40 protein-coding genes, 1 tRNA gene and 3 pseudogenes (1 of these 44 only partly in view) are annotated in these 47,152 nt (G+C 64.6%); 18 read left to right on the forward strand and 26 right to left on the reverse strand.

Annotated features, from left to right (window positions below):
- The 8 genes and pseudogenes from F2P45_RS11550 to F2P45_RS11580 all read right to left on the reverse strand — a co-directional run.
- Positions 1–258, reverse strand: the start of a protein-coding gene (locus F2P45_RS11550; protein WP_166874486.1) for a phage tail sheath family protein. 1,326 nt of this gene lie to the left of the window's left edge; the window shows 258 of its 1,584 coding nt (coding positions 1–258); the start codon lies at positions 256–258; its stop codon lies off the left edge, out of view.
- A gap of 5 nt (positions 259–263) precedes the next feature.
- Positions 264–725 (reverse strand): phage tail protein, encoded by a 462-nt coding sequence (locus F2P45_RS11555; protein WP_166874489.1) that lies wholly within the window; start codon positions 723–725, stop codon positions 264–266.
- 44 nt (positions 726–769) lie between these two features.
- Complete coding sequence (locus F2P45_RS11560; protein ID WP_166874493.1) at positions 770–2,383, reverse strand: phage tail sheath family protein; 1,614 nt, start codon at positions 2,381–2,383, stop codon at positions 770–772.
- A gap of 17 nt (positions 2,384–2,400) precedes the next feature.
- Complete coding sequence (locus F2P45_RS11565; RefSeq protein ID WP_166874495.1) at positions 2,401–3,060, reverse strand: carboxypeptidase-like regulatory domain-containing protein; 660 nt, start codon at positions 3,058–3,060, stop codon at positions 2,401–2,403.
- Positions 3,057–3,638 (reverse strand): Pvc16 family protein, encoded by a 582-nt coding sequence (locus F2P45_RS11570; protein WP_166874497.1) that lies wholly within the window; start codon positions 3,636–3,638, stop codon positions 3,057–3,059. Before F2P45_RS11570 ends, F2P45_RS11565 begins: the two co-directional genes overlap by 4 nt.
- Positions 3,639–3,937: 299 nt before the next feature.
- Positions 3,938–4,963 carry a sigma 54-interacting transcriptional regulator gene (locus F2P45_RS11575; protein WP_308613455.1) on the reverse strand — a complete coding sequence of 342 codons (1,026 nt, stop codon included), beginning with the start codon at positions 4,961–4,963 and terminating at the stop codon, positions 3,938–3,940.
- Between the two features lie 178 nt (positions 4,964–5,141).
- A pseudogene (locus F2P45_RS36145) lies at positions 5,142–5,510 on the reverse strand (hypothetical protein); the annotation flags it as partial.
- Positions 5,511–5,586: 76 nt separating this feature from the next.
- Positions 5,587–6,642, reverse strand: a complete 1,056-nt coding sequence (locus F2P45_RS11580; RefSeq protein WP_166874503.1) for a trypsin-like serine peptidase — start codon at positions 6,640–6,642, stop codon at positions 5,587–5,589.
- Positions 6,643–7,217: 575 nt separating this feature from the next.
- Between F2P45_RS11580 and F2P45_RS11585 the strand changes: the two are divergent.
- Positions 7,218–7,448, forward strand: a pseudogene (locus tag F2P45_RS11585) (IS6 family transposase); the annotation flags it as partial.
- Positions 7,449–7,456: 8 nt separating this feature from the next.
- On the opposite strand, the pseudogene F2P45_RS11590 reads toward F2P45_RS11585, so the two are convergent.
- Positions 7,457–8,624 (reverse strand): annotated as a pseudogene (locus F2P45_RS11590) (IS3 family transposase).
- 86 nt (positions 8,625–8,710) lie between these two features.
- Here F2P45_RS11590 and F2P45_RS11595 point away from each other — a divergent pair.
- Complete coding sequence (locus F2P45_RS11595) at positions 8,711–9,127, forward strand: tyrosine-type recombinase/integrase (RefSeq protein ID WP_166874506.1); 417 nt, start codon at positions 8,711–8,713, stop codon at positions 9,125–9,127.
- Between the two features lie 160 nt (positions 9,128–9,287).
- On the opposite strand, the gene F2P45_RS11600 is transcribed toward F2P45_RS11595, so the two are convergent.
- The 4 genes from F2P45_RS11600 to F2P45_RS11615 form a co-directional block, all read right to left on the reverse strand.
- Positions 9,288–9,362 (reverse strand) — tRNA-Val (locus tag F2P45_RS11600).
- Positions 9,363–9,399: 37 nt separating this feature from the next.
- On the reverse strand, positions 9,400–10,104 hold the full coding sequence (gene dnaQ, locus F2P45_RS11605) for a DNA polymerase III subunit epsilon (RefSeq protein ID WP_166874509.1): 705 nt from the start codon (positions 10,102–10,104) through the stop codon (positions 9,400–9,402).
- 70 nt (positions 10,105–10,174) lie between these two features.
- Positions 10,175–10,612, reverse strand: a complete 438-nt coding sequence (gene rnhA, locus F2P45_RS11610; protein WP_054267947.1) for a ribonuclease HI — start codon at positions 10,610–10,612, stop codon at positions 10,175–10,177.
- A gap of 26 nt (positions 10,613–10,638) precedes the next feature.
- A complete protein-coding gene (locus F2P45_RS11615; RefSeq protein ID WP_166874512.1) occupies positions 10,639–11,412 on the reverse strand; it encodes a class I SAM-dependent methyltransferase in 774 nt (257 codons plus the stop codon).
- Positions 11,413–11,439: 27 nt separating this feature from the next.
- Here F2P45_RS11615 and gloB point away from each other — a divergent pair, with 27 nt between their 5' ends.
- The 6 genes from gloB (at position 11,440) to F2P45_RS11645 (ending at position 20,916) form a co-directional block, all read left to right on the forward strand.
- Positions 11,440–12,240 carry a hydroxyacylglutathione hydrolase gene (gene gloB / locus F2P45_RS11620; RefSeq protein WP_166874516.1) on the forward strand — a complete coding sequence of 267 codons (801 nt, stop codon included), beginning with the start codon at positions 11,440–11,442 and terminating at the stop codon, positions 12,238–12,240.
- 150 nt (positions 12,241–12,390) lie between these two features.
- Complete coding sequence (locus tag F2P45_RS11625) at positions 12,391–13,455, forward strand: ABC transporter substrate binding protein (protein ID WP_229505031.1); 1,065 nt, start codon at positions 12,391–12,393, stop codon at positions 13,453–13,455.
- Positions 13,456–13,586: 131 nt separating this feature from the next.
- A complete protein-coding gene (locus F2P45_RS11630; protein ID WP_166874518.1) occupies positions 13,587–14,717 on the forward strand; it encodes an ABC transporter substrate binding protein in 1,131 nt (376 codons plus the stop codon).
- Positions 14,718–14,721: 4 nt separating this feature from the next.
- The gene (locus tag F2P45_RS11635; RefSeq protein ID WP_166874519.1) at positions 14,722–19,164 is read left to right on the forward strand and encodes an EAL domain-containing protein; all 4,443 of its coding nucleotides are present in this window, start codon (positions 14,722–14,724) and stop codon (positions 19,162–19,164) included.
- 169 nt (positions 19,165–19,333) lie between these two features.
- The gene (locus F2P45_RS35645) at positions 19,334–20,089 is read left to right on the forward strand and encodes a PEP-CTERM sorting domain-containing protein (RefSeq protein ID WP_223164721.1); all 756 of its coding nucleotides are present in this window, start codon (positions 19,334–19,336) and stop codon (positions 20,087–20,089) included.
- A 23-nt stretch (positions 20,090–20,112) separates the two neighbouring features.
- Complete coding sequence (locus tag F2P45_RS11645; protein WP_166874521.1) at positions 20,113–20,916, forward strand: PEP-CTERM sorting domain-containing protein; 804 nt, start codon at positions 20,113–20,115, stop codon at positions 20,914–20,916.
- Here the strand turns inward: F2P45_RS11645 and aceB are convergent.
- On the reverse strand, positions 20,913–22,502 hold the full coding sequence (aceB, locus tag F2P45_RS11650) for a malate synthase A (RefSeq protein ID WP_166874523.1): 1,590 nt from the start codon (positions 22,500–22,502) through the stop codon (positions 20,913–20,915). The genes F2P45_RS11645 and aceB overlap by 4 nt on opposite strands.
- Positions 22,503–22,647: 145 nt before the next feature.
- On the opposite strand from aceB, the gene F2P45_RS11655 reads away from it, so the two are divergent.
- On the forward strand, positions 22,648–23,550 hold the full coding sequence (locus F2P45_RS11655; protein ID WP_166874586.1) for a LysR family transcriptional regulator: 903 nt from the start codon (positions 22,648–22,650) through the stop codon (positions 23,548–23,550).
- 103 nt (positions 23,551–23,653) lie between these two features.
- Here the strand turns inward: F2P45_RS11655 and F2P45_RS11660 are convergent, their stop codons facing one another.
- The 4 genes from F2P45_RS11660 to F2P45_RS11675 form a co-directional block, all read right to left on the reverse strand.
- Positions 23,654–23,857, reverse strand: a complete 204-nt coding sequence (locus F2P45_RS11660; RefSeq protein WP_010398811.1) for a cold-shock protein — start codon at positions 23,855–23,857, stop codon at positions 23,654–23,656.
- Between the two features lie 342 nt (positions 23,858–24,199).
- Positions 24,200–24,571, reverse strand: a complete 372-nt coding sequence (locus tag F2P45_RS11665; protein ID WP_166874525.1) for an Hpt domain-containing protein — start codon at positions 24,569–24,571, stop codon at positions 24,200–24,202.
- A 10-nt stretch (positions 24,572–24,581) separates the two neighbouring features.
- Positions 24,582–25,232, reverse strand: coding sequence for a uracil phosphoribosyltransferase (gene upp / locus F2P45_RS11670; RefSeq protein ID WP_166874527.1), 651 nt, complete (start codon positions 25,230–25,232; stop codon positions 24,582–24,584).
- A 242-nt stretch (positions 25,233–25,474) separates the two neighbouring features.
- Positions 25,475–27,184, reverse strand: a complete 1,710-nt coding sequence (locus F2P45_RS11675) for an isovaleryl-CoA dehydrogenase (RefSeq protein ID WP_166874529.1) — start codon at positions 27,182–27,184, stop codon at positions 25,475–25,477.
- Between the two features lie 344 nt (positions 27,185–27,528).
- Between F2P45_RS11675 and F2P45_RS11680 the strand changes: the two genes are divergently transcribed.
- Positions 27,529–29,244 (forward strand): putative bifunctional diguanylate cyclase/phosphodiesterase, encoded by a 1,716-nt coding sequence (locus F2P45_RS11680; RefSeq protein ID WP_229505032.1) that lies wholly within the window; start codon positions 27,529–27,531, stop codon positions 29,242–29,244.
- Complete coding sequence (locus F2P45_RS11685; RefSeq protein ID WP_229505033.1) at positions 29,241–30,749, forward strand: HDOD domain-containing protein; 1,509 nt, start codon at positions 29,241–29,243, stop codon at positions 30,747–30,749. Before F2P45_RS11680 ends, F2P45_RS11685 begins: the two co-directional genes overlap by 4 nt.
- A gap of 48 nt (positions 30,750–30,797) precedes the next feature.
- On the opposite strand, the gene F2P45_RS11690 is transcribed toward F2P45_RS11685, so the two are convergent.
- Together F2P45_RS11690 and aroC are read right to left on the reverse strand one after the other, a co-directional pair.
- The gene (locus F2P45_RS11690) at positions 30,798–31,958 is read right to left on the reverse strand and encodes an MFS transporter (RefSeq protein ID WP_370663235.1); all 1,161 of its coding nucleotides are present in this window, start codon (positions 31,956–31,958) and stop codon (positions 30,798–30,800) included.
- A gap of 19 nt (positions 31,959–31,977) precedes the next feature.
- Entirely contained in the window at positions 31,978–33,072 is a 1,095-nt protein-coding gene (aroC, locus tag F2P45_RS11695) for a chorismate synthase (RefSeq protein WP_166874533.1), read from the reverse strand.
- Positions 33,073–33,372: 300 nt separating this feature from the next.
- Between aroC and F2P45_RS11700 the strand changes: the two genes are divergently transcribed.
- Both F2P45_RS11700 and F2P45_RS11705 read left to right on the forward strand, forming a co-directional pair.
- Complete coding sequence (locus F2P45_RS11700) at positions 33,373–35,673, forward strand: EAL domain-containing response regulator (protein ID WP_166874535.1); 2,301 nt, start codon at positions 33,373–33,375, stop codon at positions 35,671–35,673.
- Positions 35,674–35,806: 133 nt separating this feature from the next.
- The gene (locus F2P45_RS11705) at positions 35,807–38,935 is read left to right on the forward strand and encodes a ligand-binding sensor domain-containing diguanylate cyclase (protein WP_166874538.1); all 3,129 of its coding nucleotides are present in this window, start codon (positions 35,807–35,809) and stop codon (positions 38,933–38,935) included.
- A 13-nt stretch (positions 38,936–38,948) separates the two neighbouring features.
- Here F2P45_RS11705 and F2P45_RS11710 read toward each other — a convergent pair whose 3' ends face one another.
- Positions 38,949–39,839 carry an MBL fold metallo-hydrolase gene (locus tag F2P45_RS11710; protein ID WP_166874540.1) on the reverse strand — a complete coding sequence of 297 codons (891 nt, stop codon included), beginning with the start codon at positions 39,837–39,839 and terminating at the stop codon, positions 38,949–38,951.
- 121 nt (positions 39,840–39,960) lie between these two features.
- Between F2P45_RS11710 and F2P45_RS11715 the strand changes: the two genes are divergently transcribed.
- A complete protein-coding gene (locus F2P45_RS11715; RefSeq protein ID WP_166874542.1) occupies positions 39,961–40,935 on the forward strand; it encodes a GlxA family transcriptional regulator in 975 nt (324 codons plus the stop codon).
- A gap of 14 nt (positions 40,936–40,949) precedes the next feature.
- On the opposite strand, the gene F2P45_RS11720 is transcribed toward F2P45_RS11715, so the two are convergent.
- Genes F2P45_RS11720 through F2P45_RS11740 form a run of 5 tightly spaced genes read right to left on the reverse strand, consistent with a single transcriptional unit; the run spans position 40,950 to position 44,018 of the window.
- Entirely contained in the window at positions 40,950–41,171 is a 222-nt protein-coding gene (locus F2P45_RS11720; RefSeq protein WP_166874545.1) for a hypothetical protein, read from the reverse strand.
- On the reverse strand, positions 41,090–41,776 hold the full coding sequence (locus F2P45_RS11725; protein WP_166874548.1) for a hypothetical protein: 687 nt from the start codon (positions 41,774–41,776) through the stop codon (positions 41,090–41,092). Before F2P45_RS11725 ends, F2P45_RS11720 begins: the two co-directional genes overlap by 82 nt.
- Before the next feature lie 12 nt (positions 41,777–41,788).
- A complete protein-coding gene (locus F2P45_RS11730) occupies positions 41,789–42,670 on the reverse strand; it encodes a TolB family protein (RefSeq protein WP_166874551.1) in 882 nt (293 codons plus the stop codon).
- Positions 42,671–42,673: 3 nt separating this feature from the next.
- Positions 42,674–43,564, reverse strand: a complete 891-nt coding sequence (locus F2P45_RS11735; RefSeq protein WP_166874554.1) for a PhzF family phenazine biosynthesis protein — start codon at positions 43,562–43,564, stop codon at positions 42,674–42,676.
- 1 nt (position 43,565) lies between these two features.
- Positions 43,566–44,018: a CBS domain-containing protein gene (locus F2P45_RS11740; protein WP_166874557.1), complete on the reverse strand. Its 453-nt coding sequence runs from the start codon at positions 44,016–44,018 to the stop codon at positions 43,566–43,568.
- Between the two features lie 220 nt (positions 44,019–44,238).
- On the opposite strand from F2P45_RS11740, the gene F2P45_RS11745 reads away from it, so the two are divergent.
- From F2P45_RS11745 to tnpA, 4 genes are all read left to right on the forward strand, one after another.
- Entirely contained in the window at positions 44,239–45,549 is a 1,311-nt protein-coding gene (locus tag F2P45_RS11745; protein ID WP_166874559.1) for an O-acetylhomoserine aminocarboxypropyltransferase, read from the forward strand.
- Between the two features lies 1 nt (position 45,550).
- Positions 45,551–46,366 (forward strand): alpha/beta fold hydrolase, encoded by an 816-nt coding sequence (locus tag F2P45_RS11750; RefSeq protein ID WP_166874562.1) that lies wholly within the window; start codon positions 45,551–45,553, stop codon positions 46,364–46,366.
- A 19-nt stretch (positions 46,367–46,385) separates the two neighbouring features.
- Positions 46,386–46,691: an Mpo1-like protein gene (locus tag F2P45_RS11755; RefSeq protein WP_166874565.1), complete on the forward strand. Its 306-nt coding sequence runs from the start codon at positions 46,386–46,388 to the stop codon at positions 46,689–46,691.
- Positions 46,692–46,941: 250 nt separating this feature from the next.
- Positions 46,942–47,152: IS66 family insertion sequence element accessory protein TnpA (gene tnpA / locus F2P45_RS35650; protein ID WP_441295245.1), on the forward strand; the 211-nt coding region annotated here is incomplete at its 3' end.

Genomic DNA, 47,152 nt, shown 5'->3' on the forward strand with positions numbered 1-47,152 from the left:
GGTGCGCACCACATACGCGATTTCGCCTTCGTTTTCGAAGTAGCCGCGCAAGGCGAACGCCGTGCTGGCCAGCTCGGTCAGCTCGCCGAAACGCGCGAGGTAGTCGAGCCAGCCCGCCACCCGCACCAGCTCACCCTGCGGACCACGCTCGGTCGGACCTGCAAACGCGGCGATGTCGGTACGCAGCGTGTTGCTGTCTTCGGCCGGGCGCGCGAACTGCAATCGAACGCCGGGTGGTTGAGTGAGCGTGGCGTGCATGGTTGTCAGGCCTGACCGTCGATGGACAAGCCCTCGTGGCAGATTTCCACGGTCTCGAAGGCGGTCTCGTTGTTGGCCGCGTTGTAGCCGGGACCCGTGTACTTGCACGGCCAGGCGCGCGTGAAGTTCCAGCGCAGTACGGGCCGATGGTTCTCGTCGTGCATGATGATGCTGCCTTGCGCGCGCAGCACCTGGCCCTTCATCGCGTTGCGGATCCAGTTCCACATCGCCAGGTCGCCCGTCATGCCGCGTTTTAGCGTGATGTTCATGAATTTCTTCAGGCCGGGGATCTTGCGCACGGTGATGTCTTCGTTGCCGTTGCGGTATTCCACCGGCGTCACCTCGATCTCGAGGCCGGACACCTCGCTGCATCCGGCCTTGACGGCGTTGCCGTCGTCCGAGACGCCGTTGACGATGACGACGAAGTTGTAGCCCCCATAGGGGTCCTCACGAAAGGTCGGGGGCATGAATGCTCTCCTCTTTATTCAGGTTCGAAAATCAGGTTCGAAAATCAAGGTGCGACGAGTTCGGTCATCTTTTGCTGGAAGCGGAAGATCACGAATTCGGCGGGTTTGACGGGCGCTATTCCAACTTCGACAATCAGGCGCCCGGCGTCGATATCGGCTGGCGTCATGGTTTCGGCGCCGCAGCGCACGAAAAAGGCCTGCTCTTCGGTCGCGCCGAACAAGGCGCCGCTGCGCCAGACCAGCGTCAGGAAGTCCGCGACCACGTGGCGAACGCGGGCCCAGGTGTTGTCGTCGTTCGGTTCAAACACGACCCATTGGGTACCCTCGTCCACCGATTCCTTGACGTAGTTGAAAAGGCGGCGCACGTTCACGTAGCGCCACAGCGGATCACTCGACAAGGTGCGCGCACCCCACACCCGGATACCGCGGCGATCGGCACGGAAGTCGCGGATCACGTTGATCCCGCGCGGATTGAGGATGTCGTGATCGCCGCGCGAGAGCGTGAACTCCAGCGGCCTGCGGGTGGCGTTGATGTCGCGCGTGATGATGTCGCGCAGTACTTCGTTGGCGGGCGCCTTGTGCACCCCGCGCTCGCGGTCCGTGCGCGCGTAGATGCCCGCCACATGGCCAGCCGGCGGCACCAGCACGGTGTCACGCGTGAACGGGTCGAACACCCGAATCCAGGGGTAGTAGATAGCCGCGTACGAGCTGTCGCGCGGCGGGAAGATGTTCTGCACCAGTCCTTGACCGGCCGGCACGTTGAGAATGGCAAAGCGGTCGGCCAGCCGTTCGCACTGCGTCACCAGGGTATTCATCAACTGGGTCTGGTTGGCTGCATCCAGGGCGGGATGCACTTCGTCCGGCACGAACAGCAGCGCGACCTCGTCGATGTTCTCGAGTGCGGCCAGGCCGGTGCGCAGATCGGGCGCCACCGCCGGATTGCCTTCGTAGTCGACCGCGCTCCTTGGCGCGGCGCCGTCGCCACCGCCTGCCAGCGGCGCGAATGCCGTCGCGGTGGGCGCGGCGGCGTCCAGTGCGGGATCGGTCAAGCTCGCGTGCACCAGCGTGGAGTTACTGTTCATACGCATCAGCACGTAGTTGCCATCGAGCGGATCGGCCGACAGGTCGTCGTAATCCTCGATGACGTCCGGATCGACGCGGGCAGGATTGCCGATGTTGGCCGGATCGAGCGGATCGACGAATGGATTGGGCGCAGTGCGGAAGTACAGCACGGTGATCCGGAACCCGACCGGGTTACCGACACTGTCGGTGCGCGAACTGGGACCGACGCGCACAAACAGGCGATTACCCCACGCGCCCGGGCCCATCGCCTCGACCCGCAGCAACTGGGCGGTGGCCGTCGGCAGATCGAGCAGCGCGCTGGCGGCGTCGCTCAGTGCCACGCGGGCGACAAACAGCCGCACGCCGCCATTTTCGAAGAAGCCGCGCGCGGCGAATGGCGCGAACGAGGTGGCAGGGTCCACGACGTCGCCGTACCAGCGTCTGAACTGGCCCCAATTGGTCACCAGGCGTGGTGTGGTGGGGCCGCGCTCCGTCAGACCAACCATGCCGGCGGTGCTGGTGCCCACACCTTCGATCGGCCGCGGTCCGCTTGGAACCTCTTCGACATATACCCCAGGACTCAAATATTCAGGCATGGCGCATTCCTCGTGCTTTAGGTCAAAGTAAAGGTCTGGCCCTGCCGCAGGTCCTGCGGCAGGGTCAGCGTGAGTTGATCAATTCGTCCGGTGCGGTGGTCGATGGCGTCGACGGTGACGCTGCCGCCAAGCCCGACCCAGCGCAGCGGCAGCGCGAACACGCCACGCTCGTCGCTGAGCACGCGCTCGGCCATGCCCTGGGTGACCTCGACATTGGCGATCGGATCGCCGTTGGGGTCCAGGGTGACACCGCGCAGCGTGCGGATGAAGGCTGCGTGCGGATAACTGGCCGACGGCAGTAGCCGGACGGTGAGCGGCACATCCGGCACGACCGCTGGCGGCTGCTGGTCGTCGTAGGGATGGATGTCGAACTCGAGCGCGTCAACCGTGCGCAGGTAGTCGGGGCGATAGAAATCCGAGCTCAGTTCGACGCGATGGCGCACCACGGGAGCCAGCGCGGCGTTGGCGCTGCGTCCGAGGCCGGGGTACAGCAGGTAGCCCGACGGCGACGTTATTGGCTGGGTCGCCAGCGGCTGCCAGTCGCCGCCGCTGTCCCGGAAACTCAGGCGCGCATCCACGCGCTGCAGTGATGGCCTGCCGGTCAATTCATCCACCAGCCGCAGGCCGATCTGGCTGTACGTGACGTGACGCTCGGAAGCGATCATGGTAAAGCTCATACGCCGTCTCCGGCGGCGACGGCGAGCGTGCGCGAGCGCACCGGCGGGCGCACCTTGACCTCGTTCGAGTCGATGCGGATGACGCGCACCTCGTACGTCAATGACAGGCGATACGGACGCTGCACGGCGTGCCAGACCCGGGTCTGCTCTTCGAGCGACAGCGGGGCCAGCTTGAGCTTGAGCGCCTCGCTGGTGCCGACCAGGCCGCCGCGCAATTGCGGGCCGGACAGGATGGCATCGTCGTGCAGGGTCTGCAGGGCAATCCCGAGCAAGAGCTGATCGGTCGCGCGGTCGCCGCTCCACGGCGTCAACAGGTAGCGCAGAATAAGCGGCACCTGTGGCCGCCGCTGCGTGATGTTTGGTGGCACGATCTCGCGCGCCTGGCGCTGATTGCGCACGGTCGGATCTTCCACCGCCTCGAACAGAAAGACGGTCATGCGCGCGGGCGTGGTCGAGATGGCGCCTTGCAGATCGTGGACTTCCGCCACCACCGGCCCCGGCACGAGCGCACTGAACGCATCCGTCAGCACCTGCTGCAAGGTCGTTGATACGTCGGCGATGACGGATGAATCGGGCATATGTCTGACGCTCTCGAAGAAACCGTGGTGGGCTTGATCTCTTATGTGCAGAAACCGTGCCAAGCAAGCAAGTGCGTGCGGTACAGGGAGAACGCGCGCTTGGCCGCGTCGATTGGGGAGACGAACCTGGATAAAAATGTCCCGCTTGCGGGTCGGATTTGTCTGAGTGCGGTAAGGCAACCTGGCAGGCATCGGCGCCGTGGCGCAAAGCGAACGCGCAGCCGAACGCCTGACTGTTCTGACAGCCGGCATCCTTGCAGTGCGATCCTGACGTAGCTTAGTTCACAGGAAGACGAGCGTCAGGCGTTACGGAACGCGCTGGGACTGATTTCATGCTTGCGCATGAGCTCAAACAGGGCGCGGCGGTTCTTGCCGCTCATGCGGGCGGCGGCGGACACGTTGCCATTCGTTATTTTCAGCGCGCGCTCGATGTATTGCCGTTCGAACTCGGCGACCATGCGGTTCTTCGATTCCTGAAAGTCGTCGTCCAGCACGGCGGCTTGCTCGCCATGCTGCACCGGCGTGTCGCATAGCTGGGACAGTAGCGGCAACTCGTGCGGCTGGATGAGGCGGCCCAGTTGCAGGCAAGTGAGGTAGGCGATGCAATTCTCGAGCTCGCGGATATTCCCGGGCCACTCGTAGCGTTGCATGCGCTCGACAAGCGCCAGGTTCAGCTGCACGGGCGGCAGCTTGTACTGCGCCGCGATGCGTTCCTTGAAGACGTCGATGAGCTCGGGAATATCCTCCGGCCGACGGCACAGCGCGGCAATTTCGACCGGGAAGACGCGCAAGCGAAAGAACAGATCCCTGCGGAAGCGCCCTTCAATCACGGCCTGCTCCAGGTCGCTGTTGGTCGCGGCAATGACGCGGACATCCGCCTGACGCAGGCGGCCTTCGCCCAGGCGGCGATACTTTTGATCCTGCACAAAGCGCAGCAGCTTGGTTTGACAGGGAAGACTGAGCGAATCGACCTCGTCAAGGAACAGCGTGCCGCCTTCGGCTTCACTTACCAGGCCTTCGCTGAGCACCCGTGCACCCGTGAACGCTCCACCGACATGCCCGAACAAGGTGTTCTCAAGCAGGTCGCCGGAGAGGCTGCCGCAATTGACCGGCACGAATCGCTGGGCGCTGCGATGACTGTGCATGTGCACGTAATTGGCATACAGCTCTTTGCCGATGCCGCTCGGTCCGATGAGCAGCACCTCTGCGTTGGTGGGAGCCACCCGCGCAAGTTTGTCGAGGACATCTTTGTGGCTCTTGCTGCAGCCGACCGGTTCCAACGCGTTCATTGCTGAGCCCCCAGAAATTCGTTTTCGACTCGCCATTTCCGCGAACAATGAAGGGTCGCAGAATATCGGTGATAAATTTTTGATAACTTATCGGTAATTGATACGGATCAAACGAAGGTGGAAAGTTGTTGCGTCCTTCCGCGAGCGGGTCAACACGCGGCAAGGCGCCCACTGGCCGTATGACGATCGGCTCGCGTTCTTCCAGCGTCTTGCCATTGTCCAGGTCGGCATCGTTATCGACCAATACCATCGCGCCCCAGCCCTCTTCTCCCCAGATCCAGTTGGCCTTGCCTTTTCCGTCGAGCTCCACCTTGCCGTCACGGTCGGCGTCCCAATCGAGCAGGACCGCCCCGACCAGCGCGGTGGCAGTCAAGGTCGCGGCGCCCTTGGCGCTGGTCAATTTCAGGACCACATCAGAAAAGCCGGGACTGCCGGTTTCGGTCTGTACGAAAATCTTGCTGTGGATAGTGGCCAGCTCGATGCTCGCGCCTTGTGCCAGCCGGATGGACTGCTTATCGGCCCGGCGGATGCAAATCAACGCAACGCCCTGGATGTGGCTGACGGTCAGCGTGCCGGCGTCCATGTCCAGGTCGAGCTGCCGTAGGCTTTGGCAACCGGTGGGATCTCAACGAAAAAATCCATGAATTCTCCATTAAAGGTTAGACCTGCAGAGCCAGCAATCGGGTGATCGGCGCGATGCGCGAACAATCTTCGCCGCGGCAACCGCTAATAGGGCAAATCAGCGATGCGTAGCAATTACCAAGAGGGACGAAGTCGGCGTCGCCGCGCACCAGAATGCCTTCGACTTCATGGGTGATGCCATTGAATACTGGCGATCCAGAGTTTCCGCCGAAGGTATCCAGGTTGGCCACGAAGTGCGACGCCGCGGTGTTAAAGCGGATCTCGGCGTTACCTGCGACTTTCTTGGGCAAGCCTGAGGGATGACCGATGACATACAGTGGCGCGTTGTCTGGCGCGGCCACGGCTGAACGCAATGCCAGCGGTGCGCGACCCTGCACCTCGCGATCGAGCTCGATGAGCGACCAATCCTCGCCATCGCTGGTGAAGGTACCGCCGATGAAGCGGCGAATGCCGTAGATCTGGTCGAGTCCGAAGCTGAGGGGCGCAACCCCGTTTGCATCGGTTTCGAAGTCGAAGATCAGGCAGCGGGAGTCGATGGTGTCGGGACCAAGACAATGGTGGGCAGTTGCCACAATGGCAGGGACAACCAGAAAGGCCGTCCCCACTGCCGCGCAGGGTTGATGGCGGAAATCCACCTTTTGGCAGAGCGGTTTTCCGCGCGAGAAATAGCGATGTTCCAGCGTGGCGCCGCTGACGCTGACCTGGTTATTTGCGGTGGTAAACAGTGTGCCACGTTCAACGATGGCCGCCACGGAGCGCGCATTGCGCTGGCGCGCCAAATCGTTGCAATCGATGACTTCGACCCGGTCGTCATCGCCGTAAAGAACTTTCTGCCGGCCGAGCAATTCCTGAAATAGTGTTTCGGAAGACACGCCGGGAAAGGGATCGACTCCCAACACGACATCCGGGTGAAAATCCCATTCGGTAAGCGCTACTTCGGTGTGGTCCGTGACATCCGTGAGGCCTTCAAGAGCGCGCTTGTCCACGCGCAACCGCGGTCGCAGTCCTGCAGTTCGGCGCAACGCACGCGCCTCGAGCACTGCCCGCAACTGTTCGAGTGAATAAGCTTCCATGCGCCCTCCGGTTGCAATTTTATCACCGGAAGGCGCAATAAACCAAGCATCTATATTTTTTACATAATGTTTTTAGCCCATAAAACTTTTACCGAAACAACTAACATAAGCCGCTGTACACGAGAATTCCGCATCGCTAGCTGCTTGCAGCCGCGGCATTGGGGTCTGAGGTGCAACGGAACGGTTATGTTCAGCTGAGCATAAACGTTCTTATGGAAAGTGGCTGGTTATGAAAAGCCACAGTCAAAGAACGCCTCACGTGTGGGGGCGAGAGCCAATCCTCCCAAGTTAAGGAATCTGCACCCGCTCAACATGGTTTTTGCGTCATGAATTTGTGCGACTTCGGTCTGGATTTGCGCGGCTTTGATTGATTTTCTCGATGAAGGTATGTGTGTTTCCCAAGCAGTTTGCGCAAGTGCGTGGCGATCTGCTTGCCAAGCAGCGGTGCCGGCATCATGGGTTTCAGTGCGGTATGGGCGTAGGCGTGGTTGATGCGGTCGACGGTTCTGTCGCATTAGCGAACGTCGACGGGGCAATCATGTAAACTGCGGCGCCCGAACCCAGGACGAATCGACATGCTCAACTTCAAAGGGATGCGCTTTCCGATCGACGTCATCCTGGTCTGCATCCGATGGTATGTGGCCTATCCGCTGAGCTACCGTCACCTCGAGGAGATGATGGAAGAGCGCGGCGTGTCGGTCGACCATTCGTCGATCAACCGTTGGGCGATTCGTTTCCTGCCACTCATCGAGAAGATGGCCCGGAAACACAAGCGCTCGATCGGCGGCAGTTGGCGTATGGATGAGTGCTGTGGTCAAGTAATTTCGGACACCACGATAGGTTCGCGTGCTGCCATTTTTCGTTCGTAGACTGCGGGCGGCAGATTGCCCAATGCTGAATTGATGCGCTTGCAGTTGTAGAAGCCGACGATGTAGTCGGTGATATCAGCCTTGGCCTCGGCATGATTGGCGTATTGCCGCTGCCAGACGCGCGCCATCTTGAGGTTCAGGAAGAAGCGTTCCGCCACGGCGTTATCCCAACAATTTCCCTTGCGGCTCAGCCGTGTTGTTTCAGCAGGTCCTGGTAAAGCTCGCTGGCGTACTGGCTTCCCCGGTCCGAATGGACGATCAGGCCCGATGCGGGCCGGCGCTGTTGAATGGCCATGTTCAACGCGTCGCAGACCAGCTTGGCGGGCATGTTCGGCGCCATGGCCCAACCCACCACCTTGCGCGCATACAGATCCAGCACTGTAGCCAGATACAACCATCCCGCGTCGGTGCGAATGTACGTGATATCGCTGACGTAGGCCAGGTCTGGCGCCGTGGGGTTGAACTGCCGATTGAGCACATTTGGCGGCAATCGGCAAGTCGTGCTTGCTGTCTGTCGTGTGAACGAATTTGCGCTTCCAGACGGGCTTCAAGGCGGCCTTACGCATCAGGCTACGCACCTTGTAACGCCCGATTTGGAACCCTTCGTTGGCCATGGCCGTGAGCAATCGCCGACTGCCATAGCTCTGGTGACTCGCCATGAACGCCGCCTTCAGGTGCACGCTTGCCTTGCATACGACCGATTTGGCAGAACGTCGCTGTGCTTCGTAAAAACCGGACCGGCTAACCTCCAGGATGCGGCAGCTGTGTTTGACCGGGATGGCCTCCTTTTGCAGTTGAACGATGAGCTGACGGGTCATTTCATTTCGCGGGCAAAGAAGGCCGATGCCTTTTTTAAGATGGTCACATCCTGCCGGAGTTGCTGATTTTCCAGCTCCAACTGCCGGATCCTCTGCTGCTCGGCAGTGAGTGGCTTGCCGATGCCAGGCTGGCCGCTCTGCTCCGCGCTGTACTGGGCCAGCCAGCGGCGAATTGCGGTGGGGCCGATGTCCATGCTTTCGCTGACGTTCTGGATGCTCTGCCCCTGCTCTTTGATCATTCGGACAACTTCCAGCTTCAGGCTGGGTCGAAGGTCTTCCGTTTTCTTGTCGCCATGTATTACTCCTCAGGTGGTATATTTTCCACCTATTGAGGTGTCCGGGCAAATTAGACCACAGCAAGTATCGGTTGAGGCAGCTTTCGTGGATGGAGAAGCGAAAGATACAGCCAAGACAGATGCGGGGTTGAGACAAATCGACCTCCGCAATGGCGCCTTGACCGCGCTGCAAGCGCAAACATCGTTCACTGGAAACGGCCAGGAACTGGTTTTTCACAATCCGACTTATGGCGCGCAGTGGGAGGGAGACAAACCAATTCATCGGCGCTGGCGTCGCATCCTCAAGCAGGCGGGTGTGCGCTACCGGAATCCATATCAAACCCGGCACACGTTCGCTTCAAGTTTGCTCATGCTTGGCGAGCTGCCGCTCTACGTCGCATCACAAATGGGGCACACGGACACCACGATGATCACCAGAACCTATGGGAAATGGATCAGGTCAAGACTGGACGATGGCAAAAGGGAACGACTGTTGAAGATGTATGCCCGTACCGGACAGTAACAGCAAACGCAGGAGGCAAGATGATTTTTGACTTGACGAGCGGCACGAGAGATAGGACTGCGCACTTGGCTCAAATCTGGACACAGCCCCAAATTTGCCCCATCTTCGTACTGAAATCAGATGAACCTGTTGTAAGGCCCTGATTTTTAATGAAATCTAATGGTGGGAAGTGCAAGTTTCGAACTTGCGACCCCTGCAGTGTGAATGCAGTGCTCTACCCCTGAGCTAACCTCCCGAAGCGGGGCGTATTATGACATACGTTTCGCAAAAGGTCACGCTTCTGCGTAATTTCTCCAAATACAGTTTCCCTTGACCGCCTTGTCCAGCCCGCCCAGCACGCCTTCGTGCTCGGCCAGCTCGTCCGCACTGGCGGCCAGCACGATCACCTCGGCCAGCGCCACCGCTTCCAGCAAGCCGCCACCGCCGCCGGCTTCTTCCTCGACATCCATCGACAAGCTGTTCTGTCCGCGCGTCATCGACAGGTACACATCGGCCAGCAGCTCGGCATCGAGCAGCGCGCCGTGCAGCTTGCGGTGCGCGTTCGACACGCCATAGCGGTCGCACAGCGCATCGAGCGAGTTGCGCTTGCCGGGATGCATTTCCTTGGCGTTGACCAGGGTATCGATCACCCCGCTGCAATGCTCGGTAAACGTCGGCAGCCCCAGCAGCTTGAACTCGTTGTTCAGGAACCCCAGATCGAAAGGCGCGTTATGGATGATGACTTCGGCGCCCTGGATATACTCGCGCAACTCCTGGGCAATCTCGGCGAACTTGGGCTTGTCGCGCAAGAATTCCGTGGTCAGGCCGTGCACCGCCAGCGCGCCCTCTTCCGAATCGCGCTCCGGGTTGATGTAACGGTGGAAGTTATTCCCCGTCAACATACGGTTGACCAGTTCGACGCAGCCGACCTCGATGACGCGGTCTCCCGTGCGAGGATTCAGGCCGGTGGTTTCGGTATCGAGAACAATTTGACGCATGGCATTCCGGGTGAAGAGTGAAACAAGGCGCGCAGTATAACAAAGCCAGCGCTGGCCCAGCGCGGCCCGCTTAGCGGCGCACCGTCTCCACGCCGCGGTTGGCCAGCACATCGGCGCGCTCGTTGCCCGGATGCCCGTTGTGTCCGCGCACCCACTTCCACTCCACCGCATGCTGCGCCTGGGCCAGATCGAGCGCCTTCCACAGGTCTTCGTTCTTGACCGGCTCCCTGGCCGCGGTTTTCCAGCCGCGCGCCTTCCAGCCGTGGATCCATTCCGAAATGCCCTTCTGTACATACTGGCTGTCGGTGTGCAGCACCACTTCGCACGGCCGCGTGAGGATGCTCAGCGCCTCGATCACGGCGCGCAACTCCATCCGGTTATTGGTGGTATTCAATTCGCCGCCGCAGATTTCCTTTTCGTGGCCATCGGCCACCAGCAAGGCGCCCCAGCCGCCGGTGCCCGGATTGCCCTTGCACGCACCATCGGTAAAAATCTCTACTTTACTCATCCTGGCTTTCTCTACTTTCGCTGTCTTTACTTCCGATTGGTGGCAGGCACCGCTTGCGGGGCCGACGCCGATTTCTTGTTCCAGGCGGGACCGATCATGGTCATGCCCTTGACCCGCTTGATCGCGTGCACCATGTACACCGCGCCCAGATACGGCCACCAGCGCTGCCCGGCCGGCTCCATGAACGCATAGCGCTCCAGCCACTGCGCGGTGCGGCAAGGCGGCGCGTAACAGCCGAAATGGCTGCGGCTCACGCCCAGATTGAGCAATTTTAACCAGTCTTTCATACGCGGCATAGAAATGAATTCCCCCGCCGCCGGCAGGTAGGACGAGCGCGTCACCCTGTGCAAACCCTGGCGCATGCCCCACAAACTGGCCGGATTGAAGCCGCAGATAATCAATTGGCCCTCGGGAATGAGCACCCGCTCGACCTCGCGCAGCACCTGGTGCGGCTCGGCCGCAAATTCGAGCACATGCGGCATCACCACCAGGTCCAGGCTTTGCGAAGCGAACGGCAACTCGGCAAAATCGAGGGCCACCGCAATCTGGCGCTTGCCCGCGCCCAGCGCCACCTGCTCGCGCGTCGAGGTGCGGGTGGCCGCCTGCCACTTGTTCGGCATGCGGTTGGCGGCCAGCGCGTCGATCTGCGGCAGGCCGATCTGCACCGCGTTATAGCCGAAGATATCGGCCGTCAGCTCGTCGAGACAAGCCTGCTCCCACGCGCGCACGTAAGCGCCGGCCGGCGTCTGCAGCCAGCCGTCGAGCGCTATAATGGACTTTTCGGATGCCGCGCTATCCATGCCCCCCCCTTTGCCGACACCTTCACTATGACGAATCCGACGCACCGCCCCTTGAGCGTGCTCGCCGTCCCCGCGTTCAAGGACAATTACCTGTGGCTGATCCATGATGGCGTGCACGCCGCCGTGGTCGACCCCGGCGACGCCGCGCCCGTCATCGCGGCCCTGGCCGCGCATCATCTCACGCTCACCACCATTTTACTCACCCATCATCATGCTGACCACATTGGCGGCGTACCGGACCTGCTCGCGCACGCTTCGGTGCCGGTTTACGGTCCGCGCGCCGAAGCCATCGCCACGGTCACCGTGCCGCTCGACGATGGCGAGCTGGTCGAGGTGCCCGGCCTGCCGCTGGCGCTGCGCGTGCTATCCGTGCCCGGCCACACCCTGGGCCACATCGCGTTCTTGCGCGAACAGGCCGAAGAAAAATGGCTGTTCTGCGGCGACACGCTCTTTGCCGGCGGATGCGGCCGCTTGTTCGAGGGCACGCCCGGGCAAATGCGCGCCTCGCTGGCCCGCTTTCTGGACTTGCCCGACAACACCGCCGTGTACTGCGCGCACGAATACACCCTCGCCAACCTGCGCTTCGCCGCCGCCGCCGAGCCGTCCAACGCGCTCATCGCCGAGCGCATCGACACCGAGACCGCCAAACGCGAGCGCGGCATTCCCACCGTCCCGACCACCATCGGCCTCGAAAAATCCACCAACCCGTTCCTGCGCGACGAGCAGCCCGGCATCGTCGCCAACCTGGTCGCGCTCGGCAAACTCGCACCTCGGGCACCGCCCGGCGCCGCCTTCGCCGCCCTGCGCGCCTGGAAAAACACCTTCTAGCGGCATCCGGCGCCGCTGAAATGCGACGCCAGCAAGATTGATGTAAAGACAGCTCACCCAAGGCGCGCCATCTCGGCTAATATATTCCATAAAGAAACAGTGTGAAGATTCACATGACGAGACGACGCTCCGGCGCGGCCCGCCAGCCTGATGAAGCGACGGTGCGCTTGCGCCGTCTCGTCCATGGCCCGGCGCCGCACCACCGATAACCGGCCGCCGCCGGCCATGCCGTTTGCCGCGCCGCCCGATCCGGCCCTGCGCGCTTTCCTGCTGCGCCTGTCCGCCGCACTGGCCGGCTCGCTGGTCCCTGGCGCACCCGCGCACGCGCACGTCACCGCAAGCGACCCGGCGGCCCAGCAAGCCATCGGCGTGCTGTATCCCGACATTCCCGATCCCCTGCGCAAAGTGTTCACCGACATCATCAAAGGCATCGAGGAGCAGTTGCAGCAGCGCGTGCACGCCTGGCCGCTCGCGCCCGAACACGACCCCAACGAACTGGCCGCCGGGATCAAGCGCCACGGCGTGCGCGTGGTGGTCGCCCTCGGCCGCCAGGGCTTGCGCGCGGCCGCCGCGCTCGACCCGGCGCTCGGCGTGGTCGTCAGCGGCATCTCGTCCCTGCCCGACGCCGAGCGGCACACCGGCATTTGCCTCTCTCCCGACCCGGCGCTGCTGTTCGCGCGCCTGCGCAGCCTGGCCCCGGCCGTGCGCCGCGTGGCGGTGATCTACAATCCGCGCCACAACGAATGGCTGCTGCGCCTGGCGCGCGACGCGGCGCGCCTGCACGGCATCGACCTGGCCCCGCTCGAAGCGTTCGATCTGGCCGGCGCCGCGCGCCTGTACCGCGGCGTCTTCGCCGACGCCGACGGGCGCCGCGATGCGCTCTGGCTGCCGACCGACCCCACCACCGTCGACGACACCACGATCCTGCCGCTGGTGCTGCGCGAAGCGTGGGACCGCGCGCTGCCGGTTTTTTCCAGCAGCTTCGCGCACGTGCGCAAAGGCGTGCTGTTCGCGCTCTACCCCAACCACACCGAACTCGGACGCAACCTTGGCAATCTGGCCACAGGCCTGATGAGCGCCTACCCGCCGCCGCGCGCCATGCTGCCGCTGCGCGAGGTGCACGCCGCCCTCAACCTGCGCACCGCCAGCCACCTCGGCATCGCCACCAGCGCCGTGGTGCAGCACACCTTTCAATTCCTCTACCCCGAGCCCTGACCGGAAATTTTAGTCGAAGCGTCAAAATTCTTTCTTCCGAGCTACTTCGGTGACGTATACTGCATGTTGATGTCTGCCCACATGCGTGGCTGCTTGCAAATTAACCGGACCACGCGTCCCCGCTGTACGCAATGACTACTCTCTTTTTCAACGCCCGCCGCTGGCTGTGCGCGGCTCGCCGCGTGCCTGCGCTGGCGCTGACGCTGGTGGTCCTGGCGCTGGCGGCGCCGCGCGCCGTCGCCGACGGCCTCGCGCCAGCCACGGCGGGGGCCGAGTCGGCGGCGTCGAACGCCCTGTTCGAGCGCTACGACAGCGGCGGCCAATACGACATGACACCGATCACGGTTTCCCAGCTGGAAGACCAGCTGGGCCGCCCCGACCTGCAAGCCTCGGCCGGCAAGGGCAGCATCGCGGTGCTCTATCCGAACGTGTCGGAGCCGTTTCGCAGCGCCTTTATCGGCATGATCCAGGGGATCGAAGAACGCACCCGCCTGCGCGTGCGCAGCTATCCGGTCGACGCCCGCTTCGACGCGGCCGCCCTCAACGCGCAGCTCAGGCGCAGCTGCACCAAAGTCGTCATCGCGCTCGGGCGCCAGGGCCTGAACGTGGCCGCCTCGCTCGACCGCAGCATCGTCGTGCTGGTGGGCGGCGCCCTGCTGCTGTCGGATGCCGAAATCGTCAACCTGAACGGGATCAGCCTCACCCCCGATCCGGCGCTGCTGTTCGCCCGCCTGCGCGCGCTGCTGCCCGAGATCAAACGCGTGATCGTGGTCTACGATCCGAAGAAAACCGAATGGCTGCTGCGCATCGCGCGCGAGGCGGCGCGCGAACAGGGGCTGGAACTGGCCTCGTACGAAGCGCGCGACCTGGCCCAGGCGGCCCAGACCTACAGCGCGCAGTTTGCGGCCGCCGACAGCCGGCGCGACGCGGTCTGGCTGCCGCACGACACCACCACCGTCGAAGAAGGCACCCTGCTGCCGCTGATCCTCAAGCAAGCCTGGAACAGCGGCGTGCCTATCTTTTCCAGCAATGTGCTGCACGCGAAAAAAGGCGCGCTGTTCGCCATGAGTCCCAACAACGTGGAGCTGGGCCGCTCGCTGGCCAGTTCCGCCGAGGGCGCGATCGCGGGCGAACTCAAAAAAGGCGTGCAGCCGCTGCGCGAACTGCACACCGCCATCAACCTGCGTACCGCCAGCCACATGGGCCTGACCATCGGCCACGGGCAGCAGCGCACTTTCGACCTTATCTATCCGGAGCCCTGAGTAGATGTTCCATGATTTCCTTCGCCGCACCGGATTCCGCCGCCAACTGACCGTCCTCGTTTCCGCCGCCATTCTCGGGCTGGCGCTGTTTTCCTCGCTGATGAATTCCTGGGAAGCGCGCACCCGCATGCGCGACTATTTCCTTGAACAGGGCGAGCGCATCGCGGAAAACCTGGCGCGCCAGAGCACCCTGGCGCTGCTCTACCACTCGCCCGACAACGCCCAGGACGTCGTCGCCACCACCCTCACCTTTCCCGATGTGCTGAGCGTGCAGATCAGCGACACGCGCGGCGCGGTGCTGCTCTCCAAAAGCCAGCCTGGCGCCGCACCCGCCGCCGGCATCGGGCCGGTGCCGGCGGCCCCGCAAGCGCGCCTCGCCAGCGAAACCGGCCAGGCCTGGCGCTTCACCGCACCGGTGTTCGGCGGCCAGGGCATCGCTTCGCCGTTCGACCTGCAGGAGCCGCCCAGGCAACTGCTCGGCCACGTGCACGTGGCCATCGCCAAGGACACGCTGAACCGCCTGACGCTCTCGCTCCTGGTCGGCAACCTGGTCGTCACGCTGTCGTTCGCCGCCATCCTGCTGGCGGTGGTGCGCCTGCTCACGCGCCACATGATCAACCCGCTCAATGCCCTGTCACGCCTGATGCGGCGCGCCGAGGCGGGCGAATCGGGCATGCGCGCCGAACCGGCCGGCCCGCGCGACCTGATCGACATGGCGCTGGCCTTCAACAAGATGATGAACGTGCTCGAACAGCGCGAAGCGGAGCTGAAAGACTCGCGCGACGCCGCCGTCAGCATGGCGCTGGTGAAGGCGCAGTTTGCCGCCACCGTCAGCCACGAAGTGCGCACCCCGCTCAATGGCGTGGTCGGCATGCTCGACATGCTCAAGGAAATGAGCCTGAACAAGCGCCAGGCCGAATGCGTCGACGTGGCCTGGAATTCTTCGCGCACCCTGATCGAACTGATTAACAATATCCTCGACTTCTCCAAGATGGAAGCGGGCAAGCTCTCGCTCGAAGAAGTCGACTTCGACCTGCGCAAGCTGCTCGAAGAAGTGATCGAACTGGTGGCCAAACAGGCGCAGGTGCGCGACGTCGAACTGGGCTACCTGCTGGCGCCGGGCGTGCCGCAATGCGTCAACGGCGACTCGCTGCGCCTGCGCCAGGTGCTCATCAACCTGCTCGGCAACGCCGTCAAGTTCACCGAGCATGGCGAAGTGGCGGTGTCGATCGCGCTCGCCGACGGCCCTGACTACGGCTTGCGCTTCGAAGTACGCGACACTGGCATCGGCATGAGTACCGACCAGCAGCGGCACCTGTTCCAGTCCTTCGCCCAGGCCGACCCGTCGACCACCCGCAAATACGGCGGCACCGGCCTCGGTCTGGCGATCTGCAAGCAGCTGGTCGAACTGATGGGAGGCGCCATCACGGTCGACAGCGCGCTCGGCGAAGGCACCGCCTTCACCTTCAACATCGTCTGCAAGGCCGCGCTGCAGGAACCACCCGAGCCGGCCCACCTTGAACTTGCTGGCCTGCGCGTGATCGTGGTCGACGACAGCCAGATCGTGCGCAGCTTCGTGACCCAGACCATGCAGCGCCACGGCATCGACTGCCACGGCACGCGCTGGGGCGGCGAAGCGCTGTTGCAGCTCAAGGTCGGCGCCAGCGAAGCGCGCCCGTACACCGTCGTCATGATGGACATCGGCGCCCTAGACGACGACGGCAACGACCTGGCCGGCAAAATCGCCAGCGAGTCGCCCGGCACCCTGATGCTGATCCTCGACCGCTTCGGGCCGCTCTCGGGCGGCACCCTGGTCGACGGCCATCCGTCGCTCGGCAAACCGCTGCGCGAAGAGCGCCTGCTGCAGGCCCTCAAGGACTTGCTGGCCGGGGCCAAGGCGCCGGCCATGGCCATCGCCACCGCCCTGGCCGCGCCGCCGCGCACCTCGTTCCGCATCCTGGTGGCCGAAGACAACCGCACCAACCAGATGGTCGCCGCCGGCATGCTGGCCATGAACGGCTGCGCCTGCGAATTCGCCGCCAACGGACGCGAAGCGCTGGAAGCGGCGCGCAGCGGCAATTTCGACCTGATCCTGATGGATTGCAGCATGCCGGAAATGGACGGCTACGAAGCGACCGCGCATATCCGCGCCTTCGAACAAGGCAGCGGGCGGCGCACGCCGCTGGTCGCCATGACCGCCAACACCCAGCGCGGCGACGCCGAAAAATGCCTGGCCGCCGGGATGGACGACTACCTCGCCAAGCCGATCACCCTGTTCGAACTGCGCCAGAAGCTCGATCGCTGGCTGCCGCGCGGCGAAGAACCGCGCAGCGCCGTGCGCGGCGGCGACAGCGGCGACACTGGCAAGTACGCGCCGGACAGCGGCGACAGCCCGATCGACCAGGCCATGTTCGTCAAGCTGCGCGAGATCATGGGGCCGTCGCTGGCCCAGGCGATCAGCCCCTTCCTCGAAGACACGCCGCAATACCTGCTCGACCTGGAAGCGGCGGCGCACGGCGGCGACTCCGACACCGCGCGCGCCAAGGCGCATGCCATCAAAGGCTCCTCGGGCAACCTGGGCGCGACCCACCTGGCGCAACTGGCCAAGGAAGCCGAAGACCACAGCATCGCCGGCCGTCCCGAACTGATCGTGCCGCTGCTCGCGCGCCTGCGCGTGGCCTACAATGCGGTCGCCAGCGCCCTCGCGCTTGAAGTCACGGGCGACGACACGGCCGGCCAGGGCAGCGCCGACGACGTGCCGCAAGTGCTCATCGTCGACGACGACCGCAGTACCCGCAGCACCTTGCGCTACACCTTGCAGCGCGACGGCTTCAAGGTCGAAGAAGCGGCCGACGGCGCCCAGGCCCTGATGATGCTCAAGCGCTTCCAGCCCGACGTGGTGCTGATGGACGCGGTGATGCCGGTGATGGACGGCTTCACGGCCTGCGCGCGCATGCAGGAACTGCCGGGCGGGAGCAGCATTCCGGTTCTGATGATCACCGCGCTGGAAGACAATTCCTCGGTCGAGCGGGCCTTCGCGGCCGGCGCCAGCGACTATATTCCGAAGCCGATTCACTATGCGGTCCTGTCGCAGCGGGTGCGCCGCATCATCGAGGCCAACCGCGCCGAGAAGCGCATCCGCCACCTGGCCTTCAACGACCTGCTGACCGGGCTGCCGAACCGCACCCTGTTCTTCGACCTGCTGGGGCAGGCGGTGGACCAGGCGCGCGTGGGCAAGACCTCCCTGGCGGTGCTGTTCCTGGACCTGGACCGCTTCAAGTACGTCAACGACAACCTCGGGCACGACGTCGGCGACCGCCTGCTGGTGGCGGTGGCGCAGCGCATCCGGCGCGCGGTGCGCAGCATCGACATGGTGGCGCGCCTGGGCGGCGACGAATTCACGGTGGTGCTGGGCGACGTCGACGGCCCGGCCCCGGCAGCCGCCGCCGCGCAGACCATCTGCCGCGTGCTGGCCGCGCCGTTCCAGATCGACGGCCACGATATTTTTGTCACCAGCAGCGTCGGCATCGCCATGTATCCGTTCGACGGACTCGATGTGCCGACCCTGGTCAAGCGCGCCGACAGCGCCATGTACCGGGCCAAGAAGACCAATACCGGCTTCCAGTTCTACGAAGCGTCGATGGAACAGGCGATTTCGGAGCATGTGCGGCTCGAGAGCGACTTGCGGCGCGCGCTCGAGCGCAACGAGCTCGAAGTGTTTTACCAGCCGCAGGCGCGCTTCGACAACCAGCGCATCATCGGCATGGAGGCGCTGGTGCGCTGGAAGCACCCCACCCGCGGCATGGTGCCGCCGGTCGAATTCATTCCGCTGGCCGAAGAAACGGGCTTGATCAATCCGCTCGGCGAATTCGTGCTGCGCACCGCCTGCGCCCAGCTCAAGGCGTGGATCGACCAGGGCCTGCCGCCGATGCGGGTGGCGGTGAATTTGTCGGTGCGCCAGCTGCTGCAAAAGAACTTTGCCGATACGGTCGAAGCGGTCCTGGTCGAATCCGGCCTGGCGCCCGATTTGCTGGAACTGGAGATCACCGAGAGCACCCTGATGGAACACGCGCAGGATACGCTCAAGGCGCTGCACCGTTTGCGCGGGCTGGGCGTGCGCTTGTCGATCGACGATTTCGGGACCGGCTATTCGTCGCTGTCGTATCTGAAGCGCTTCCCGGTCGATATCATCAAGATCGACCGCTCGTTCGTGGCCGATGTGCCGCACGATGCGGACGACGCGGCGATCATCGCCGGCATCATCGCGCTGGCGCACAGTTTGCGGCTGGAGGTGGTGGCGGAGGGAGTCGAGACGCAAGCGCAGCTCGACTACCTGCGCGCGCAGCATTGCGATTTGCTGCAAGGGTGGTACCTGGCGCCGGCCATGCCGGCCGATCAGTTTGCGGAGATGATCATCAAGCGCGAAGCGATGGTGCTGCGGGTGTGAGCGGCGCAGGGCCGACAGCGGCGCATCAGTGAGCGAAAGGCGCGTGGAAACAGCGGCGCTGTGTACCACGGCCGCGACAGCCGGCACAATATATCGTGTTTACTTTTTTGCATGATGGCCTTTGTGTTACCGTCTGTGCTACCGCCGTCGCTGAACGAAAGGATATCGCATGCGATTCCCGCCTCCTGCCGCACTGTGTTTCCTTACCCTGTTCGCGACTGCGCTGCCGGCGCAGGCCGATTCGGGCCGGGTCGACGTCCACATCCACATCCACCATGTCAGCATCGAACTGGTCGACCTGGAACCCGGTGACGGTATCGCGCCCGGCGTCGCCTGGGGTGATCGCACGGGTCGCGGCAATGTCTATCTGGGCGAGGGTCCGTACGGGGCCAGCGACGAGTTGCTGGGGCCGGGCCGGATCGCCTTGTCCAGTCGCGCCAGCGCATCGTCGTTCGAGGCTGGCGAGACGTCGTGGCGCCTGCACGCTTCCTCGGCCGCCCGGATCACGGGCGCCACCTATGTCGGCGGCTTTTTCGACGCCCGCATGTCCTTCACGCTCACACCCCATACCGGCATGTTCGTGCGCGCCATCGCCGACGCCGATGCGGCAAGCGATGTTGCCCGATCGTCCCTGCTGGTCCACGCCGGCATCGGCGCGTACGCGGGCGCGTCGAGCTTTTTCGACTCCTTGACCAGCAGCGAGCCGCTGTCGACTTCCCACCCCCTGTTCGGCTACGTGCACTCGGACGCCGACGGCAGCCTCGGCGGCATCGAAATCAGGGGCTCCAGCGCGATCCTGATAGCGGCCGAGCCGCCGATTCCGGGAATACCGGAACCGTCAAGCTGGGCTTTGCTGGCAGCCGGGCTTGGCGTGCTGGCTGTCGCCCGCCGCACGGCGCGCCGGCGCGGGGCAAGGGTCGGCTAATCGAACAACGCCAGGGAGACGCCATGCGCACTGTTCTTCATGTCCTGGCCCGTTGCCGCCAGCTGGCCGTCGCCGCACTGGCGACCCTGCTGGCCAGTCCGGCGGCGCACGCCGGCGAGCGCACGGTAATGGACATCCATCTGCACGACATCAAGATTGCGCTGATCGACCTCGACCCGCTCGACGGCATCGCCCCTGCGGTTACGTGGGGCGCGCAAGCGCTCTATTCGACTCTCGCGCTCACCGATGGAGCGCTCAACGAGACCCGCGTCCTGCATGAAGCGGGCGCGATGGCGCTGGCCGGCCCGCACATCGCGGCCAGCACGCAGGCCGGCGCCGACAGCTGGCGCATATCCTCCAGCGGCGATCCGCGCGCCGGCTACATGGCCGGCGCCTACACGGCGGCGATCGCGAGCATCGACTTCGTGCTGGCGCCGCATACCGCCATGCTGGTCAGCGCCGTGGCCGACCTGCATGCCGAGAACCATGCACCCGACGCCTACCTCTGGCGCAGCGTCAGCCTGACCGGCTCCCTGTTCCGCAACGTCGATGGGGTCCAGACCTGGGCCCGGTTCGAGGACCGGCGCGAGAATCTTGCACCGATGTCCGAGCGCTATCGGCTGGCCGGGGCTTTGCATGCCGGTGACAACGCGAGCGCCGGCACATTGACCTTGAGCGCCGCCACCTCGTTCGTCTTTTTTCACCAGGCCACGCCGGTGCCGGAACCTGCACACTGTGCGATGTTACTGGCGGGGCTGGGCGTGCTCGCGGGGGCGCGCCGGCAACGACGCGCAGGTGCCGGCAAGACCGGCACCCGCGCGTACTAGATTTCCTCGTACAGCGGCAAGGTCAAGAACTCCGCGAACGATTCCGACGTCGACATCTCTTCGAAAATCACCGCGGCGCGCACGTACGTCGGGTTATCCCCGTTCGGCGCGACTTCCTTGACCTTCGCCAGTTCCTCCGGAATCATCGCACGCACCATATCGGCGCTGACCTTGCGGCCGTCGTCGAGCACACCCTTGGTCGAACGAATCCACTGCCAGACCTGCGAACGGCTGATCTCCGCCGTGGCCGCGTCTTCCATCAGGTTATGAATCGGCACGCAGCCGTTCCCCGCGAGCCAGCTGCCCAGGTAATGAATCCCCACGTTGATGTTGTAGCGCAGGCCCGCTTCCGTGATCGGCGCTTCCGGCTTGAAGTCCAGCAGTTCGGCCGCCGTCACCGCGATATCGGGCCGTTGCTTGTCGATCTGGTTCGGCTTATCGCCCAACACCTTCTTGAATTCGCCCATCGCCAGTTCCACCAGGCCCGGATGCGCAACCCAGCCGCCGTCGTAGCCGTCGGTCGCATCGCGCGCCTTGTCGTTGCGTACGCCGCCCATGGCGATCTCGTTTTTCTCGGGATCGTTCTTGATCGGGATCAGCGCCGCCATGCCGCCGATGGCCGGCGCGCCGCGCTTGTGGCAGGTTTTCAGCAGCAGCAAGGCGTACGCGCGCATGAACGGCGATGTCATCGTCACTTTCGGACGGTCGGCCAGGCAGAAGTCCTTGTCGAGCTTGAATTTTTTGATGCACGAGAAGATGTAGTCCCAGCGGCCCGCGTTCAAACCGGCGCTGTGTTCGCGCAGTTCGTACAGGATTTCGTCCATCTCGAAGGCGGCCAGGATCGTTTCGATCAGCACCGTCGCCTTGATGGTCCCCTGCGGCAGGCCCAGTTCCTGCTGCGTCATGACGAAAATATCGTTCCACAAGCGCGCTTCGAGGTGCGATTCCATCTTCGGCAGGTAAAAATACGGACCGGCGCCGCGCGCCAGCTGCTCTTTGGCGTTGTGGATCATGAACAGCGCGAAGTCGAAAATCCCGCCCGAGACACGCTTGCCATCGACCAGCACGTGCTTTTCGTCGAGGTGCCAGCCGCGCGGACGCACGACCAGGGTCGCGATCTTCTCATTGAGCTTGTACACCTTGCCGTTCTGTTCGAGCGAAATCGTGCGGCGCACGGCGTCGCGCATATTGATCTGGCCCGTGATCTGGTTGTCCCAGTTCGGCGTGTTCGAGTCTTCGAAGTCGGTCATGTAGCTGTCGGCGCCCGAATTGAAGGCGTTGATGACCATCTTGCGCTCGACCGGGCCGGTGATTTCGACGCGGCGGCACTCCAGCGCCGGCGGAATCGGGGCGATCTTCCAGTCGCCGGCGCGAATCTGCGCGGTTTCCGGCAAAAAGTCGGGACGTTCGCCGGCGTCGAGACGCTTTGCGCGTTCCACGCGCGCCCCCAAGAGCTCCTGGCGGCGCGGTTCGAACGCGCGCGTCAGGCGCGCCACCAGGGCCAGCGCCTCGGAGGTCAGAATCTGCTCGTAGCCAGGCTTGATTTCGGCGCTGATTTCCATGCCGGCGGGGATATTGATAGTCATGCGTGCTCCTGTAGAAGATAAGAATGCAAATTGGCGTTTCGTCTGTCATCTAGTATATTCACTAACTGGTAGCTAAACGAGACAAAAAATACATTCATCTGTGCGTTTTTGTCACAGATGGATGGCAACATCCGAGGAGTGGTACATGGGGCAGTTCCGTCAACTATCCACCTTCGTCGACGTGGTCGCGCGCGGCAGCCTGTCGGCGGCGGCGCGCGCCGAAGGCATTGCGCCGGCCATGATCGGGCGCCGGCTCGACGCGCTCGAAGCGCGCCTCGGCGTCAAGCTCCTGCAGCGCACCACGCGCAAACTCGCCCTCACCGACGAAGGCGCGGCCTTTCTCGAAGATTGCCAGCGCATCCTGGGCGAACTCGAAGAAGCCGAATCGGCGGTCGCCGAGCGCAGCGCGCGCGCCAGCGGCCACCTGCTGGTGTCGGCGCCGGCCGGCTTCGGGCGCCAGCACGTCGCGCCCCTGCTGCCGTCGTTTCTGGCCGAGCACCAGGACGTCACGGTCAACCTCAACCTCAACGACCGCGTGGTCGACGTCGTCGGCGAAGGGGTCGATGTGGCGATCCGCATCGCCAGCCTGTCCGATTCGAGCCTGGTGGGCGTCAAGCTGGCCGATAACCAGCGCGTGCTGGTCGCATCCCCGGCCTACCTGAAACGCCACGGCGTCCCCGACACCCTGGCCGATCTGGCGCGCCACAACTGCCTGGCGATCAGCAGCGAAGGCAGCCAGCGCGGCTGGACTTTCCGCGACAGCGGCAAACTGGTGACCTTGAAAGTGGCGGGCAATATGGTCTGCAACGATGGCGAAGTGCTGCACGATTGGGCGCTGGCCGGCAAAGGCTTGGCGTGGCGCTCGATGTGGGAAGTGGGAACCGAGATCGAAGCGGGAAAACTGTGCACGGTGCTGGACGCTTTTGCGGCGCCCGGCAACGACATCCACGCGGTGTTCGCGCAGCGGCGCCACCTGCCGCTGCGGATTCGCGCGTTTGTGGACTTCCTGCGCCGCACCTATGCGCAGCCGGATTACTGGCGTTCCTAGAGAGGGACCCGACAACGCCATCGGCCCGCGCGAGGCGGGCCGACGAAAAGCACGACAAAAAAAATCCCCGGAAACCGAGGATTTTTTGTCGTTGATTCAGCGATTAGATTGGCTGAATGTTCGAAGCTTGCTTGCCTTTAGGGCCAGCGGTTACTTCGAAAGAGACGCGCTGGTTCTCTTGCAAAGATTTGAAGCCGTTCGACTGAATCGCCGAGAAGTGAGCGAACAGATCTTCGCCGCCTTCATCAGGAGTGATAAAGCCAAAACCCTTCGAATCATTGAACCATTTTACGATGCCAGTTGCCATTACAATTTCCTATTTCAGTTAAGTTGGGCTTACGCCCGTTTTAGATCGTTTGACGAAGCAAGAAAGAAATGACAGACAGACTGCACAACTACCTCGAATCACAACGATCCCGCATTATACCGAATAAAACACAAAAAACACGTTCTCTGCAAAATAAACTTCCCGCTTGCCGTAAAAATTCAGAATATCAACTTTTACAACGCCGGTTTGCAGCGGCAGTCCGACAAATATAGAACATCGAGACCGCTGAAGTTTGCGCTAGATCAAACGATACGCCCACTTGCCCTTGCATGCGCGCACAATTGGCAAAAAAGAACGTGGTATGTGGTTTTCTGGCGGTATTCAGTCTGGCTGGCCGGGATATGTGGCCGCCTTGGGATCTTGCCGTGCCCACACGATGTACGCGTCGAGGGCGAGCAGCCAGTCGTTCCAGTCCTTCGGCGCGATCAGCTCGAACGCCATCAGCACCCGCAGGCGCTGTTCCAGCTGGCGCGCCTGCGCGCCGAACACGCGAAAGCCGAAGGTCGCCGCCGAGCCGGCGATGGTATGCAGGCTCTGATGCAGCTCCTTGACCAGGATCGCGTCGGCGGCGGCCGGGTCGAATTGCGCGCGCAGCTGTTCCAGGCGCGCCAGCGTGGCCGGCACGCTGGCCGCGAACTTCTCGTTGAGCGCGTGCAGGCGCGCAAAGAACTCCTGGTCGATCAGCGTGGCCATCGCGCGCCGCTTACTTGGTGCCGAAGATGCGGTCGCCCGCGTCGCCCAGGCCCGGCACGATGTACGCGTGTTCGTTCAGGTGCGAATCGAGCGAGGCCACGTACAGCTTGACGTTCGGATGCGCGTCCTGCACCACCTGCACGCCTTCGGGCGCGGCCACCAGGGCCAGGAAGATGATCTGTTCGTCGGTCACGCCGCGCTTTTTGAGCACGTCGATGGCGTGCACCGCCGAGTTGCCGGTGGCGACCATCGGATCGCACAGGATGAAGATGCGGTCGGTGGTGTCGGGCAGGCGCACCAGGTACTCGACCGGCTTGTGGGTTTCCGGGTCGCGGAACACGCCGACGTGGCCCACGCGCGCCGACGGCACCAGTTCCAGCAGGCCGTCGCTCATGCCGATACCGGCGCGCAGGATCGGCACGATCGCCAGTTTTTTACCGGCGATGACGGGTGCGTCGATGGTCACCAGCGGGGTGTCGATCTTGCGCGTGGTGAGCGGCAGGTCGCGCGTGATTTCGTAACCCATCAGCAGCGTGATTTCCTTGAGCAGCTCGCGGAAGGTGCGCGTGGAGGTGTCGCGCTCGCGCATGTGGCTCAGCTTGTGCTGGATCAGCGGATGGTTGAGGATGAACAGGTTGGGAAAGCGTGGATCTTGGTTCATGGAATTCGATTCAATCATTGTTGTCAGGGGCCTCGAAAAACCGTAGCGAGCGGCGTCGTTGTCGCTCGAGAAGCGCAGCCGTACGAAAGTACGGTGAGCATCGCAGGACTGCGCGTCCCGAGCGAAAATGACGCCGCGCAGTAGGTTTGTCGAGGTCCCCGGTTGTGGCTTGTGCCCGTATTATCTCGCAAACCGAGCGCTCGTCCGCATTTTGCGGCAATTAAGTCAGTACAGAAGCCGCTTCAAGCGGCCGGCGGCAGCGCGCGCGCCAGGATTGCCGCGCAATCGGCGCCGGCCGGCAGGCGTCCGAATGCCCCGCCCACGTCCAGCGCCACGCGCGAGGCGATGAAGGCGCCGCTGACATACGGCGGCGCGTGGCGCAGCAGCAGCGCCGCCTGCACCGCGATGACGATCCGTTCGGCCAGCCGGCGCGCGCCGTACTCGTCGCCCTGCTGGCCTTCCAGGTCGGCCAGCAGCCGTACTCTGAAAGCGTTCAATGCCGGATCGGCGTCGCCGGCCAGCGCCAGCTCGCCCGCCAGCGCAGCGCGCGCCGCCGGGGTCTTGCCGAAGGCGCGCAGCAGGTCCAGGCACATCACATTGCCGGAACCTTCCCAGATCGAATTGACCGGAAACTCACGGTACAGGCGCGCCAGCGGACCGTCTTCCACATAGCCGTTGCCGCCCATGACTTCCATCGCCTCGGCCCCGAACGCCGGGCCGCGCTTGCACAGCCAGTATTTGCCGGCCGGCGTCAGGATGCGGCCCAACAGGGCCTGGGCCGGATCGGCGCCTTCGTCGAAACAGCGCGCCAGGCGCAGCGCGAAGACGGTGGCCGCCTCCGATTCGAGCGCCAGGTCGGCCAGCACGTTCTGCATCAGCGGCTGTTCGGCCAGCGTGCGCCCAAAAGCGGACCGCTCGCGCGCGTGGTGCAGCGCGTGGGTGAGCGCCGCGCGCATGATGCCGGCGGTGCCTAGCACGCAATCGAGCCGGGTATGCCCGCCCATCTCCAATATGGTGGGAATGCCGCGCCCGACTTTGCCCACCAGCCAGCCGACGGCGTCGCAAAACTCCACCTCGGACGAGGCGTTCGAGCGGTTGCCCAGTTTATCCTTGAGGCGCTGCACGCGGATCGCATTGCGGCTGCCGTCGGGCAGGTAGCGCGGCACGAAGAAGCAAGTCAGGCCGGCGCTGCCCTCATCCCCGGTCTGCGCCAGGATCAAGTGCGCGTCCGACTGCGGCGCCGAGAAGAACCACTTGTGGCCGACGATACGCCAGGCGTTTGCGCCCTCCTCCCCGAAGCGCGCGCGCGCCTCGCCGGCGTCGAGTTGCGTGGCGCGGGTGGTGTTGGCGCGCACGTCGCTGCCGCCCTGCTTTTCGGTCATGCCCATGCCGATCAGGGCACCGGTCTTTTGCTCGATCGGCAGCGAGCGCGGATCGTACTGGCGCGACAATATCTTCGGCAGCCATTTGGCCCCGAGCGCACCGGCCTGGCGCAGCGCCGGCACCGAGGCGTAGGTCATCGTGACCGGGCATTGGGCGCCGTTTTCGACCTGCCCGAACAGCAGGTATTGGGCCGCGCGCGCCACTTGAACGCCACCCCGGGCGCCGCCCTGGCCGTCGCCCTGGTCTGGCTCCCACGGCGAGGCGTGCACGCCCGCGCCGATCATCAGCGCCATCAACTGGTGCCAGGCCGGATGGAACTCGACTTCGTCGATGCGCCGGCCGTTGCGGTCGACATTATGCAGGATGGGTTTGTTCACATTGGCCAGGCGCGCCAGCTCGAGCACCTCGGCCCGGCCCAGGCTCGCGCCGAGCGCCAGCAAGCCATCGAGCGCCCACGGCGCGCCCTCGCGCGCGACCGCCTCGCGCAAGGCCGGATCGAGCGCGAACAGGTTGACATTCCCGAATTGACTGGCCTGGTTGAAAATCGTATGCGTATCGAATGGGTTCATGGTGCGAATCGACTCAAACTCCAAAAAATATTGCGCAAAAGCAGCATTTGCAAGGCGCGTACGCCCCTGAAACGGCGCCGGTAGGCGACAATAGCGAACCACCCGGCGGCGTCGCGGCGTGCCGCGCTACAGCCTAGCCCAAAGACGAAAACAGGGCAAGAGTTGCTTTCCCGCCCGTCCGGCCTGCCGTTTTTTGCGTTCGGTCAAGCAACATCGAATGACGCACCGCACCGGCTGTTTTTGATGCATTCTGGAATCTTTCCGTGTCACGGTGGATGCCGATTTGCTAAACTAGGGCACCAGCAGCAGCGGCCAGCCCCAATACGAAGGTAACAACTTTTACAATGCGCACCAGTGCCCCCTCAGTGCCCAACGGCGACACCCTCACCGAGCTCGACCAGTTCATGGAAGCGGCCGGCGATATCGTGTTCCGTCTCGATGCGGGCGGCCGCATCAAGGCTGCCAGCAAGCGCACCGGCGCCCTGTTTTCCTTCGAGGCCGGGGCCCTGCTGACCACCCTGGTGGCCGACGCCGACCACGCCGGCCTGGGCGCGGCGCTGCAGGACGCCGCCGGCGCCCCGGCGCGCCTCGAACTGCGCATGAAGGCCCCGCACAAGGAACTCTGGTTCGACCTGCGCCTGTGCCGCCTGCAGCAAAGCGGCGGCACGCTGCTGCTGGCGGTCGGGCGCGACATCTCGGCCCAGCGCGAGATCGAAGAACGGCTGCGCCACCTGGCCACCCACGACAGCCTGACCGAGCTGCCCAACCGCCTGCTACTGTCGGACCGCATCCGCATGGTGATCGCCCACGCGCGCCGCTCGGGCCAGAACTTTTCGGTCGCCACCATCGGCCTCGATGGTTTCAAGAAGGTCAACGATGGCCTGGGCCACCCGGTCGGCGACGCCGTGCTGCGCATCGCCGCGGCGCGCCTGCGCAAGACCCTGCGCGACAGCGACACCCTGGCCCGCATCGGCGGCGACGAATTCGTCGCGGTGCTGCCGGGCACCTGCAGCGAAGCCCAGATCAAGCTGGTCACCGGGCGCCTGCTGGCGGCCCTGCAGGCCCCGTTCGAAGTCGACAAGCACACCATCTACATCGGCGCCTCGATCGGCCTGGCGCTGTTTCCCGAGCACGCCGAGGATGAAGTCCAGCTGGTCGCGCTGGCCGACGCGGCCATGTCGCGCGCCAAGGAGACCGGCAAGGCGCGCTGCCTGGTCTACAGTCCGCGCACCAGCGGCCCGCCGGAACACGATATCTCGCTCGAAGCGGCCATGTTCCAGGCCGTGCGCGAAGGCGAATTCCTGCTCTACTACCAGCCGATCGTGGACGCCGCCACGCGCCGCATCCAGGGATTCGAGACCCTGATGCGCTGGAAGCATCCGACCCTCGGCATGGTGCCGCCGGTGCGCTTCATTCCCATCGCCGAGACCAATGGCCTGATCAACCTGCTGGGGGCCTGGGCCCTGAAAGCGGCCTGCGTCCAGCTCAGGCACTTCGAGGAAGCGGCCAAGCGAGCGCTGTACATCTCGGTCAATATCAGCCCGCGCCAGTTTCGCAACGATAAATTCCTCGAGGTGCTGGACCACGCGCTCGCCTTTTCCGGCATGAGCGGCAGCCAGCTGGTACTCGAAATCACCGAAGGAACCCTGATGATCGATCCCGTGCACGCAGAATCCATCCTGCTCAAGATGGCCGAGCGGCAGGCGCGCATCGCGATTGACGATTTCGGCACCGGCTACTCCTCGCTGGCCTACCTCAAACGCTTCCCGATCTCGGTGCTGAAAATCGACCGCGCCTTCATCAAGGACCTGCCCGACGCACCCAAGGATGGTGCGATCTGCAATGCGGTGCTCGACCTGGCCAAGCACCTCGGCCTGTCGGTGGTGGCCGAAGGCGTCGAAACCGAAGCGCAGCTCGATTATCTCGACCAGCGCGGCTGCCAGTACATCCAGGGTTACCTGACCGGCAAACCGATGCCGGCCCACGCCGCCATGGCGGCCCTGAAAGAAGACCTGTACGCGTCGCTGATGCCGATCGAACCGCAAGCGGGGCTGCGATGATCGCGGGCGCCCTGCTGCACCCGGCGCCGCCCGGCCCCGCCAGCGCCGACGCCACCCTGAACCAGTTGTGGGAACGGGTGCGCCGGCGCGGCGACATGCCCGGCTTCGCCAAGGCCATCAGCGCCATCCTCGGCGCCATGCGCGGCGAGGACGAGCACCAGTTCAGCATGGCCCAGACGGTGCTGTCGGACCCGGTCCTGACGCAAAAGGTGCTGCGCCTGGCCAACAGCGGCATGTATTCGGCTTTCGGGCAGCGCATCAACACCGTCAGCAAGGCGGTGCTGGTGCTCGGCACGGAAGCCATCGGCCACCTGGCGCTGGGCCTCAAGCTGATCGAGGAACTGACGCGCGCCTCGCCCGATTCGGCCGTTGCCCACGTGGAGATGGAAAAAGCGGTGCTGGCCGGGATGGTGGCGCAGCAGGTGGCCGCCAGCGCCAGCGGGCGCGATGCCGAGGAAGCCGTGGTGTGCTCGATGCTGCACACGCTGGGGCGCATGATGATCACCTTCTACATGCCCGAGCGCTGGACCGCGCTGCAGGCGGTCGGCGGCACCGGTGGCGAAGACGCCGCCGCGCCGCCGGTGCTCGGCCTGTCGATGGAAGCCATCGGACGCGCCGCCGCCGAGCACTGGGGCCTGCCGAAGAACCTGATCGCCGGCATGCGCACGGTCGAACCGGCCCCGCGCGGCGAGGTATTCACCCACGAAGACTGGCTGGCGGCGGTATCGACCATGTCGTCCCAGTGCGCCAGCTCCCTGTGGAACGACGACGAAGCCGGCGCCGCCCAGGTGCGCGAGCTGGCCAGCAGTTTTTCGTCGATGCTCGGACTCGCGCCGGACAATATTCTGTCGGCCATCGACAAAGCCAAGGAGACCGCCGCCACCGACCTGTCGATCGCGCCGCTGGCCAAGCCGGCCGAAAAGCGCGCCGCCGACATGGCCACGCGCCGCATGCGCGCCGAAGGCAACAAGGTGCTGCTCTCGGGCGTATCGGACATGCGCGATGTCGTCGCCACGGCGAATCCGGGCCAGATGATGTCGATGGCGCTGGAAACCGTGTTCCAGGGACTGACCTTCTCGCGCGCCGTGGCCTTCTTGCGCAACCGGCGCGAGAACAAGTACATCGCCAAGATCGGCCTGGGCGACGGCACCAAGGAACTGATCGGCGCGCTCAGCTTCGACGACGCCTACAGCGCCAACGTGTTCCACGCCGCGCTGGGCAGCGACCGCGTGATCTTTGTCGAGAACGCGCAGGACGCCAAGTTCGGCGCCAAGCTGCCCCAGTGGTGGAAGGATTCGCTGTCGAACGCGCGCAGTTTCGTGATCCTGCCGCTGGCGTCGAACGGCCAGCCGGTCGGCTTCATTTACGGCGACTGGGACGACAGCTTCCCGGCGATTCACCTGAGCCAGACCGAATTCGCGCTGCTCAACGACCTGCGCTCGCTGATCGTCAAGACCGTGGTGCGGCGCCAGCAGGTGGAACTGGACGCCGCCAAGCCGCGCTGATCACCCACAGGAGTCTGCGCGGCAGAAGCTCGTCGGCCGCGCAGGCTCCTAGCGCTGCCAGCGGAACGACAGCGCCGCGCTCGCGGCGGCCGCCACCGAGAGCGCCCCGGCCAGGTAAAACACCGCCTGCGGGCCGACCTTGTCCCAGCACAGCGACATCGCCAGCCCGCCGCAGGTGCCGCCGATGCCGTAGGCAAGGCTCATGTACAGCGCCTGCCCGCGCGCCTGCAAGGGCCCGGCGAACCAGCGCTGCATCACCATCACCGAGCTTGACAGATGCGCCGCGAAGGTGGCCGCGTGCAGCAGCTGGGCCAGCGCCAGCACCGCCAGCAACTGGCCGGCGGCGCCGATCACCGGAAAACGCACGGCCGCCACCGCGAAGGCGCACATCATCACGCGCTGCGCACCGAAGCGGCGCAGCAGCGGCGCCTGGAAATAGAAGAACGCCACCTCGGCCACCACGCCGAGCGCCCACATGGCGCCGATCACCGGCTTGCTGTAGCCGGCCTGCTCCAGGTACAGCGAATAGAAGGCATTGAGCGCCATGTGCACGCCGGCCATCAGCGCGGCGGAGACGAAAAACGCGATCACCTCGCGCCGCCGCAGCACGCTCCACAAGCCCGGCGCGCCCGCGCCATGCGCCATCAGCGGCGCCTGGCCGATGCCAAGGCCGGCCGCGCCCACGCACACCAGCAGGAACAGCGCGATCCACGGCAAGGCGTTCACCCCCAGCGACTCGAGCAGCCAGCCGGCGGCCAGCACCGCCACGATGAAGCCGACCGAACCCCACATGCGCACGCGCCCGTAGTTGCTGGCGTCTCCGCGCAGGGCCGCCAGCAGCAGCGCTTCGGCCAGGGGCGCCTGCGCGCTCGAAAACAGGTTGAAGGCGACCATCACGGCGATGAACTGGAAGTACGATTCGGCGAAGAAGATGCCGCCAAAGGCGAGCAGCGCACCAAACGTGGTCAGGCGCAGCACGCGCACCCGCTGCCCGCTATGGTCGGCCAGCCAGCCCCACAGGTTGGGGCCGATGATGCGCATGACCTGGATCAGCGACATCAGCACGCCGATCTGGGGCGCGCTCATGCCGCGCGCGGCGAAGAACAGGGTGGCGTAAATGGCAAACGCGCCGACCTGCGCGTAGTACGCGAACAGGAACAGCGCGAACGGCCTCAGTTCGGACGAGCGGCGCGGCGCGGGTTGCGGCACGACGGGCACCGCAACGGCGTCAGGCAATTTTGGGCGTGTCGACCCGCACATCGCCGCACTGGGCGCGGTGCATCAGGGCGTGGTCGATCAGCACCAGCGCCAGCATGGCTTCGGCGATCGGGGTGGCGCGGATGCCCACGCACGGATCGTGGCGTCCGAAGGTTTCGACCATCACCGGTGCGCCCGCCTTGTCGATCGAGCGGCGCGGGGTGCGGATGGAGGACGTCGGCTTGATCGCGATCGACACCGTGATGTCCTGGCCGGTCGAAATCCCGCCCAGCACCCCGCCGGCGTTGTTGCCGACAAAGCCTTCCAGGGTCAGTTCGTCGCCATGCTCGGAGCCGCGCTGCGCCACCGAACGGAAACCGGCGCCGATTTCCACGCCCTTGACGGCGTTAATGCCCATCATGGCGTAGGCGATATCGGCATCGAGCTTGTCGTAGATCGGCTGGCCCAGGCCGACCGGGATATTTTTGGCCACCACGTCGATGCGCGCGCCGATCGAGTCGCCGTCGCGCCGCAGTTCGTCCATGGCCGCTTCCATGCGCGCGATCAGGGCAGTATCGCCGCTGGCGGCGAAAAACGGGTTGTTCGGCACGTGCTCCCAGGCCTCGAACGGCACCGCAATGTCGCCCAGCTGGCTCATGCAGCCCATGAAGACGGTACCGTACTGCTGGTGCAGCCATTTCTTGGCCACCGCCGCCGCGCCCACCACCGGCGCCGTCAGGCGCGCCGAGGAGCGCCCGCCGCCGCGCGGATCGCGCACGCCGTACTTGTGCCAGTAGGTGTAGTCGGCGTGGCCGGGACGGAAGCTCTCGACGATGTTGCCGTAATCCTTGCTGCGCTGGTCCTGGTTGCGGATGATCAGCATGAGCGGAGTGCCGGTGGTCTTGCCTTCGTAGACACCGGACAGGATTTCGACCGTGTCGGCTTCCTGGCGCTGGGTGACGTGGCGCGAGGTGCCCGGTTTGCGGCGGTCGAGATCGGGCTGGATGTCGGCTTCGGACAAGACCAGGCCCGGCGGGCAGCCGTCGATCACGCAGCCGATGGCCGGGCCGTGCGACTCGCCAAACGTTGTAACGGTAAACAGCTTGCCAAAAGAATTGCCGGACATGATAGGAAAGTGAGTGGCGGAAAAGCCAATTCTACCAGCCCGCGCGCATTTGCTGGCGGCGACGGCCCGGACCGGCCGCGGCGGCACCTCCGCGCCACTGGGCATTTTGTCAACTCGCTTGATCTGTTGTGCAATTTCTTTTTCTTGCTGTTAATAGATACAGTGAACCAAATTCGTGGCATGCTATGGAAAAGCAGTGGCAGTTTGCTGCCAGCCGTGCCGGCGCGCCTGCACGGACTAGCGTTCAATGCAACAATCGGACGCAGCGTCATTACCGAGAAACGCCTGGAGAAGCGACACATGCCCCCATCGAGCACGCCCTTGGACGACCTTGAGGACGACCACGACGACCTGGTATTTTTGGAAGAACACCCGGCCGCGCCCGTCAGTGCGGGGGTGGGCGGCGTATGGCGCGTGATGATCATCGACGACGACGAAGACGTGCACTCGACCACCACCTTCGCGCTCGGCAACCTCGACATGCAACAGCGTCCGCTCGAATTCGTGCACGCCTACTCGGCCGGCCAGGCGCGCGAAATGCTCAAGCACGAACACGACATCGCCGTCATCCTGCTCGACGTGGTGATGGAACAGGACGACGCCGGCCTGCACCTGGTGCGCTACATCCGCGAAACGCTCAAGCTGGCCGACGTGCGCATCATCCTGCGCACCGGGCAGCCCGGCTACGCGCCCGAAATCGACGCCATCCGCGATTTCGACATCAACGACTACAAGACCAAGTCCGAACTGACCCGCATCAAGCTGTTTACGACGGTGACGGCGGCGATCCGCTCGTACGAGCAGATACGCGCGATCAGCGCCAACCGGCGCGGGCTCGATCGCGTGGTGCGCGCCAGCACCGAGCTGATGGCGCTGCACGGCGTGCAGAACTTCGCCGCCGGGGTACTGGCGCAGATCGCCGACATCCTCGGAGTCGAGCCGAACGGGGTGCTGTGCGTGCAGGAGTGCCCGGACGGGCGCTGCCGCGAACTGCACATCATGGCCACGGCCGGGGTGTACCGCCGCCTCGGCGCCGCCAAGCTGACCGCGCTCGAAGACAGCGCCGTCGCCGCAGCCATGGAGCGGACCCTGGCGCAGCGCCGCAACATCTACGAACCGGGCGCGGTGACCCTGTTCTTCGCCGGGAAATCGAGCCGCGATTTCGCCGCCTTCCTGGCGCCGGGGCGCGTGCTGGGCGAACTCGACCAGCGCCTGCTGGAAGTCTTTTGCAGCAACGTGGCGGTGGGACTGGACAACGTGGAGCTGGTCAGCCACCTGCACAACGCCGCCTTCTACGACCAGCTCTCCAAGCTACCGAACCGCACGCGCCTGGTCGAAATCCTCGACGCCACCCTGGCCGGTCCCGCGCGCGACGACGCCACCCTGTCATTGGTCGACCTCGACCACTTCGCCGAGACCAACGACGCCCTCGGCCACCAGTTCGGCGACATGCTGCTGGTGGCCGTCGCCAGCCGCCTGCAGCAGCGCCTCGGCCAGCAGCTCACGGTGGCGCGCATCGGCGGCGATATTTTCTGCGTGCTGGGCGACGCCGCCGCCGTCAATCCGGTGCGCATCCTGGCGCTGTTCGAAACCCCGTTCTCGATCGACGGCCAGGATGTGCAGCTGTCGGCCACCCTGGGCCTGGTGCGCCTGTCGGAACACGACGGCAGCGGCGCCGACGCGCTCAAGGACGCCGACATCGCGCTCAAGCGCGCCAAGACCCAGCAGCGCGCCGGCCACTTCTATTTTTCGCGCAGCATGGGCGTGGAAATCCGCGAACGGGTGCGCATGATGCACGCGCTGCGCACCGGTTTCGCCAAGGGCGAGCTGTTCGTGGTCTACCAGCCGCAGATGGACCTGACGGCGCGCTGCCCGGTCGGCGCCGAAGCGCTGCTGCGCTGGCAGACCCCCGACGGCACCTACATTTCGCCGGACCGCTTCATCCCCATCGCCGAATATTCGGGCCTGATCATCGACATCGGCGAGTGGGTGCTGCGCAGCGCCTGCCACGAACTGGTGCGCCTGCGCGACGCCGGGCACCGCCAGTTCACGATGTCGGTCAACGTCTCGCAGGTGCAGTTCCGCCACCCCTACTTCCTCGACATGCTGCGTTCGGCGCTGGAAGAAACCGGCGCCCCGCCCGAATTCATCGAACTCGAAATCACCGAGTCGATGGCGATGGAAGAGCCGGACCTCCTGATCAAGATGCTGGGCCAGATCAAGCACACCGGGGTGTCGATCGCGATCGACGATTTCGGCACCGGTTTCTCGTCGCTGTCGTATTTGCAGCGGCTGCAGGTCGACCGGCTCAAGATCGACCGCGCGTTTGTCACCGAAATCACGCATTCGGCGCGCGGCAGCAGCATTGCCGAAATGGTCATCCAGCTCGGGCGCAACCTGGGCCTGTCGGTGATCGCCGAAGGGGTCGAGGATGAACGCCAGGCCGCCATTTTGCAGTCGCTCGGCTGCCCGCTGGCGCAAGGCTTCCTGTTCGCGCGCCCGATGGCCACGGCGGCGCTGTACGAGTGGCTCAACGAAGAAAGCGGGACCGGCGCCGCCCGAGCCGATGGCCGGCCCATGGGTACGCCCCCGCTAAAATAGCCTATCAGCAAGCAATCGTTGCACATCGGCAACAGAGGCGGATCATGCCGCTGTATTCGCACCGTGCGCGCCCGCCTTCACGTACTATCGTCCTCATGCTTTGCAATGGACGGGCGCCAACTTGAATGAATGCATGAGTACCATTATTTCGCGGCGCTTCCCGACCCTGGCGCGGCGCGCGGCGTGCGCGTTGCTGCTGGCGGGGCTGGCGCTGTGCCAGCCGGCGGCGGCGCTCGACCCCGACAAAGCCTTCCACCATGTCGTGCGCACCAGCTGGTCGATCCAGAGCGGCCTGCCGCAGGTGAGCGTGCAAGCGATCGCCCAGGACCAGCAAGGCTACATCTGGATCGCCACCCAGGCCGGGCTGGCGCGCTTCGACGGCGTGCGGTTTACCAATTATTCGCCTGAAAACCAGCCGGCCATGGCCGGCGTGTGGATCCGCAGCCTGCTGGCCGACAGCGCCGGGCGCGTCTGGATCGGCACCTACAAGGGCTTGACGGTGGTCGAGAACGGCGTGTTCCGCGCCATCGCGCCGGCCGACCCGCTGCAATTCCCGGTACTCGATATCCACGCTATGGTCGAGGACCAGGGCCGGCTGGTGGTGGCCACCAGCAGCGGCGTGTTCGACTACGAGGGCGGCAAGCTGGTGCATCGTCCCGGCAGCCCGGCTCCCGCCACCGCCCTGCTGAAAAGCGCCGACGGCGTGTATATCGGCGGCGCCGGCGGCATTTTCCACAGCCGCGGCAAGGACACCGAACTGATCGCCCTGCCGGCCGGCCTGCGCCGCGGCGTGGTCACCCGGCTGGCCGAGGCGCAAGGGAAAATCTGGGTCGGCACCAGCGTCGGCCTGTATGCGCGCGAAGGCGCGGAACTGATCGCGGCCAGCGATGAAGCGGTGCTGCAAAGTTCGCCGACGACCATGCTGTACCAGGACAGCGACCGCAACCTGTGGGTGGCCAGCAACGCCGGCATGGCGCGCATCCGCGATGGCAAGGCGACCGAAATCATCCCCGAAAAGAATCCGGCCGCGTTCAAGGGCGTGCTGGCGGCCTTCGAAGACCGCGAGCGCAACCTGTGGCTGGGCAGCCAGTGGCAGGGCCTGGTGCGCCTGTGGAACGGCTCGACCCGGCGCCTGGCCGCGGCCGAAGGCTTGACCGAACCGATCGTCTGGTCGGTGGCGCGCGCGCCGGACGGGCGCACCTGGGTCGGCACCAGCGACGGCCTGAGCGTGTACAGCGACGGGCGCTTTCGCCAGGTGCTGAGCGGCAGCGACCTGCCCCATCCGCACGCCTACAACCTGCTGGCCGACGCCGACCGGGTCTGGATCGGCACCCGGCGCGGGCTGGTGTTGTGGAAAGACGGCAAAGTCGAAGCGCCGCCCCTGTTCGCGCCGATGGCGGCGGCGCAGATCAACGGCGTGGTGCGCGACCGCAACGGCGTGATCTGGTTCCCGACCAGCGAAGGCGTGTTCCGCCTGGCCGGCGGCACGCTCACCAAATTCGGCAAGAACGAGGGTTTGCACGACGTGCGCGCGCGCCAGGTGCGCGAACTGAAAGACGGCCGCCTGCTGGTGACCACCCAGGACGGGCTGTACGAACTGCGCGGCGAGCGCATGGAGCAGATCGGCCTCGACAGCGGCCTGCAGCCGGGCATGGACATCACCGCCATCACCGAGCTGCGCGACGGCTCGCTGGTGCTCGGTTCACTGACCGAGGAGCTGTACCTGTTCAACGGGCGCCGCTGGCGCAAGTTCGCCGCCGCCGAAGGCCTGCCGCCGAACGCGCCCTTCTTCCTGACCGAAGACGCGGCCGGCTACCTGTGGTCGGCCGGGCTGCGCGGCATCCTGCGGGTGCCGGTGGCCGACATGCGCCGGGTGCAGAACGGCCAGTCGCGCAGCGTCAACGCCGAGATGATCCTCAACGAACGCGGCGACCGGCGCAGCGGCGAGCAGGGTTACTGCTGCAACGGCGCCGGCACCGCCAAGGGTTTCATCGACCCGGCGGGCACGCTCTGGCTGCCCAGCCGCGACGGCGTGGTCACGCTCGACACCATGGGCCTGACCAAGAACATGACCGCGCCGACCGCCGTGATCGAGCGGGTGCGCGTGCTCGACACCTGGCAAGACATCCGCCAGGGCCAGGCCGGCAGCATGCGCGTGCGCGAGGATGCGCGCGACATGGCTTTCGAATTTACCGCCCTCTCCTTCCAGGACCCGGCCAGCGTGGTGCTGCGCTACCGCCTGCACGGCTACGACAAGGACTGGCGCGAACTGGCGGCCGGGGCGCCGCGTTCGGTCAATTACACCAACCTGCCGGCCGGCGCCTACACCTTCGAGGTCAAGGCCAGCAACAATGCCGACGTCTGGAACAAGCTGCCGGCGCGCTTCGACTTCAGCATCGCCCCGCATTTCTACGAAACGAGCTGGTTCTACGGCCTGCTGCTGGCCCTGTTGGGCGGCACCGTGTACGGCGGCTACCGGCTGCAGCGGCGCGCGCACGAAAAGCAGCGCGCCGCGCTGGAACTGCAAGTGGCCGAGCGCACCGAACAGCTGCACGTGGCCAACCGCGCGCTGGAACTGGCCAGCCAGACCGACCCCTTGACCGGGCTGCACAACCGGCGCTACCTGAGCAATCAGATTCCGGCCGACCTGGCGTTTTACGAGCGCGAGAACAAGCGCACCGGCGCGGGCGACAACACGCTGCTGTTCGCGCTGGTCGACATCGACCACTTCAAGCGCATCAACGACACCTACGGCCACCGCGCGGGCGACCGGGTGCTGCAGCAGGTCTCCGACGTGCTGCGCGCGCAGGTGCGGGTGGGCGACTACATTGTGCGCTGGGGCGGCGAAGAATTCCTGCTGGTGTGCCGGCCCAGCACGCGCCAGTTCGTGCCGGTTCTGGGCGAACGCATCCGGCGCGCGGTGGCCAGCCACGTGTTCGACCTGGGCGACGGCATCACGGTCGCGCTGACCTGCTCGGTGGGGCTGGCCGAAAGCGGCTTGTACCTCGACGACAGCAAGCGCGTGAGCTGGGAACACCTGGTCGAACTGGCCGACGCCGCCCTGTACTGGATCAAGGCGAATGGCCGCAACGGCTGGAGCGCGCTGCGGCCCAAGCCGGGAGCGGACAACGCCGAGCTGATCGAAAAGCTGCACCTGGGCGCGCAGGCGATGATCGATACCGGGCGCGCCACCCTGATCAGTTCAAGCGACCAGCTCACCCCCGCGCATGCGGCACTGGCGGAGTCGAACGACCCCGCCTGAGCCTCGCCGGCGCTCAGAACTTCAGGATCTCGCCGTCGGCCGGAATGCGCACCCGGTCGCCGATGCCGTGTTGCTTGACATGATCCCGGAGGTCCTTGCGGCTCAGGGTCATGTGGTTGATCGCATCCATGTGCACCGCAATAATCGTCGCGTTCGGCATCGCCTGGTAAGCGTGCAGCACATCGTCCTTGCCCATGATGATCGATCCGGCAAAGCCGGCCATGCGGGCGTCGCCGGCGTTGACGATGATGACTTCGGGATTGAATTTTGCCAGGGCCTGGTCGACTTCCGCACGCCATACGGTGTCGCCGACGATGTATATCGTTTTCGCACCGGGCGCCTGGAACACGATGCCCATCGCCTCGGCAAGCGCCTCGGCCACCGGCGGCTTGGCGTACATCTCTGCGGTGCCGTGCTGGCCGCCGGTCTTGGTCAGGCGCACGCCTTCGAAGTCGGTGTTCTCGCCAAGGATGCGGACGTTGGTGTAGCCTTGTCCACGAATGAGCTTGGCGTCGGCTTCGTGCTGCACGAACAAGGGCATCGCCTTCGGGATGAACTGGTGCGCGCCGCCGTCCCAATGGTCGAGGTGCGTATGGCTGACGATCACGGCGTCGACACCCTTCATGATCTCTTTCACCGGCATCGGCAAGTCGACCATCGGGTTGCGCAGCTCGCTGTTGAAGGTTCCCCGAAAGCCGGGATAGGTGCCCTTCTTCGCCAGGAACGGATCGACCAGGAAGGTCTTGCCGGCATAGCTGATCCTGGCGGTCGCGTTACGGATTTGCTGCACCTGCACCGTTGGCGTGGCCGCCGCCGGCGCGCCAGGGGTGGCGGCATGGACGGAGACGCCCGCCGTGCCAAAGGTCAGGGTCAAGGCGATGACTAGCGCTTTTACTCGTTGCATGTTGCTGCTCCATTGAGGTTGTGTTCGGTAGCAGTATTGTGGGCGCATCGCTTTACCGATAAAATTGACCCGCAAGCCATTTATCGACACTATCGGGCCAGATACCTCTCTTCTACTCATCATGACAACAAAAACGCCTGTCGTCGCCCTGATCGTCTATCCCAACTTCAGCCCGTTCCACTTCGCCGTGCCGTATCTGATCTTCAACGCCGCGCTGTCCGAAGGACCGCTGTTCGACCTGAAGATCGTGTCCGCCGGCGCCCGGCCCCTGGTCGCCGAACGCGCGCTGACCATGCATCCCGATGGCGGGCTCGAACTCGTCGATGGAGCCGACATCGTGGTGGTGCCGGGCTGGGACGACTTGAACGCGCCGCCCGAGCCGGAGCTGGCGGCGGCTTTGAGGCGCGCCCATGCCAGGGGCGCCCACGTCGTCGGGCTGTGCTATGGAGCGTACGCGCTCGCCTATGCCGGCCTGCTCGACGGCAAAAGCGCCTCGACGCACTGGATGGGCGAAAAGGATTTCAGCGCACGTTTTCCGCGCGTGCGGCTCGATATGAATGCCCTGTATGTCGAAGAGGACAAACTGATCACGTCAGCAGGCACTGGAGCCGGGCTCGACTGCTGCCTGTACATCGTGCGCGCCTATTACGGGTCCAAAATCGCCAATAAAGTCGCGCGCACCATGGTCATACCACCGCACCGCGAGGGTGGGCAGGCGCAGTTCATCGAGCAACCGATGGCCGTCTCGACCCAGGATGCCCAGGTCAACCGCCTGCTCGACTATTTGCGCGAACACCTGGGCGCCTCGCACAGCATCGACGAGCTGGCGGCGCGCACCTCCATGAGCCGGCGTACCTTCACCCGTCACTTCATCAAGGCGACCGGCATGACCCTGGTCGACTGGCTGGTGAACGAGCGCTTGCAGCGCGCGCGCGATCTGCTGGAGACGACCTCGCTGCCAGTCGAAAAAATCTCGGATCTTGCGGGGTTCCAGACGCCGATCTCGTTCCGCCAGCACTTCAAGAAACGGTTTCAAGTCAGTCCCAGGGACTGGCGCCGGACCTTTGGCGAGAAAATGGCGACGGCGCTGGAGTGAGCGCGGTCGAACGATCAATATCCGCCGGCGCTGTCGCTGGCAACCGCCAGCCACGCCGAGGCGAGCAGGTCGAACTGCGGATCGGCCGCCGCTGCCGCCAGTTCGACGATGGCTGTACGCGCCTCGCCAATGGACCAGCCGCGCGCGTTGAGGGTCAGCCAGGCCAGGCCGAACGCACCCTGCGCGATGTAGCCACGGCACAGCGCCAGCCGTGGCCGCGGCCGCGTGTGAGCCAAGGCGGACACTCTGGGTCCGCAAGCCAGCCTGACAGCGCATCGATATCGAGTTCGAACTGGCTGGTGCGCGCAAACGCGTCCACGGGCGGCGGCTGCGTGGACAGCGGAAAGCTGCCGCCATACGCGGACGGGTCGCCACAACACGCCAGCGGCACATCGGCCGCGAACTGGTCGAGCCGGACCAGGCCTGCCGCATCGTCGCCGCTGTCGAGCGATACGCTGTCGAGCTGGCCTAGGTTGTCGATGCCGACCGCCCTGGCGAATGCCTCGACCTGCGGCGTGACCGCGTCGCCATCGACGATGGCGCTGATTGCCGCGAGCGCAAACAGCTGGGCGGGCGTGCGGGCAACCTCCCGCGTGGTCCAGGGGCACTCCACGTAGGCCTTCACGAACGTCGGCTCACGCTCGATAAACCAGTGCTTCCAGCAGCCGTAATAGACCGGGCCTGACGGCTCGCTCCAGAGCGGAATCAGGGCCGGCGGGAAGCCATACCAGTATGCCGGCGCCTCGGCGAGGCCGATGGGCAGCGCAATCTCGCCTGCGGCGCAGCGGCGCAGCGCGTCGGGCCATGCCAGCAGCTCGTAGACGCGTGCATATTGATTCAAAATGAACTCGTCTTACCAAGTGAACGCGTGCAGCGTGTCGCTGCCGCCGAACAACTCCGCCGTATCGCCCGTTTCCGCATCAAAAATGGCGTACTTCGTCAACCCGTTCCCGTACACGAGGTACCGCTCATCGAGCCAGCCACTGATGGCCAGCGTGTGACCTTCGCACTGACTATAACGCCCCACCGCAACCGCCTTGATCACGCCTTCCTTGTTCGCAACGACAAGCTGGTAAGGCCGGCTTTCCTGGCGCTTGTCAAAATAGGCGTGCCACTTCCGGTCCGACGACCACGCCGAGTCGAGCGCCACATGCGATTGTGGCAAGAGTTCCTCGGCGGCAGGAATGGCTTGCGTGCCACGCTTGAAGTCGTGGCGATATGCCCGCGCATCGTATTGGCCCGATAGTTTTTCAATTTTCCCGCTGACGGGATCAAAGCCAAAATAGCGCGATTCATCGCTGGTTGACATAGCGCGCACCATGATCAACAGCGTCTTGCCATCCTGTGACCAGTCGGTCGACGCCCATGCATCCTCGATGGGTATTTTTGTGGGCAATTTAATGGATAACCAGCGCGCAGCTGCGGTGTCAAACACAAATATGCCGGCAAGGCTAACGCTGTCCCAACGACTGTCGTAGTTCGCGCTGATGGCGAGATACCGGCTATCCGGAGAAAAGACGGGGATCCCGCCGCCCCATGCCGGATGCTCATACACAAGTCGTTCCGAATTGCTGCGCCGGTCGTAGAGCCAGTACTGCTTCTTGTCACTGCCTTTCAGCATGCCGCTATAACTGATCCATCGGCCGTCGGCCGACGCACGCATGGTGGGCGTCGAGTCGAACCCGTGATCGGACAGGATTGCCGGCATGATCAAATAGGCAAAGTGATTCGACACAGGCTAAACGCGCACGACGCCATCGATCACCGTGACCGACTGGCCGCCGATCCACGGTTCGCCATCGGTCCAGGTGACCGCGATGCGGCCATCGCATTGCAGGCAGGTGCCCTGGCGCGCGCTGTAGGCGCGGCTGCTCTCGCCGCCATCGGGAAAGCCCTGCGCCTGCAGCACGCGCGCGATGCAGGCATTGGCGCTGCCGGTGACCGGGTCCTCGACCAGCGCTCCGTGTTTGGTAAACAGCGCCCTGACCTCGTAATCGGCCGGACCATCTGCGTCATGCGGACCGTAGACCGCCACACCCGTCACGCCGAGCCGCGTCAGTTCCTGCAGCGCGGCGCCATCGATACGCGCATCGAGGCACGCTTGCGCGCTTGCCAAACGCACCACCAACCACGCGATGCCCATGGTGGCGATCAGCGGCGTGCAGTGCGCGTCAAGCGCGGTGCCTGGCAACATCCGCGCCAGCAATGGCTGGTGCTGGTGCGCCAGCGGCACCAGGCTGGCCGCCGGTGCGCGAAACGCCAGTGTGCCGCCGGCGCCGATCCCGATCGGCACCAGCCCCACGCCGCACTCCTGCACCAGGGTGCCTGCGCGGCGTGGCACCAGGCCCGCCTCCAGCAAGGCGTGCGCCGTGCCCAGGGTGGGATGGCCGGCGAAGGGAAACTCGGTATCGGGAGAGAAAATGCGGACGCGGTAATCGGCCTGCGCATCGCGCGGCGTGAGCACAAAGGTGGTTTCGGACAGGTTGGTCCAGCGCGCCATGGCCTGCATGTCGGCGTCGGACAGGCCGTCGGCATCGAGCACGACGGCCAGTGGGTTGCCCTTGAAGGCGACGCCGGTGAACACGTCCACCTGCCTGAAGCGGCGCGCCGCGCCCGGGGCGAGGGTCACATCAGTCTTCCTGCGCGGTTTCGGCCGGCCAGTCGCGGATGTAGGCCTTGAGCATGCGGTTTTCGAAGCTTTGCGCTTCCAGCACCGCGCGCGCCACGTCGTAGAACGAAATCACGCCGAGCAGGGTCTTGGCGTTCATGACCGGCAGGTAGCGCGCGTGCTTTTCGAGCATCATGCGGCGCACTTCGTTCACTTCGGTGTCCGGCGTGACGGTGATCGGATGGTCGTCCATGTGCTTGCGCACCGTGCCCGCGCCGACCGCGCCGTTATTCTTGTGCAGCACCTTGATGACTTCGCGGAAGGTCAGCATGCCGACCAGGTCGCCGAACTCCATGACCACCAGCGATCCGATGTCCTTTTCGGCCATGGTGTTGACGGCATCGACGAGCAGCATCTCGGGCGTTGCGGTATAGAGGATGTTGCCCTTCACTTGAAGGATTTCTGAGACTTTCATGGTGGCCGCCTGATGTGGTGAGGTTATAAGGGATGTCGTTTATAAGCCTTAGCTCCGACTGTAGCGTAAGCTTGGCAAAAAATCCAGCATTGCGATTGATCATGGCACTGGCGAGCGTGCCCGATTGGCATTTGCACCATTTTAGCGAGCAAACCACGCTTTTGTGCAACGCATGCGTGCTACGATTCGGCCCATCCTTTTTCCATGAGATGAGCCCACCATGAGCGGACCTCAATATCCCGGCTTCGACACCCTGTCGCTGCATGCCGGCGCTGCGCCCGACCCGGCCACCGGCGCGCGCGCCACCCCCGTCTATTTCACTTCCTCGTTCGCGTTCAAGGACTCGGACCACGCGGCGTCGCTGTTCAACATGGAGCGCGCCGGCCATGTGTACTCGCGCATCTCGAACCCGACCAACGCCGTGCTGGAAGAGCGCATCGCCGCGCTCGAAGGCGGCGTGGCCGGCATTGCCACCGCCAGCGGCCAGGCCGCGATGCACCTCGGCCTGGTGACCATCGCCGGCGCCGGTTCGCACATCGTCGCCTCGCGCGCGCTGTACGGCGGCTCGCAGAACCTGCTGGCCTACACGCTCAAGCGCTTCGGCATCGAGACCACGTTCGTGGACCCGCGCGACCCTGATGCCTGGCGCGCCGCGATCCGCCCCAACACCAAGGTACTGTTCGCCGAAACGCTGGGCAATCCGGGGCTCGACGTGCTCGATATCGCCACCGTCTCGGCCATCGCCCACGACCATCATCTGCCGCTGATGATGGATTCGACCTTCACCACGCCGTATTTGCTGCGCCCGTTCGATCACGGCGCCGATCTGGTGTTCCACTCGGCCACCAAGTTCCTGTGCGGGCACGGCACCGCCATCGGCGGCTTGCTGGTCGACGGCGGCAGCTTCGACTGGCAAGCCGCCTACGACAAGACCGGGCGCTTTGCCGAATTGTGCGAGCCGTACGAAGGCTTCCACGGCATGGTGTTCGCCGAGGAATCGACCGTGGCGCCGTTTTCGCTGCGCGCGCGGCGCGAAGGCCTGCGCGATTTTGGCGCCGTGATGAGCCCCCACAACGCGTTCGCGGTCCTGCAGGGGATCGAAACGCTCAGCCTGCGCATGGACCGCCATGTGGCCAACACGCGCAAGGTGGTCGAATTCCTGCTGTCGAATCCCGCGGTGGAAGCGGTGTCGTATCCGGAACTGGAGTCGCATCCCGATTACGCGCTGGCCAAGCGCCTGCTGCTCAGGGGCTGCGGCGCGGTGTTCTCGTTCAGCCTCAAAGGCGACCGCGCGGCGGGGCGGCGCTTCGTCGACGCGCTCAAGATCTTCTCGCACCTGGCCAACGTGGGCGACGCCAAGTCGCTGGTGATCCATCCGGCGTCCACCACCCACTTCCGCGTGCCGACCGAACAACTGGCGGCGTCCGGCATCAAGGAAGGCACGATGCGCCTGTCGATCGGACTGGAAAACGTGGACGACCTGATCGAAGACCTGGCGCGCGGCCTGAAACTGTCGCAGAAGGGAGCCTGAGATGATGTATCACCTGCCCGGCTTCGACGCCTACTGCTACACCGGCGGCAAAGCCTTTGACGCAAACCAGCCGACCATCGTCTTCATCCACGGCGCCCAGAACGACCATTCGGTGTGGGCTTTGCAGTCGCGCTATTTTGCGCACCATGGCTTCAACGTGCTGGCGGTCGACCTGCCCGGCCACGGGCGCAGCAAGGGCGCGGCCCTGCACAGCGTCGAAGAGATGGCGGCCTGGCTGCTGGCGCTGATGGGCGCCGCCGGGGTCGAACGCGCCATCCTGGCGGGCCACAGCATGGGCTCCCTGATCGCGCTCGAAGCGGCGTTCCAGGCCCCGCGCCGGGTCACCCATCTGGCGCTGCTGGGCACCACCTATCCGATGAAGGTGTCCGACGCGCTGCTCGATACGGCCAAGAACAACGAGCAGGCCGCGATCGACATGGTCAACATCTTCTCGCATTCGTCGATCGCGCAAAAACCATCGTGCCCCGGGCCGGGGTTTTACACGATGGGCGGCGCGCGCAAGCTGATGCAGCGCATGTCGGCCCTCAATCCGGACCAGTTGTTCTACACCGATTTTTACGCCTGCAATGCCTACGCCAACGGCCAGGTCGCGGCGCAAGCGGTGACCTGCCCGACCCTGTTCATTTTCGGCAGCAAGGACATGATGACCCCGCCGCGCTCGACCAAGGTGCTGACGTCGGCAATCAAGCATGGCAAGATCGTCCAGGTCGATGCCGGGCACCAGCTGATGGCCGAGCAGCCGGATGCCGTGCTGGACGCGCTGTTCGGCTTCGCCAGCGCGCCCGTGCCCGCGTAGAGGCCCCCAGGAGAGCCGCATGCCGACCCGTCACGCCAGTTTTGCCGAGTTTTATCCTTACTACCTGAGCCAGCATGCGAATCTGCTGTGCCGGCGCGCGCATTTCATCGGCAGCACGTCGGCGCTCGGGGCGCTCGCGCAGTATGTGGTGAGCATGAATGGGTGGTGGGTCCTGGCGGCGCTGGTGTCCGGCTACGGCGGTGCCTGGATCGGGCATTTTTTCTATGAAAAGAACCGGCCGGCCTCGTTTGCGCGGCCGCTGTATTCGTTCATGGGCGATTGGGTGATGTATTGGCAGATGCTGACGGGGAAGTTGAGCTGGTAGGCATCGGGCCGCTGGAGTATGCGCCGCTAGCTTAAAGTCTGACAGCTAGCGAAACGGAATACTGTATCCGCCGCGGGTTCCATGCTCTGCATAGTTGTCTACTGCCTCCATGAATGACGGCGTCCCTCGTATGATTCTGCCTATGATTGAGTGCTCGAAGCAGGCTGATAGACTGTAAGCATCCAGCCCACCCATCTATGAATTCCTGAACGTTGCGGCCACACTCCTTTCTTCAATTTCGAGGAGAAATATGGTGGCAAATGTGGAGCAAATTAACGAGTGGCAAGAGCGCGTGGCACGGTGGCAGGCAAGCGGCCTGTCCCAGCGCGCATTTGCTATTGAGAACGGTGTCTCTCAGCGCCAGGTCAGCTACTGGGCGCGGCGGCTGGGCGAAGCGCAGTTGTCACCAGCATTTGTGCCTGTGCGTGTGACGCCTACTGGCGCTTCCAGCGGTATTGTTC

It is taken from the genome of Massilia mucilaginosa (genome assembly GCF_011682145.1).
GTDB classification, from domain to species: domain Bacteria; phylum Pseudomonadota; class Gammaproteobacteria; order Burkholderiales; family Burkholderiaceae_D; genus Telluria_A; species Telluria_A mucilaginosa.

Excerpts from the sequence above, each read along its gene's own strand:
- F2P45_RS11555 (WP_166874489.1), bottom strand. The coding sequence starts at position 725 with ATGCCCCCGACCTTTCGTGAGGACCCCTATGGGGGCTACAACTTCGTC.
- F2P45_RS11560 (WP_166874493.1), bottom strand. The coding sequence starts at position 2,383 with ATGCCTGAATATTTGAGTCCTGGGGTATATGTCGAAGAGGTTCCAAGC.
- F2P45_RS11565 (WP_166874495.1), bottom strand. The coding sequence starts at position 3,060 with ATGAGCTTTACCATGATCGCTTCCGAGCGTCACGTCACGTACAGCCAG.
- F2P45_RS11570 (WP_166874497.1), bottom strand. The coding sequence starts at position 3,638 with ATGCCCGATTCATCCGTCATCGCCGACGTATCAACGACCTTGCAGCAG.
- F2P45_RS11575 (WP_308613455.1), bottom strand. The coding sequence starts at position 4,963 with ATGGCGAGTCGAAAACGAATTTCTGGGGGCTCAGCAATGAACGCGTTG.
- F2P45_RS11580 (WP_166874503.1), bottom strand. The coding sequence starts at position 6,642 with ATGGAAGCTTATTCACTCGAACAGTTGCGGGCAGTGCTCGAGGCGCGT.
- dnaQ (WP_166874509.1), bottom strand. The coding sequence starts at position 10,104 with ATGCGTCAAATTGTTCTCGATACCGAAACCACCGGCCTGAATCCTCGC.
- rnhA (WP_054267947.1), bottom strand. The coding sequence starts at position 10,612 with ATGAGTAAAGTAGAGATTTTTACCGATGGTGCGTGCAAGGGCAATCCG.
- F2P45_RS11615 (WP_166874512.1), bottom strand. The coding sequence starts at position 11,412 with ATGGATAGCGCGGCATCCGAAAAGTCCATTATAGCGCTCGACGGCTGG.
- gloB (WP_166874516.1), top strand. The coding sequence starts at position 11,440 with ATGACGAATCCGACGCACCGCCCCTTGAGCGTGCTCGCCGTCCCCGCG.
- F2P45_RS11625 (WP_229505031.1), top strand. The coding sequence starts at position 12,391 with ATGAAGCGACGGTGCGCTTGCGCCGTCTCGTCCATGGCCCGGCGCCGC.
- F2P45_RS11630 (WP_166874518.1), top strand. The coding sequence starts at position 13,587 with ATGACTACTCTCTTTTTCAACGCCCGCCGCTGGCTGTGCGCGGCTCGC.
- F2P45_RS11635 (WP_166874519.1), top strand. The coding sequence starts at position 14,722 with ATGTTCCATGATTTCCTTCGCCGCACCGGATTCCGCCGCCAACTGACC.
- F2P45_RS35645 (WP_223164721.1), top strand. The coding sequence starts at position 19,334 with ATGCGATTCCCGCCTCCTGCCGCACTGTGTTTCCTTACCCTGTTCGCG.
- F2P45_RS11645 (WP_166874521.1), top strand. The coding sequence starts at position 20,113 with ATGCGCACTGTTCTTCATGTCCTGGCCCGTTGCCGCCAGCTGGCCGTC.
- aceB (WP_166874523.1), bottom strand. The coding sequence starts at position 22,502 with ATGACTATCAATATCCCCGCCGGCATGGAAATCAGCGCCGAAATCAAG.
- F2P45_RS11655 (WP_166874586.1), top strand. The coding sequence starts at position 22,648 with ATGGGGCAGTTCCGTCAACTATCCACCTTCGTCGACGTGGTCGCGCGC.
- F2P45_RS11660 (WP_010398811.1), bottom strand. The coding sequence starts at position 23,857 with ATGGCAACTGGCATCGTAAAATGGTTCAATGATTCGAAGGGTTTTGGC.
- F2P45_RS11665 (WP_166874525.1), bottom strand. The coding sequence starts at position 24,571 with ATGGCCACGCTGATCGACCAGGAGTTCTTTGCGCGCCTGCACGCGCTC.
- upp (WP_166874527.1), bottom strand. The coding sequence starts at position 25,232 with ATGAACCAAGATCCACGCTTTCCCAACCTGTTCATCCTCAACCATCCG.
- F2P45_RS11675 (WP_166874529.1), bottom strand. The coding sequence starts at position 27,184 with ATGAACCCATTCGATACGCATACGATTTTCAACCAGGCCAGTCAATTC.
- F2P45_RS11680 (WP_229505032.1), top strand. The coding sequence starts at position 27,529 with ATGCGCACCAGTGCCCCCTCAGTGCCCAACGGCGACACCCTCACCGAG.
- F2P45_RS11685 (WP_229505033.1), top strand. The coding sequence starts at position 29,241 with ATGATCGCGGGCGCCCTGCTGCACCCGGCGCCGCCCGGCCCCGCCAGC.
- aroC (WP_166874533.1), bottom strand. The coding sequence starts at position 33,072 with ATGTCCGGCAATTCTTTTGGCAAGCTGTTTACCGTTACAACGTTTGGC.
- F2P45_RS11700 (WP_166874535.1), top strand. The coding sequence starts at position 33,373 with ATGCCCCCATCGAGCACGCCCTTGGACGACCTTGAGGACGACCACGAC.
- F2P45_RS11705 (WP_166874538.1), top strand. The coding sequence starts at position 35,807 with ATGAGTACCATTATTTCGCGGCGCTTCCCGACCCTGGCGCGGCGCGCG.
- F2P45_RS11710 (WP_166874540.1), bottom strand. The coding sequence starts at position 39,839 with ATGCAACGAGTAAAAGCGCTAGTCATCGCCTTGACCCTGACCTTTGGC.
- F2P45_RS11715 (WP_166874542.1), top strand. The coding sequence starts at position 39,961 with ATGACAACAAAAACGCCTGTCGTCGCCCTGATCGTCTATCCCAACTTC.
- F2P45_RS11740 (WP_166874557.1), bottom strand. The coding sequence starts at position 44,018 with ATGAAAGTCTCAGAAATCCTTCAAGTGAAGGGCAACATCCTCTATACC.
- F2P45_RS11745 (WP_166874559.1), top strand. The coding sequence starts at position 44,239 with ATGAGCGGACCTCAATATCCCGGCTTCGACACCCTGTCGCTGCATGCC.
- F2P45_RS11750 (WP_166874562.1), top strand. The coding sequence starts at position 45,551 with ATGATGTATCACCTGCCCGGCTTCGACGCCTACTGCTACACCGGCGGC.
- F2P45_RS11755 (WP_166874565.1), top strand. The coding sequence starts at position 46,386 with ATGCCGACCCGTCACGCCAGTTTTGCCGAGTTTTATCCTTACTACCTG.